Below are 57,671 nucleotides of genomic sequence, written 5' to 3'. Positions count from 1 at the left end.
TAACAACACCAAAGCCATCACCAATTTCAACACCTTTAACGGCATTAATGCCCATTAACGCATGCGCGATATCAGCATCAAGGCGATCAAATACGGGTTCGCCTAATCCCACAGGAACACCAGTGGCTGCAACAGTAATTTTGGCGCCTATTGAATCACCAGATTTACGTAAGCCACGCATGTACTCATCTAACGCTTCTAATTTACTGGCATCAGGGAAGAAAAATGCATTTTGCTCAATTTGAGTCAAATCAATAGTGTCAGCGCTAATAGGTCCTAGTTGAGCAAGATAGCCATGAATTTCAATGCCGTGCACTTGCTTGAGGTATTTTTTTGCTACCGCACCTGCGGCAACTCGCATTGCCGTTTCGCGTGCAGACGAGCGCCCGCCGCCACGGTAATCACGCATGCCATACTTTTGTTGGTAGGTATAATCTGCATGACCAGGACGAAACGTGTCTTTAATATCTGAATAGTCTTGGCTACGTTGATCGGTATTCTCAATCAACAAACCAATAGAGGTGCCAGTGGTTTTACCTTCAAACACTCCTGACAAAATTCTTACTTCATCAGCTTCACGGCGTGCCGTTGTATAACGTGACGTGCCAGGACGACGACGGTCTAAATCATGTTGCATATCTTCAACGGTTAACTCCAGTCCTGGAGGGCAGCCATCAATGATACAACCTAAAGCAACACCATGGCTTTCACCAAATGTTGTAACAACAAAGTTTTGACCAATACTATTTCCTGACATGCGCGTTAACTACCTCTATTAATTATTCACTTCATTGAGTGCGATTCTTGTCGCTATTATTCACTATCTTTATAGATGGCGAAAAGTGATTCATTTTCAACTAGCTGATCACGGGTTAATACAAACACGCCATCACCGCCAAATTCAAAATCAACCCAAGCAAATGGCATATCAGGATATTGCTCAATCAAATGCACCATTGAATTACCGACTTCAACGACTAGCAAACCCGTTTCTGTTAAATAATCTGCCGCATTAGCTAAGATACGCTTGGTTAAATCTAAGCCATCATTGCCAGACGCTAACCCAATAGCAGGTTCGTGATGATACTCTTCAGGCATATCACCAATATCTTGTGCATCTACATATGGAGGATTAGACACAATTAAGTCGTAATGCTGGCCTTTTGGAATCGCTGAGAATAAATCGGATTGCATCGGGAAAACACGATCCAACACGCCCAAAGATTCAATATTAATTTGGGCAACTTCAAGTGCGTCTTCGCTAATATCTAATGCGTCAACTTCAGCATCTTCAAACGCATAGGCACAAGCAATGGCAATACAAGCACTGCCAGTGCATAAATCCATAATGCGATTAACCGGTTTGTTATATAACCATGGGCTAAAATGATGATTGATCATTTCGGCAATCGGCGAACGCGGAACCAGTACGCGTTCATCAACATAAAATTCAAGACCCGCAAATTTGGCTTTATTGGTCAAATACGGTACCGGTAAACGTTCACGTACACGGCGAATAATTAATTCAACGATTTTGTGTTTTTCACTACTGGTCAGGTTACTTAAAATAACCTGCTGGCCGATATCTTCTGGTAAGTGTAGAGCATCAAAAACCAATGCAATGGCTTCGTCCCAAGCATTATCCGTTCCGTGACCATAATAAATATTGGCATCATTAAAACGGCTGACAGCCCAACGTAACATATCAGCGATAGTACGTAACTCAGTGACAGCTTCATCTACAAAGATCTTATCCAAAACACACTCCTTAAAAATTGTTCTGCGCTATTGTAACTGATGTCTATTAAGATGACCTAGAATTCAATACAATATGCCCATGAAAGACGATAATTATCCAGACTTATCGCTGTTTAGTGCATTAATCGAGGGTATCAAACCGCTAAGGCAAGATACTCACCACTTTAAACAGCCTGTCAAAGCCAAACAACAGTTCGAAATAAAAGAACAGCAGATTCATGCTGATAGCTATTTTTCGGATACATATCAGCCGCTTCTGCCGGTAGATGGCCCTATGCGTTGGATTAATACCAGCACAGATAAGCATGAATTAAAACGCTTAAGGCGTGGTGACTATTCTCCGGACCTGTTGCTTGATTTGCATGGCATGCGTCAAGCAGAAGCCAAACTTGAATTAGCCGCACTTATCCAAGCATGTGTTAAGCAAAACACGATTTGTTGCTGCGTAATGCACGGCTATGGAATGGGTATTTTAAAACAGCAAACACCAATGTGGTTAGCACAACACCCAAACGTAAAAGCGTTTCACCAAGCACCCAAAGAATGGGGTGGCGATGCCGCGTTATTGGTATTAATTGATATTGGTGAACAGCCTCACCGACGTTAATACGAAGAAATAAGCGCGAACATAAAAAAGGTAAGTAATCACTTACCTTTTTTTATTCAGATGTGATTCAAAACGTTATTGTCATTACACAACAACTTGATGTGGTGCTGTCATTGCGACAAAACTCGCGTTATGCGTATGTTTGTCTATGTGAGCCACCGCGGATGTAGCAAACAAAGGTGGCTCAACCCCCGCCACAAGCTCGCTGACCATAAATCCTAAAATTGGCATATGTGCTATAACCAATACATTATCGGCTTTATATTGCTCGGCATAAGCCAACACAACATCTATCGCCACTTTAGCATCGCCAGAGGGAGTCACATCATCAAGTACTAACCACTTACGGGGTTCAGCTAAGTGTTTACTGACTTCTTGCCACGTTTGCTGCGCACGTAAATAAGGGCTCACAATCACCAAATCAAAATGGCTGACCTGTTTTGCTAACCAATTAGCCATATAGCCAGTTTGAATACGGCCTGTTTCAGTTAATTTTCGTTCCCTATCGGACAGAGCATCAAAACTCGCTTCACCATGGCGCATCAAAAATAGCTGCATACTTCTCTCGTGATGTTTTTATTATCATTCTTAACCAATTGTAGCGTTAATCAGCGCAACAACAAACCTAGAATTGAGCATATTTAGATAAACTTTAGTCGATAATTGAATAAAACTGACCAAGGTAATTTGCTAAAAAGTAATAACAAGATCAATATATAACAAGTTATCTTTTCTGGAGTCTCCTCTTGCCTGAATTTCCAGCAGTTTATAAAAGCCAAAATGATCATCGACAATACCAATATCGAGTGTTGAACAACCAACTTCGAGTGTTATTGGTTGAAGACATGCAATCAAATCAAGCAGCCGCATCTATGGCGGTTAGTGTTGGTCATTTTGACGATCCTGTTGACCGACCAGGTATGGCGCATTTCCTTGAGCACATGTTATTTTTAGGCACCGAGAAATATCCAGATTCAGGAGAATACCACGCTTATATTAATCAACATGGTGGCAGTAATAATGCTTGGACAGGCACAGAACAAACTAACTTTTTCTATAGCATTAATGCCGAAGCCTTAGAAGGTTCATTAGACCGATTCAGTCAATTTTTTATTGCCCCAAAGTTTGACTTAGAGTTAGTGGATCGTGAAAGGCAGGCAATCGAATCTGAATTTAGCTTAAAATTAAAGGATGATATTCGCCGAGTTTACCAAGTTCAAAAAGAAACCGTTAATCCAAAACATCCATTTTCAAAATTCTCTGTCGGTAACCAAACAACTTTAGCGGGTAAACAAGCAGACATTCGGGATGAATTGCTCGCTTTTTATCAACAACATTACAGTGCTAATATTATGACATTGTGCATTGTCGCTCCACGCCCTATTGCAGAGCTAGACACCATCGTTAAAAAATACTTCTCAAACATTATCAATAGAAATGTAAGTAAACACTATCCATCTGAAGCAATGATAACGAAGGACCAACGTCAAAAACATATACAAATTGTACCGTTGAAAGATCAAAAACGAGTCAGTATTAGTTTTTCACTGCCAGAGATAGACCAATTTTATAAGCGAAAACCACTCACCTTTATCAGCCATTTACTCGGTAATGAAAGCCCAGGGAGTTTACTGTCCTATTTAAAAGTACAGGGGTTAGCCAATAACTTATCTGCTGGCGGTGGGGTTAATGGTTACAACTTCAAAGATTATTCAATCAGCATACAATTAACCGACAAGGGATTTGCAGAGATTGATGAAGTGGTAACTTGTGTATTTGAATACATTGAATTGATTAAGCTGCAAGGTGTACAAGCATGGCGTTACCAAGAGCGAGCCAATTTACTTAACACTGCGTTTCGATTCCAAGAACAGATCAAAACCTTGGATTTAGCAAGCCATCTCAGTATCAACATGCACCATTATGATATTGAAGACATTATTTATGGCGACTATCGCATGGATGAAATGCTAGAGGATGAAACAACACAACTGCTGTCTATGATGTCGGCAGCTAATATGCGCTTACTTACGGTTGCAAAAGAATCACAGGTCGATAATCAAGCAAAATGGTACGACACTCCGTACCAAGTGAGATCATTACAACCCCAACAAATAGCAAAATGGTCTTCCGTTACGGTAAGAGAGTCACTTAAACTTCCGGAAAGAAATCCGTTTATTGTCGCCAACCCGCAAGCTAGGGCAGACAAAAGCGATACTCCAGTACCCACTATTGTTGCAGAAGGCGAAGGTTACCGTATTTGGCATAAAAAAGATGATGAATTCAATGTTCCTAAAGGGCATTTATACTTATCGTTAGACTCAGATCAAGCGAGCTCAACCCCAAGACAAGCAGCATTAACAAGACTATACGTTGAAATGCTTATCGATTATCTGACTGAACCAACATACCAAGCAGAGGTTGCTGGCCTTAACTACAATATTTACCCTCACCAAGGCGGCATTACCCTGCATTTAACCGGTTTTACGGGTAACCAAGAAAAGCTCCTCACTCTAATCATCAACAAAGCCCGCGAGCGTAACTTTACCGAACAACGCTTTAGTATGATTAAAAATCAGATATTACGCAGCTGGAATAATGTTGCTCAAGCTAAGCCAATATCTCAATTATTTACCAGCTTAACCGTGTCGCTACAAAAAAGAAGTTTTGAACCCGCAAGAATGGCTGAAGAACTCACGCTACTGACACTTGATGATTTACACAATCATGTCAGCGCATTTTACAAAAAAGTTTATCTTGAAGGTTTGGTATACGGGGATTGGCTGGTTGAAGAAGCACAGCAACTCGGCAAGCGTTTGCAACATCTATTGTCTTTAGTCACGAAACCAAGCGCAGAGTCTTCACGCGAACTTATCAACCTAGATAAAAGAGGTTCATTACTTCGCGAAAAAACCATTTCCCATCAAGATAGTGCGATTATTGTTTACTATCAGTCTCGGATGGCGACACCAGAACGTGTGGCGTTATTCAGTCTACTAAACCATACAATGTCATCTACCTTTTTTCATGAGTTACGCACTAAACAACAATTAGGCTACATGGTTGGGACAGGTTACTTACCGTTAAACCGACATCCAGGGATGATTTTTTATGTGCAGTCCCCTACTACAGGTCCAAGACAACTTCTCGAAGCAATCGACGAATTCATCGCCGACTTTAATTATGCCGTTATGCAAATAACCAATGAACAATGGGAAAGCACAAAACAAGGTATGATAAGTCAAATAATGGAACACGATACCAACCTAAAGACACGCAGCCAACGCTATTGGGTGAGCTTAGGTAACCGCGATTATGGATTTAATCAACGTGAAATGGTCGTCGCGGAAGTCGAAAAGCTCACCAGAGCTCACTTGATCAAGTTTATGGTGGCTCACATGCGCAGTAGAGATTGTGACCGTTTAGTCTTGTTTAACAGTGGTGAACAACATCACAGCCAAACAAGCCTTCGTTCAGATAATATGATTGTCGACTTAAAAACATTCAAACATCAAGCAGATAAATTTCAGTTTTAACCAGCATCGACGTTTAAAGGTCTAAAAAATATAAAGCTAGATGAATCGAAATTAGGTTAACAAAATGTCTCAATCATTGTTAACAGTACAAGCGACCAAATAAAACCTTAGTATTACATAACTAATTGATTAAAAAATAACTATAAACAAATTTTACAGCGATAATTGCGTAATATTCTATCAATCACACCTTTTTTGTTAACATGCTTTTGACAAAGGGCCTGCTTTCTGAAAAAGTAGACAATTCATGAACTTCTTTGCGGCATCAAAAGAGAATAAGTATAAATCTATGCCTAAAATTTTACTCTTTATCTGTGTTTATTTTATTTTCAGCTTTGGCGCAGCAGCCATTGAAGCTGATGACACAGAATCAAATTTCGATCTACTACTAAACTACACTAATTATGGTGTTGCGGATGGTTTGTCTCAGGACACAGTAACGGCCATCTTAGAAGATCCAGAGGGTTACGTTTGGGTTGGTACTATCAATGGATTAAATCGTTTCGACGGCAATGAATTTAAGCAATTCTATGCAGAAGATAATGCAAATTCTCTACCCAGTTCTTTTATTCGTAATTTACTTATCGATGACAATGGTGTTCTGCAAATCGGAACAGATAAAGGTCTCGTTCAATTTGATAAAGATACTGAGTCATTCACCAGAAACAGTATCTCAACTCAAATTGGTAAACAAGCCATTTGGTCAATATCAAAACAAGATGGTGAAGTTTTTATTGGTTTGAATGGTAAGTTTTTATCTTATTTTAGTGAAAACTTAAAAGTTAATTATTCCTTTAATGATAACATGTTAAGTGAAATTAAAAATGTAATTAGCTTTAACAATGAAATATATTTAAGAAACTATGAAGGAATATTGTTTTTTATTAAAAATGGGATTCTAAAAAAAATAACATCAAATACAAATGATATTTCGTTAATAAATGGCAAATTAATTACGACAACAAACGATGGTGTTTTTAATGTTACAAATAATCTAATAAAAATATCTAATCTAAAGCTCACAAGTATTGACTCATACATAAAAAATGAATCAATATCTATAAGCGAAAACGAAATATACATACTGAATTATGACGATGAATTTACAGCAAAAAAGATTGGTGAACTAAAAATAGAAAAGCAAAATTTAAAGAAAACATTTATAAAACAGAGCAAAAAAAACATTTACATTTCAAATTACAACGATGGTTTTATAAAAATAACACGTGACAAAAATTTTATTAAAAAAATTAATATAGAAAAAAATAATGTATGGTCAATCACTTCTGACGATAAAAATATATACTTAATAGGTGATGATAGCTTTTTAAACATTTACGATAAAGATTTAAAACTCGTACAAAAGAAAAAAATCAATGTTCCTCACGGACCAAAATCAATATTAGTAGAGCAAGAGAATCTTTTTGTTGGAACCTCATCAGGATTATACCAAGTAAACTTAAACACTGGGATTGAAAAGAAATTAATTAATGAAACCGTATTTAATATAAAAAGATTTACGGATTTCTTATACGTTTCTACATTCACAGGAAAAATATATCAAATGAAGCTTAATGGTGAGCTTCATGACGTAATAAATACGCAATCTGGCTACCCAGTTTATGATACTTTAGTTGTAAATGATTCTCTATGGATAGCGTCCCAAACAGGTTTACTTAGATATAAAAACAATGAAATAAAATCATTTTTTGATGGTGATTTTGTTTTTAACCTTCTTAAAGATGATGATGGATTATATTTTGGTACAAGAAATTCAGTGTACTTCTTGAAGGATGACACTAACTTTAAAGTATCAAAAATCCTTGATAGAAACAAAATAATATACTCACTAACAAAAATAGATAATAAAATAATTGTTGCATCTAATAGAGAAGTTAATATTATCGATCTTGATGATAAAGTTAATTATACTCTCGGCACACACAATGGTTCATCTGAAGACTATAATACTCAAGCATCACTAGCTTTAGAAGGTAAGTTATTGCTAGGTAGCAATGAAGGGGTTAGTTTAATCAACCCCAATGAAATAATTAAAGAATTGAACTCTGAACAAAAAAAAGAAATTACCTTTCAAGAATTACTGCTTTTCAACTCTCCGGTTGAAATTGGAAATGGTATATTAAAAAAACCTTTAAATGAACAAGGGGGAATAACTTTAAAATACTCAGACTATCCCTTCACAATAAAATTTAATATATTAGGTGATCTAAATAATAATTATGATTTTTTTTATTACTTAGAGGATTTAGAGAAAAACTGGTTATCTACTAAAGGAAATAACACCGTAACATATACCAATTTATCAGCTGGAGAATACACATTCAAAGTTTATGCTATAGATATATTATCTGGCAGAAAATCAGATATTAGAAATTTATCAGTTTATATCACACCACCTTGGTGGTTATCTCAGCATGCTAAATTAATATATGCTTTATTTTCTTTAATTATAATTTACTTATCTGTCACAGCAATTAATCGTCGTCGACAAATTCAGAAACAAATAGCTCAGAGTGAAGAGCGTTTAAAATTATCATTGTGGGGCAGTGGTGATGAAATGTGGGACTGGGATATTGAGAGTGGCAAAATTTACCGTTCTAATATTTGGGGCTCTTTAGACTTCCCTCAAGACGGTCGTCGCTCGGGTAACCCTGATGAAGAAAGCAATATTCACCCTCTCGATAGAGAACGAGTGACGAGGGCGTTAAATGATCATTTTAATGCCCTAACCGATCACTTCGAAATTGCTTATCGCGTCAAAGCACGTAACCAAGAGTGGATTTGGATTTTAGACAGAGCCAAGATAGTTGAACGTGATCAGAAAGATATGCCCCTTCGAATGACTGGCACCATTAAAGACATCAATAATATTAAGCAAGCAGAAGAACAACTTCGTTTATTCGCTAGAGCAATTGAAAATATTTCTGAAGGGATGTTTATTCTTAACGAAAAATATCAATTTGTTGAAGTCAATAATGCCTGTTGTGAACTGGCAGCTTCGACAAAGGAAAAATTTACTCATGAAATACTCAACTTCACTCGTTATCCAGCCAGTTATTCAGAGCAAATAAGAAACTTACTTAAGCAACAAGGTCGTTGGAGCGGCGAAATTGAAGCAAGCAAAGGTAAAGACAATTATTTCTTAATGGAACTGACCATTGACACTATATACAATGAACAAGGCGAAACAAGTCATTATGTTGGCGTATTTTCCGATATAACCCGTCGTAAGCAACAAGAAGAAGAGCTCAGAAAGCTAACCAATAATGATTTGCTTACCGGTCTGCCCAATCGGTCTAGTTTGCAAGTGACACTCAGTAACTTAGTTAAAAAGGATGTTCATCACACCCTAATGGTGCTTGATTTAGATAATTTTAAACGTATTAATGACTCATTAGGTCATCAAATTGGTGATGACCTATTAATTGGGGTTGCTGAACGTATTAAGTTAGCCATCCCAAAACATGCCAGTTTATACCGTCTAGGCGGTGATGAATTTGCTTTATTAGTCGATCAACACCCTGATATCGGATCATGTGCCGCCATTGCAACGCAAGTGATAAATTGTCTAAAGCCAGCTTTCACTCTTAATAATGACTCGCTGGTACTAGGCATTAGTATCGGGATTGTACTTTATCCTGAAGATGAACAGAACGAGCAAGCATTGTTACGTAAAGCAGATATCGCCATGTATCACGCTAAGTCTGGTGGTGGCAACCGCTATCAATTCTATTCTGAGTCATTAAATCAAAATGCTTTACGTCAGCTTGAAATCGAAAGTTTAATCAGAGAAGCACTCAAAGATGATTTGTTTGAAGTATATTACCAACCAAAAATCGACGTTAAGAAAGATCGTCTTAACGGAATGGAAGCATTAGTGAGATTAAATCATCCTAAATTAGGCCTGATTGGACCGAATGAATTTATCCCCCTTGCCGAAGAAAATGGTTTAATCGTTGAAATTGGTGATGTCGTATTGCGAAAAGCGTGTTTTGCTGCGCAGAAATGGCTCGAACTAGGGTTGTTTAGTGGTCGTGTTGCTGTCAATTTATCGTCAAGACAATTTGCTCTGCCCGATTTACAGCAACGAATAGAGTCAATTTTACGACTCACAAAATTACCCGCTAAACACTTAGAGCTTGAAATCACTGAAGGAACTGTCATTAAAGATCCCGAACAAGCAATTAAAGTGATGCAGCAATTGGCTAAAATGGGTGTCAGCCTTGCTCTTGACGACTTTGGGACAGGTTATTCCTCTTTGTCTTATCTAAAGCGATTTCCTATTAATTGCTTGAAGATCGATAAAACCTTTGTTGATGACATAGATAAATCAGACCGAGATCTCAAGATGGTCGATTCAATTATTACTATTGCCCACAATATGGGACTGACCGTGGTAGGTGAAGGGGTTGAACAAACCGCACAACTCAATATATTAAAAGCACTTAATTGCGAAGAGATTCAAGGCTATATCTATAGTAAGCCTATTAAAGAAGCTGACTTTGAGCTTATGCTTACTGCAGACAAACTCAAATTTGAAGCATTAAACGGTACCTTAGTGAAAAAATAAATATTTACCTCTTATATTTGGCATGACAAATGCTAATACAAGTTCAGTTGTCAAAATAATATTGTTATTTAACCCTGAGCTTGAATTACTAAATATAAGAGAGATTAAAATGATTAAAGGAATGATTACAGTAGCAGTTTTATCAACATTTGCTTTTGCAAGTATAGCTAAGCCTAGTGAGTTTGATAATGCTGCAACTCAAGCTATACCTGTAAAAATAGCACATAAGCTTAATGCTGCCCAAACTGCTGGCATTCCATACATCAAAGTCCTTGATACTCAAACTGCTGGCATTCCATACATCAAAGTCCTTGATACTCAAACAGCTGGTATTCCTTACATCAAAGTCCTTGATACTCAAACAGCTGGTATTCCATACATCAAAGTCATTGAGACCCAAACAGCTGGTATTCCATACATCAAAGTCCTTGAGACCCAAACAGCTGGTATTCCATACATCAAAGTCCTTGAGACCCAAACAGCTGGTATTCCTTACATCAAAGTCATTGATACTCAAACAGCTGGAATTCCATACATTAAAGTCCTTGATACTCAAACAGCTGGAATTCCATACATTAAAGTCCTTGAGACCCAAATTACTGGTATTCCATACATCAAAGTCCTTGAGACCCAAATTGCTGGTATTCCGTACATCAAAGTCCTTGAGACCCAAATTGCTGGTATTCCATACATCAAAGTCTTAGATACCCAAACAGCTTAAGGAGAACCCTATGTTTACTTCTCTAAAAATAGCACTTGGTTTAGCAAAACCAGCTCGTAAAAAAGTAAAATTGCCTGAAGGTTTAAATCACCTTGAAGTCATCCAAGCTAGAGCTTGGTGGAAGTAATTAGTGAGATACTGATGATTAACCATCAGTCATAAAAAAAAGGAGCATAAGCTCCTTTTTTGTTGTTATGAATTTGAATTTTTTGATAGCAAACTAAAATGAATTTAACCTTCTATTCTATAGCGGCCATGTCGCCAAACCTTCATATCAGCCAAGCGTTTGTGGGTGCTAAACAATGGGTAAGTGAGTGGCCCTAATATACAACCTACACATCCCCATCGCTTTACGGCTAAACCATGCTGATAAGCTGCAAAACCAAATAAAAAACCACTACTAATACTCACTAAAATAAGCATGAATAACCAACTAAACTGCATTATCGCTGACTCCAAATAACTCAGTTAACTTAATCCCTACTTATACAACATTACGATTCATCTTTGACTCGCAAGCAATCATGTTAACGCCATTATATCGAGGCGATTACAGCTTAATGGCGAAATATCATTCGTATGATCGTTTACGCTATCATACTTAACTTATCATACTAAACTACGGGTATTATACCGTAAAGAAGTATCTGATTGATTAAAAATAAGGCAAAGGTATGCCTTTGTTACATAAAAAAGCGGCAATTCACTGCCGCTTTTTTTACAATTTGATAACTAAATATTATCAATAACAATCACTCGGTTTACTTTTTATAAAATTGGCTGCCATCACTAGCCATTTTTACTAACGTATCACACGGTGCGAAACGGTCACCGTACAGTGATTGATAACCTTGTAAAGTTGCCACTAAATTACTTGCACCTAAGGTGTCGATATAACGGAACGGGCCGCCCAAGAATGGCGGGAAGCCAATACCGAATATAGCACCGATGTCACCATCTCTTGCAGAGGCAATAATCCCTTCTTCAAGACAACGAACAGCTTCATTGAGCATTTGAATAGTACAACGCTCTGCCACATCTTTTGCTTCTTTATCCGAAGCGATTAAGATATCGAGCACTTTGTAAACGGATTCATCAACCAATTTGGCTTTTTTAGCTTTAGGTCCGTATTGATAGAAACCTTTACCATTTTTACGACCCTTACGGTCATCGGCTAATAACTTATCAAATGCTGCAGGCGCTTTAAAACGATCGCCGAGCTCTTTTTCTAAAATTGGCGAAATTTTAGCACCTACGTCAATGCCCACTTCATCAAGCAAAGTCATCGGTCCCACAGGGAAACCAAACTTCACTAACGCGCGATCTAGGTGTTCAACACGTTGACCTTCAAGTAATAACTGCGCAGCTTCGTTCATATACAGGGCAAGAATACGGTTAACATAAAAACCAGCACCGTCTTGAACCACAATAGGTGTCTTACCTTGCTTGCGTGCAAACGCCACTGTGGTAGCAATCGTTTCTGGTGATGTGGTTTTATGGGCAATCACTTCAACTAACGGCATTTTTTCTACCGGAGAGAAGTAATGTAGGCCAATCACATTTTCAGGACGACTTGCCGCTGCAGCAATCTGACCAATAGGTAATGAAGACGTATTAGAAGCAAAAATGGTGTTTTCACCACATTCACGCTCAACGTCTTGAACCATTTTATGTTTAAGTGCTAAATCTTCAAATACCGCTTCAACAACGATATCGGCATCTTTAATACCTGTATATTCAGTCGTCGTTGTCATTAATGCCATGATATTGTCACGCGCTATAGGTGTCATATGACGACGCTTAACGCCTTTATCTAGCAGTTTGTAAGCATATGATAGTGCGTTACTTAATCCCTGCTCTGAAATGTCTTTGACACGCGCTGGAATTTTAGCTTTAGTGGTTGTTACAGACGCAATACCACCGCCCATTAAGCCACCGCCTAATACCATTACTTTTTTAACTTTACGTGGCACAGCACCTTCAGCACCGGTTTCTTTTTTCATTTCCGTGGTGGCAAAGAACAAGCTACGTAATGCTGCCGACTCTTTCGACATCACTAAATTAGCAAAATGAGTTGCTTCAACCTCAAGCCCTTTCACCATACCTTTATTCATACCTTGACGAACACAATCGATGATTTTAGCTGGCGCAGGATAATTCCCCTGAGTTTTCTTCATTACCTGTTTGCGAGCTTGATCAAACATAATATCGCGAGTGAATGAAGATGATTCTAAAAACTGATTAATTTTAGATTGCACCACAGGTTTTGCAGCTTGTTTACCTTTTTTTGCTAGCTCTATCGCGGTTTCAAGCAAAATAGAGTTAGGCACAACATCATTCACTAACCCCATTTTTAATGCTTGTTTAGGACGAATTTGCTTGCCAGTAAGCATCATATCTAACGCAGTTGCAATTCCGACTAGTCGAGGTAAACGCTGAGTACCGCCGCCGCCGGGCAACAAACCCAGTTGCACTTCAGGCACCCCTAGCATGGTTTTTTTATCGTCACTGCATACGCGTAAATGACACGCTAGCGCTAATTCTAAGCCACCACCTAAACAAGCACCATTGATAGCAGCAACAACAGGAATTGATAATCCTTCAAGCTCAGAAAAAACCACATGACCTTGTTGTGACAATGCCTTAGCATCAGCTTCACTCTTGCAAGCTGCTAACATGGTAATATCGGCACCGGCAACAAACGAATCAGCCTTACCAGATATAACAACCAAGCCTTTAATGCTGTTATCAGCTTTGATTTCAGTTAATATTTCACTAATTTCAGGACCAAATTGTTCTTTTAAGGTGTTCATGGTTTCGCCAGGAACGTCCATTGTTAAAATGGCAATACCATCGTCACGACGAGCTAAATTAAATGTTTTTTCCATGCTCATTACTCCACCTCCAAAATCATTGCCACACCTAAACCGCCAGCAGCACAAGCAGTTGCTAAACCAGTACCACCACCACGACGCTTAAGTTCATTACACACTTGGGTAATCAAACGCGTACCGGTTGCCGCAAAAGGATGACCATAGGCTAATGAACCGCCTAATACGTTAAACTTACTCATGTCTATTTCGCCTATCGCGCGATTGCGACCCAGCTTCTCTGCTGCAAACTTTTTAGAACCGAACATCTGCATATTGGCCAATGTTTGTGCCGCAAATGCTTCGTGCATTTCGATCAGCGTTAGATCTTCTAATTCCATTCCAGCACGTTTTAACGCTAATGGCGTCGCGTACGAAGGACCCATTAACATGTCTTGCCATACATCGATGGCCGTAAACGCATAACTCTTAATATAACCAATAGGTTGATAACCTAAGGCTTTAGCACGACCTTCACTCATTAAAATAATGGCCGATGCACCATCGGTTAATGGCGTGCTGTTGGCGGCAGTAACGGTACCGTGCTTACGATCAAATGCGGGACGCAATTTGGCGTAAGACTCTAATACAGAGTTTTCACGAATATTATTATCACGATCAATAAACTGTTTGTAAGGTGGAATATGAGCTGTCATCACTTCTTGTTGAAGCACGCCAGAATTCCACGTTTCAGTAGCCAATGTATGTGAACGATGCGCTAATGCATCTTGATCTGCACGGCTGATGTTGTAAGTCTTAGCCATTTGTTCTGCGGTTTGCCCCATAGACAAACCCGTTGAATACTCAGCAACCGCTGGCGGTACCGGCATCAGGTCTTTCAAGCCTAAACGACGTGCAATCGCAAATTTCTGCTTAAAAGTACGCGCTTTATTTAAATCGACTAAAGCATGAGCAAGCTTTTTTGAAACACCAATCGGTAATACTGAAGACGAGTCAGACCCACCAGCTAAGCCGATTTCAATATTGCCGGTCATAATTGATTCAGCTACGTTAACCGCCGACTGAAAACTGGTTGCACAAGCTCGGGTGACAGAGTAAGCATCTGTTGACACATTCATGCCAGTACCTAGTACAATTTCACGAGCAATATTGGGTGCTGCAGGCATTTGCACAACTTGACCATAGACAAGCTGCTCAATTAACTGAGGGTCGATTTCAGAGCGAGACAGCAACTCATTAACCACCATTTTGCCCATATCTAGCGCTGATACGCCATGAAAGGCGGTTGCTTGCTTTGCAAATGGTGTTCTTAAACCGGCAACAATCGCAATGCGCTCACCCCGGGAATTTGTTACTTGTTGTCTATCACTCATGTGTCACCCTCTATTATTGTTAGCTTATCTCGGCTCTGCCGGTAAATTTTTATTTTGCCAGATAATCTGGTCAGACCATCAAAGTGTGACCTGATTCTAACTTTTTATTGAATAGTTTTAAACAGGCGTTTACAACTATCTACTTCATAAAGAGTTAAATTGTGTTAATCCTACTAGCCAAAAACCAATAGAATTCATAACATAGGGTGTAATAATCCCAATGCCAACTAAATAAATTGAGTACAGCTATGCCGTTAAGTCGTTTCCACTCACTACGCACCTATTTAGATAATGTTGTCTTAGGTCAACCCGTATTAACTGAGAACTTGCTGATAGCACTTATCGCAAACGGACATTTATTAGTTGAAGGTCCTCCTGGCTTAGCCAAAACTCGTGCAGTAAAAGCATTATGTGATGGAGTAGAAGGCGAGTTTCATCGTATTCAGTTCACTCCCGATTTATTGCCTGCCGATTTAACTGGCACTGATATTTATCGTCAGCAAACAGGGACATTCGAATTTGAAGCGGGGCCAATTTTCCATAATCTAATCCTAGCAGATGAAATTAATCGTGCCCCAGCTAAAGTTCAGTCAGCGCTATTAGAAGCCATGGCTGAAGGCCAGGTTACCGTTGGTAAAAATAGTTATCCTTTACCACCACTATTTTTAGTGATGGCTACACAGAATCCGCTAGAAAACGAAGGTACTTATCCGCTGCCAGAAGCGCAATTAGATCGTTTTTTAATGCACTTAAATCTCGATTATCCTAGCGCAGAAACCGAAGTCGAAATCTTACGCCAATCGCGTAAAGAGGCCAAAACACATCAGTTGCCTACGATAGACCCCGTCGCACAAGCCGATGTGTTTGCTGCAAGAGATCAGGCATTAGATATTTACTTAGCTGAACCGTTAGAGAAATACATCGTTGAAATTGTGATGGCGACTCGACAACCTGCGCGCTACAGTGCTGATTTAGCTAAATGGCTTGAATATGGTGTCAGTCCTCGCGCCACAATTTCACTGGAACGTTGCGCCAGAGCGCGTGCTTGGTTACATGAACGAGACTTTGTTTCACCAGAAGACATTCAAGCTGTTGCGCCTAATGTGTTACGTCACCGTTTGTTACTCAGTTATCAAGCGCAAGCGGAAGGCGTTACGGCAGATCAGGTGATTGATCACATTCTTAGTCAAGTTGCCGTACCGTAAATGTTGCAGCACGAGCACCTATTATTAAGCATGATTAGATTATGATGAACCCAACTAATTCATTACCACTTTACAGTGATGGTGTGAGCTTAAATGAGCAAGAGCTTATTGCTTGTCAAAGCTTATCCCGCGCCATACCCGATCGCCAATCGCGGGCGAAAGCGGCATTGTCTGGTCACCGAAGCAGCCAAATAAAAGGCCGCGGTATGGAGTTTGCTGAAGTACGTCATTACCAAAATGGAGATGACGTTCGTACTATAGACTGGCGAGTCACTGCACGAACAGGTGTTGCGCATACTAAGTTGTTTGTTGAAGAACGCGAACGCCCTATCCTGCTATTGATAGACTTGAGCCACAGCTTATACTTTGGCTCCCAGCTACTATTACAATCGGTACAAGTGGCTCATTTAGCCACAACGTTAGGTTGGAATGCCATTAACCATGGCGATAGACTCGGGGCATTAATTGCCAGTGAAAGTAATCACTTAGAGCTAAAGCCACGTAGTCGCCGTCAAGGTATTTTACAGTTAACCTCAGGGTTAATTGATGTCCATCAACAGCAATTAAACCAAATAAATCAATTATCACCCGATCCCGGCCATATGTTTAAAGCCTGCCAACGGCTACAGCGCATTGCTAAGCCTGGGTCACTTATTTGGATTATTACTGACGGCCAACATATCAACCAGCAATGTTTAGCGCCTTTAACAGAGTTGTCGCGTCACTGTGATATTGGTGCCTTTGTGGTAACCGATCCATTAAGACAGGGAACCTTAGCGTTACCCAAACAATTTTCTTTACCCGTACGAGATGGCCAACAACAACTGACCCTAACACGTCAAAGTTATGAAGCCTGGTTAAGAACTCAGCAACAGCAGTTACAGCAATTCGTCTCATTAATGAATATGATAAAAGTACAACCTAAATTCATCGATGCCGCTAAACCGCTCAGTGCACAATTGGATATTTTACGTTAAATGACCACTGCTAACTTACCAACACAGCCATTGCCGATTGACGCCAAAGCCTCCGCTTTAGCGCAAATGCAAGATATTGTATTACCAGAGCCAATTAGTGCAGTGCCTATCGCACCTGGATATTGGATAATTGCAGCAATATTAATAACCTTAGCAATCTGGTTAGTTAAGCGTTTATATAAACAACATCAATATCATGCACCACGAAAAATAGCGCTGACGTTACTAGATAGCTATGATATTGAAGATGATACCTTTGCAGCACAGGTTAACAGCTTACTCAAACGCACCGCACTTACCTATTTACCGCGTGAACACCTCGCTAAACTCAACGGTCAGCCTTGGTTTGATTGGTTAGATACTCGCCTCGCCTCTGGCCAGCAACATAAAATTGGTCAACTATTAGTTAAGCGACATCAAGCAAGTGGTTTAGATCAAACCGAAAAAGCCCAATTAAAATCTTTAGCAAAAACCTGGCTAAGCAATAAACGTCCTTTTAGTGATACAACGTTATCATCCAACAATTCACATCTGGAGGCCAAATGCTAGCATTTTACTGGCCATGGTTATTAATCTTACTGCCGCTTCCGTTGTTGATAAAACGCATCAACATACATAATGTCGGCGGACATTTACAGCTACCCGGCATCGCTACAACGGTTACAGTGTCCAGCTCAGTAAACCGAAAAAGCAGCAGAAAACGTTACTGGCTAATGTGGATATTGTTGTTGTTAGCAATAGCTCGACCACAGTGGCTTGGCGATCCCATAGAATTACCGGCAAAAGGCCGTGATTTAATGATTGCGGTGGATTTATCCGGCAGTATGCAAATTGAAGACATGGTAATAAATGGACAAACTGTTAACAGGTTTACCCTAATACAACATGTACTTAGTGACTTTATCGAACGACGTAAAGGTGACAGACTCGGACTTATTTTATTTGCTGATCATGCTTATTTACAAGCTCCACTCACCTTAGACCGCCGCTCTGTTGCTACATTTTTAGATGATGCGCAGATAGGTTTAGTCGGCAAGCAAACCGCTATCGGTGAAGCCATTGCCCTTGCGGTTAAGCGCTTTGATAAAGTTGACGAAAGTAATCGAGTGCTCATTCTGTTAACGGATGGTTCTAATAATGCAGGTAATATTGAACCAGAAGTCGCCGCACAAATTGCGGCTAAACGTAACATCACTATTTATACTATCGGGGTTGGCGCAGAAATATTAGAACGCCGAACTATTTTTGGTAAAGAGCGCATTAATCCATCAATGGACTTAGACGAAGGCCAACTCAAAAAATTAGCTGCCATGACTAAGGGGCGTTATTTTAGAGCCCGAAACAGTGAAGAGTTAGCCAGCATTTATCAAGAAATAGACAAGTTAGAACCGGTGAGTCGTGATCAATTGAGTTATCGTCCCAAAAGTGAGTTATTTTATTGGCCGTTATTAATGTCATTACTGATTAGTTTTTTAATCAGTTTGCAGCAACAATGGCCAGCTCAGTTATTGGCTAAAACCAACCAGACTAAAACTAACCAAACCAAAGAGGCGAATCAATAATGATCCATTTCATTCGCCCTGAATGGCTATTAGGGTTCATCCCGATATTAATATTAAGTGCATTATTTTGGCGTAAACATAGCCAGCAATCAGCATGGAAACAATATATCGCCCCACATTTAAGTCAGTTGCTTATCAGCCAAACGGTTGAGAAAAGTCATCAGCCCAAATGGCTATTAATTGCCAGTTGGATCATCGCCGTTATTGCGCTTTCAGGGCCGGCATTAAACAAACAAAATCTGCCAGTATTTGCAACCGAACAAGGTCGAGTGCTCATTATGGATATGTCTCAGTCCATGTATGCCACCGACTTAAGTCCAAATCGCTTGTCCTACGCTAAATTTAGAGCGACCGACTTATTAAATGAATTAAAAGAAGGCGAAACAGGGTTGATTGCCTATGCTGGTGATGCTTATACCATTAGCCCGTTAACCCGCGACCGTGACACTATTTTAAACTTACTGCCAACATTATCACCCGATATTATGCCCACTAAAGGATCTAACTTAACAGCGGCGTTATCTCTAGCAGAAAAACTATTGGCTCAAGGTGGTCATGTCAGTGGCGATATTATTGTCATGACCGATGGCATTTCTGCACAACAATTTAATCAAACAAGCAGCGCACTTAACAGCCGTTATCGTTTATCGATCATGGCTTTTGGCAGTAAACAAGGTGCACCCATTCGTTTAGCTGATGGTCAATTATTGCGTGATAATAGTAATGAAATCGTCGTAGCTAAAACCGATTACGGTCTATTACAGAAACTTGTCCAACAACACCAAGGGATCCTTGTGCCAGCTCAAACAGATGGTAGCGATATCTCCACCCTCACCCACTGGCTGGCAACTGATGGCAAGGTAACCGAAACGGATCTTGCTGGCGAAACTTGGCAAGATCTGGGTCCATATTTAGCTATGTTATTAATCATCCCGATGTTAATGAGTTTTAGGCAAGGATTATTAACCCTCATGCTTAGCCCTAGCTTGCTATTCGCTACGGCAATGACATTTAGTCTAGCCAACAGTCAACCAGCACAAGCCTCTGTGTGGCAGGACTTATGGAAAACTAAAGACCAACAAGCACAGTCTGCATTTGAACAAGGTGAATTTACCCAAGCAGCGGAAACATTCGAAAACCAACAATGGCAAGCCTCTGCGCAATACAAAGCCGGTAATTACCAACAAGCGCTAGAAGGCTATGAACAAGACAGCAGCGCCCAAGGTTTATATAACCAAGGTAATGCCCTAATGCAGCTTAAAGATTATCAAGAGGCCATTAAGCGTTATCAACAAGCTATTGCGGCTCAATCACCGTTTACTGAAGCAAAACAGAATTTGACCTTAGCCCAGCAATTGCTTGAACAACAAAAAGAGTCATCCGATCAGCAATCTGATAAATCAGAGCAAGATCCATCTAACTCAAATGATGACAACTCTACATCAGAGCAATCTTCTGATAACAATGAATCTCAACAAGCAGATTCCGACGAATCACAGTCTGGTGAACAGAAAAACCAACAAGGTCAACAAGACCAATCTGGCCAACAAAACCAACAACATAACGCTGAAAACCAATCTGACAATAAAAATGATCGTTCATCTGATAATAATAAACCGCAATCACAAAGTGATCAGCCATCAGATCGCGATGAACAACAAGATGATAAACAATCCGAATCGTCACAAAACGAAGCACAACAGCAAAATGGTCAGCAACAAAATGGTTCGGATCAACAATCATCAACCTCTGAAGATAACAACACTTCACAGCAAGATGATTCAACGCAAGATTCTCCCGCTAGTAACGAATCTAGCATGCAGGCCAGTACGACTAAAAATGGAGACCAACAAGATGATGGCAACCAAAAAATGGGGACTGCACAGTCTTCAACAGAACCAAGTGCAGAAGACATAAAAGATGGCAAACCATCAGAAATGATCTCGGCTTCACAAATTAATCAAGATGATTTGCCTGCAGATATGCAACGTGCCCTTCGCGCCATAAACGAAGATCCACAAGTGTTAATCCGCAATAAAATGCAGCTTGAATATCTAAAACGTCGTCAAAATAGTCAACCGCCTAAGGAAAATGAACAGTGGTAATCAGAACTTTTTTTAGCCTATTGCTATTCATCATTGCTGCACCGGTATTTGCACTTAGCCAAGTACAAGCAACCATAGACCGAAATCCAATTGTTACCGGTGAGTATTTCGTACTCGATATTATTGCCGATGATGATCTAAATGCGGGGGTATTAGATACCTCAGTATTGCTCGATGACTTTATTGTTGGAAGAACTAGCGTTGGCCGCAGCACTAAAATGGTTAACTTTGACACCACCAAAGAAACTCGCTGGCAGGTATTATTGTCACCTAAGTCAGTGGGCAATGTCACCATACCGGCGTTTAACATCAAAGGAATTAGCTCAAACCCAATTACCTTAAAAGTTATTCCACAAGGTTCAACTGCCGACGAAGTACAAAACGTATTTATTAACATCAACACTAGTGCCTCAGAAGCTTATGTCGGCCAATTAATCACTTATAAAGTAAAACTATACCTTGCAGTAGAATTACAACGAGGAGTATTAAGTGCTCCCGTTATTGAAGGCGCGCAAATCAAGCAAATAGGTGAAGACAAAGATGGCAGTGAGATCATTGATGGCCGTCGCTTTAGAGTAATTGAACGCACTTACGGTATTATTGCCGATCTGCCAGGGGAGTTAGTTATCAACGGCGCCAGTTTCTCAGGCGATGTACTTGTTGAAGCCCCTAGACGCGGAGGTATGTTTGGCTTTAATGAAAGTCGGCCAATGCAAACAGAAGCGGAAAGAGAAGTCATTCAAATTAATCCAACACCGCCAAGCTACCAAGGAAAATGGTTAGTCAGCGATATTGCGGTATTAAAAGAGACGTGGCCAGACGATATCAGCGAATTTGAAGTTGGCAGCCCAATTACCCGCACAATTAGTTTAATTGCATCTAATACCGATGACACTAGTTTACCCGACATCGATATTCCACTGGCCGACGGCTTAAAATCCTATCCAGAAAAACCGTTAAGACAAAATTTTGTCCGCGATAATCAAGTGGTATCACAGTACAGTATCACGACTGCTATTGTGCCAACAAAACCAGGCAATTACACTCTACCAGAGATAAATGTACCTTGGTGGAACCCACATCTTAAAAAGCAACAATTTGCCACATTGCCAGCCCGTACGATTAACGTGATAGGCAGCACAACGGCTACGACAGATATTCCACCAGCGGATAGTTTTAGCGCAGTTCAAGCCAGCGGATATTGGCCGTTACTGAGTGCTGTTCTGGCGGTATTATGGCTCATCACTTTAGTATTATGGCGTAAAGCAGCATCGGTAAACCGCACGTTGCCACAATTTAATCAAGACAATAAAAACCTCAAAATACCTAGAAAAACAGCAACGACTGGACTCAATGCAATTATTCATGCATGCGACCGTAACGACAGCAGTGCGGCGATTATTGCGGTACAAGCCTACTTTAGCGAACGTTTAGGTAAATTGATGACTTTGACTCAAATCAGCGGTTTATCAGAACAATTAGCATTAGCAATGAATAAGCTACAAGCAGACAAATACAGCAATAAACCACAAGCGATTGATAAAAAATCGTTAATGGATGCCATTTTGGCTTATCAACAACCCCCTCTCGCCAATAAAAAATCAATAATAGCAGAGCTAAATCCATAACATTAAAAAGCTAAATAGTAGCTAGATGCTGCTATTTAGCTTGCTATTAATCCTCCTCCTTTTTAAGCTGTTACATATTATTAACTCAAAAAAGTTAAAAAATGTTTGATTCATTGCGAAAGAAAAAGTCCGAACCTGCGGTCTTATCTGAGATGCTAACAAAACAACGACGATACGATAGCCTTGTCAGGGCTCTTCACACCGACATATTTCGCTACGCCTTTTGGTTGTGTGGTGATAAACATGTTGCTGAAGATATTACTCAAGAAACGTTCTTAAGGGCGTGGCGTTCTTTGGACTCATTAAATGACGAAAAAGCGGCTAAAGCCTGGCTAATTACCATTTTAAGACGGGAAAATGCCAGACGTTTTGAGCGTAAACAATTTGACTACAGCGACGTAGAACAAGATTTACTTGAAGATGTACTATCGACAAGTCATGAAGAAGATACCGAGCAGTATTGGTTACGTCGTCAAATAGGTAAACTCGATATCGAATATCGAGAGCCGTTGTTATTGCAGCTGATTGGCGGGTTTAGTGGTGAAGAGATTGCCACCATGCTAGAACTCAATCGAAATACGGTAATGACCCGTTTATTTAGAGCCAGAAACCAGTTAAAAGACGCTCTCGAAGCACCAGAGGTAAGAGGTCAATCAAATGGATGATCTACAGTTTCGTCGCCATGCATACGGTGACCCCAATAATCAAGCCGACGATTTTTTAGCTCATTTAGCTGAAAATGAAGACGATGCTAAATTTGTCAAAGATCTACAAGCATTTGATCATAGACTCACTCAAGCACTCAATATTAGTGTGCCTGATGGGCTTGCTGATAAGTTAATTTTACGACAGCAATTGAGTCAGCATCAAAAAAACAAAAAACAGACCCGTTACTTAATGGCAATGGCTGCTTCAGTTGCCTTTATTGTGGGAGTTAGCTTTAGTTTATTACGCTTCACGCCAGTAAACTTAGGGGAAAACTCGTTGGCTCATGTTCATCATGAAACCAAAGCATTAGTGATGGAACAGGATATTGGTTTTAATGACGTAAACTTTAAACTAGCCAGTTTAGAAGGATTAAGTGATTCGAAATTTATCCAACAACCAGGCCGTGTTTTTTACACCTCTTATTGCGACTTCCAAGGTGTTAAATCATTGCATTTAGTGATGGCTGACGAGAACGGAAACAAAGTCACTTTGTTTATTGTGCCCGTCGAAAGCCGTATTGTCTTAGAAGAAGCATTTGCAGATAATCAATACAAAGGCCAAAGCTTTCAAACAGCCGACGCCTACATGGTGTTAGTGGGCGAGCCCGCTTCTGACCTTGAGTTTGTCAAAAAAGAAGTTGCAAACACCTTTATTTAATTTATAAATTAATGATTTAAAATCCGCTACTTCATTGGAATAGCGGATTTTTTTTCATCTTAAAAAATCAAAGTGTGAACTAGATCAAACTTCTGCTAGCATGTCGACCATAAAAATAATCACCTGGAAGCAATATGGAAATTCAAACACCAATCATCATTACCTTTATCGGATATCTTGCCTTAATGATGGGTATCGGTTACTGGGCTTATCGTAAAACAGACACTGTTGATGATTACATTCTCGGTGGTCGCAAAATGGGGCCCGCAGTAACAGCGTTAAGTGTTGGCGCATCAGATATGTCTGGTTGGTTGTTATTAGGCTTACCTGGCGCGGTGTATTTAAGTGGTTTAGGTGAAGCCTGGATTGGATTTGGGTTAGTGTTTGGTGCGTGGCTTAATTGGTTATTTGTTGCAAAACGACTGCGAATTTATACCCAAGTTGCCAATAATTCTTTGACGTTACCCGATTTTTTTGAAAACCGTTTTAATGACTCTCATGGACTATTGAAATTGGTTTCGGCATTAACGATCCTGATCTTTTTCACTTTCTATGCTTCTTCAGGCATGGTGGGCGGTGCGATATTATTTGAAAAAGTATTCGGCCTCGATTATAACCTCGCCTTACTGATCGGTTCATTCATCATTGTGTCTTATACTTTCGTAGGTGGATTTTTTGCCGTCAGCTGGACTGACCTCTTTCAAGGCTGCTTAATGTTAATTGCATTATTAATTGTACCCATTGCAATTTTCAGCCAACCCGATACTCAAGCAAGTTTTGAACAAATCGATCCTGCTATGTTGTCGTTTATTAACGAAAACACCACCGTCATTGGACTCGTGTCGCTATTAGCGTGGGGATTAGGTTATTTCGGCCAACCGCATATTTTGTCTCGTTTTATGGCTATCGGCAGTCCAAAAGATTTAGTGTTATCTCGTCGTATCGCCATGAGCTGGATGTTAGTGTCGTTAGTTGGTGCCTTAGCAACGGGTATTGCCGGTAGTCTTTATTTTGCTGCAGAGCCACTTGAGAACTCAGAAACAGTATTTATTCATTTAGCCCATGCCGCTTTTAATCCATGGATTGGCGGCTTGCTGATTGCCGCTATTTTGTCTGCCATTATGAGTACTATTGACTCACAATTACTGGTTTGCTCTAGTGTCATCACAGAAGACTTTTACCTTAAATGGTTACGTCCACAAGCCAGCAGTAAAGAGTTAATGTTAGTAGGCCGTATTGGCGTTATTGCCATTGCATTAGTAGCCGGCGTTGTTGCACTTAATCCTGAAAGCAGCGTATTAGGACTCGTCAGTTACGCATGGGCTGGGTTTGGAGCTGCATTTGGTCCCGTGGTGTTATTATCACTCTTTTGGCAAGGTTATAGCCGTAATGGTGCGATATCAACCATTCTAGTGGGTGCTCTTACCGTTGTCGTGTGGAAACAACTGACTGGCGGTATTTTTGAGTTGTATGAAATCGTCCCTGGATTTATTTTCGCAATGTTAGTGGGGGTAATCGTCAGTAAAATGTCACCACCAACACCGAAAACTATCGCCGACTTTGCCGATTTTCGAGAATCTTTAAAAACACAATAAACTCCAATAAAAGGCTGTATTAGTCATTTTAATAGCTCAACCGCTGTAATTGCAGAGGTTGAGCTACTAATCTTATAATCGAGTGTCAATACCAACGAATGACCTAACAAGCTTCGATAAATCTCATCTGATTAGTCTCTAAAATCCACTATGAATAAACTTTAACTTAAACTAACTGCACAGTAATGGTTATCTAAAACTGCTGATAAATTTACATATACTGCCATGCTATCAAACACCTACTTCACCATTAAAAACCAGAATTAACTTAATATTAACAACAACTAACATCTGGTCGGAGTTGTTACATTAGTCACACTTACCTAATATGCCTAAAATTTTGGCCGTCAAATGCTTGAAGTGAATGAACTTTGTGCAAAACGGTAATAATAAATGGGACATAATAATGAATAAATTCCACAAGACCCTCATTGCTACCGCGGTAGGCTTACTCAGTGCACAAGCATCCGCTGCCGGTTTTCAGTTAAACAGCCAATCTGCTACTGGTATTGGTCGTGCAATGGCGGGTGATGCCGTTATTGCTGACAATGCATCGGTTCTATCTCGTAATCCTGCAGCCATGGCTCTTTTTGATGAAACAGCGCTATCTTTAGGTGTTGTTTATGCAGACATTGATGTATCAGTATCTGATGCACAAGGCAGTTTTGCCGGACAAGACGTTGCTTTTGGTAGTGAGCATAATGCTGCAGAAGCAAAAGTTATCCCCAATTTTTATTACATCAATCCAATTAATGACAAAATGGCGTTTGGCGTTGCGGTATTCAGTAACTACGGCACTGGCACCGATTTAGGTGACTTGGCAAACAGAACCCCTACCATTAGCGGCAATGCAGTACCACTGCCACCTCCAGTAGACTTACTCGGTAATACAGAAGTGGTTACTATTAACTTCAACACCAGTATGTCTTATCGCATTAATGATGAGTTCAGTTTTGGTTTTGGTGTTGATGCCGTTTACGGCAGCGGAACCTTAACTCGTACTAGCGAAAACCCACAGATTGGCAGTCTAGTCGATGTCGATGCAGATGGTTGGGCATTAGGTGGGATTGTTGGTGTTGTGTATGAAGTTAATCCAGATAATCGCTTTGGTTTAAGTTATCGTATTAGCCCAAAACTTACCGCCAAAGGTGATGTAAATTATCTTTACACTGAATACAATGAAATTGATATTCCTATCGCTGATATTGCTCAGTTTGCCGGTTTCCACCAGCTAACGGATAAATTTGCCGTGCATTACACTGCACAGTGGACTAATTGGAGTGCATTCGACAAAATCGTGGTTAAAGATGGTGCCAATGGTGTCGACCAAGCAGATTTAAAAGAATACCACTGGAAAGATTCGTGGTTCTTAAGCCTAGGCGCGACTTATAACCTCACTCAAGACTGGACTTTACGCGCAGGTGTCGCAACCGATCAGGGCGTAGTTAATCAGCATTCATCATTATCAATACCTGATTCTGATCGTACTTGGTACACCGCGGGTGTGAGTTACGATTTAAATGCAAAATCAAGCGTTGATTTAGGTATCGCTTTTGTACGCGGAGAAGATGTTACTGTACTAGAAAATAGTAACCTTCTTGCTCAAGTGCCTGGCTACAACAGTGAGATTTCAGCACAAACGCGTTCAAATGCGGTTTACTACTCAGTACAATATAACTACAGTTTTTAATTAGCAGTATTTACCCTTTTTTAGTCCGCTCACCACGGGCTAAAAGTTTCCAACCAAGCCGCCTTTTATTGTTAATTGGCGGTTTTTTTATGCCATTTATATCATAGGGTTCTAATCTATACGATTTTACAATATATCGGTTGCTTAACGGTGCAAAGTCCATTAGAATTTTCTTATAGACTTCACATTAGGCTATCACTATGTCTCGCTTATCTAATAATTTATTCCTCGGCACAATTCTCGCAACAACGGTACTAGCCACAATAGTATCCTATACAGTGCAAGCCTCTGATGTTGCTACATTAAAGCTAGAGTATTCAGAACAATATCAACCCCGTATTTATGATGCAAAAATTGAAGCAATTAAAGCGGCAACGATTTCTGCACAAACCTCTGGGCGGATTATTAATATTCATTTTGATGTGAATGATCTCGTCCCACAAGGCGCTGCATTATTAGAAATCACCAATAAAGAGCAAGGCGCAGGATACGCGGGGGCAGAAGCGGATCTCGCTAAAGCAGAAGCGCTAAACAGTGAGGCCCAAGCACAATATCTTCGTTATAAAACATTGTTTCCCAAGGGCGCCATATCAAAAGGTGCCATGGATGAAGCCACTGCAAAAGCAAAATCCAGCAAACAAGCAGTCAGTGCTGCTCAAGCACAGTTAATAAAGGCCAAAGAGAGTTTAAATTACACTGTCGTGAGTGCGCCTTTTAGTGGCCGAATGACCCATCGATTTATCGAACAAGGTGAAACCATATCTTACGGCCAAGCGTTGTTCTCTGGCTACGATACTCAACACCTTAGAGCTGTATTTCAAATTCCCCAGCAAGACGTTGCTCAGGTGCAACAACAGGAGCAAGTGAGTGTTCAATTGTTCAACGGCGATGAAATCATTTCAAATGATGTTAACGTCTATCAATTTGCCGATCCGTTAACTCATCAGCATCAAGTCAGAGTCAATATTGATGCCAGTAACATGCAAGACGTCATTGTAGGCCAGTGGATTAAGGTAGTCGTTAACTTCCCTAGTCGAACGAGTTTAATGATCCCATTATCGGCCATACATCAAGTCAGTGACTTAACGTCGGTGTATCGTAAACATTCAGACAAGATTGTGCTTAACCAAGTGCGTATCGGCCGAATAGACCATCAGAATAATACTGCTGAAGTATTATCAGGGTTAATGGAAGGCGATGAAATTGTTATCGATGCTGGACGATATTTAATTATGTCCTCAGCAGCGAAAGGTCAGGAGTAAACCTGATGACAACACCTAATGAATCGATAAAACTTGGCCTTTCAGGCTCAATAGCAAAAGCATTTCAACACAGTGCCATTACCCCATTACTGGCTATTCTAGGTTTATTACTCGGCCTTTTTGCTGTGATTATTACCCCCAAAGAAGAAGAACCTCAAATTGATGTGACTTTTGCTGATGTGTTTATCCCCTACCCTGGAGCCACACCGACGGAGGTTGAAAATCAGGTCACCTTACCTGCAGAACGGATAATTTCTCAAATAAAAGGCATTGATACCCTGTACTCATTTTCCCAGCCCGATGGCGCGCTCATTATCGCTATTTTTGACGTCGGCGTTCCACGAGATGAAGCTGTGGTTAATTTGTACAATCAACTGTATTCAAACAGCGATAAGTTTAACCATGCGGCAGGCATTGGTGAGCCGTTAATCAAACCTAGAGGTATTGACGACGTACCTATAGTAGGGTTGACGCTCTGGTCTCAAGATCCAAACATCACTGCAGAGCAGCTTACCTTGGTCGCATCGGGCCTAGAAACAGAACTAAAACGGATACCGGGTACTCGAGAGATTTATAGCCAAGGTGGCCACGAGATGGTGTTAAATGTGCGTATAGATCCTGTCAAGATGAACAGTTTCGGCGTAACGTTCAACGATATTAGTGCTACATTACAAGACAATAACCAACTGTCTACAGTCGGCTCTATGACACAGTTTAATCAAGAAATAAAACTGCAAGCGGGGCAGTTTTTACGCACGCCAGATGATGTTAATAATCTGCTGATTAAAGTTAATCAACCCGAGTCTATAACGGAGAAAAGTCCATTTCCTCGTGCAGTTTATTTATCTGATGTCGCCGATGTGAGCCTTAAAAGTGATATTCCTAAACAACATGTTTGGCACGTAACAGATAAGGGGACTTACCCGGCTATAACCATCGCGATTGGTAAACAGGCGGGGCAAAATGCCGTCGACATTGCAGATGCCGTATTAGCTAAAATCGATGCTGTCGATAACGTATTAATTCCCAATAATGTCAATGTCGCTATCTCTCGCAACTACGGTAAAACCGCTGGAGATAAATCTAATACGCTTATTTTCAAATTGATTTTTGCCACATCTGCGGTAGTACTACTGGTATTTTTCACCATGGGACTTCGTGAGTCTGCCGTCGTTGGTGTAGCCATTATCATTACTCTCGCCATAACCTTATTTGCATCTTGGGCATGGGGATTCACTCTAAACCGAATTTCATTGTTCGCACTTATATTCTCCATTGGTATCTTGGTCGATGATGCCATCGTGGTGGTAGAGAATATTCATCGGCATATGGCAATGAGTGATAAACCCATAAGCGAGCTCATCCCTCATGCCGTTGATGAAGTCGGTGGGCCAACGATATTAGCTACCTTCACCGTTATCGCCGCCCTATTGCCAATGGCGTTCGTATCTGGACTAATGGGTCCATACATGAGCCCAATTCCGATTAATGCCAGTATGGGAATGATTATTTCGCTATTAATCGCGTTTATTATGACCCCATGGTTAAGCCGCATATTGTTAAAACCTCACAAAAAGATACATAGTTCAGACAATAAAGCGCCTGACACAGGTATCCCAGTAGAAGAAGACAATCGATTAACCCGTCTATTTACGCGAATAATGAGTCCTTTTTTACTCGGCGAACATGCGCCAAAAGCGCGAAAAGGCTTGGCTTTAGGGATCGTATTATTGATTGCCTTCGCTATCGCCTTACCTGTAATGCAAGCTGTAGTACTAAAAATGCTGCCTTTTGATAATAAGTCTGAGTTTCAGGTAATGGTTGATATGCCTGAAGGCACCCCTGTGGAACAAACTCAAAGAGTATTACAAGATCTCAGTCAATATCTCAGCAGTGTGGAAGAAGTTGAGCATTTACAGTTGTACGCGGGCACCCATGCACCTATGAATTTTAATGGCTTAGTACGACATTATTTTTTACGCAGCAGCCAAGAACTCGGTGAAATTCAGGTCAATCTAGTGGATAAAAAACATCGAGACCGCGACAGTCATACCATTGCATCATCTGTACGCGAGCCGTTGCAAAAAATTGGTCTACGTTATCAAGCCAATATCAAAATTGTTGAGGTACCACCAGGGCCACCGGTTTGGTCGCCTATAGTTGCTGAGGTTTATGCGCCTAACACCGAATTACGTGAACAAGCAGCCAATGACTTATTGCAACGTTTCAGAGATACCGAATACGTTGTTGATATGGATATATATTTGCCAGCGCAACAACAAAAGTGGCAAGTGATCATTGATCGAAATAAAGCCAGCTTAATGGGTGTTTCTTACGCCAGTATTGTGGATACGATCAGCACTGCTGTTGATGGTAAGGACGTCAGTTACTTGCATCAAGCACAGTTAGCTCATCCCACGCCGATTAGATTACAGCTTGATGAAGCCGCTAAAGTAGATCTAAAGCAAGTCTTGTTATTACGCCTACCGACTCAATCAGGTGAAACAGTACCGCTAACTGAATTAGTTAAGGTGCAACAACAAGTGATTAATGCACCCATTATCCATAAAAATATGGTGCCTATGATAATGGTTATTGCCGATATGGCAGGGCCAACGGGTAGCCCACTTTATGGCATGTTCGATATGGTCAGCCAGATTAATCAGCAAAATGAACAAGGTGACACTAGTTATCCAATTCAACAAAATTTGGTTAATCAACCTGATGGATTAACCGACGTGTCGATTCTATGGGATGGTGAATGGAAAATAACATATGAAACCTTCCGCGATATGGGCATTGCTTATGCCGTTGGTATGATTGCTATTTACTTACTTGTTGTGGGTCAATTTAAATCTTATATCGTGCCGTTAATCATCATGGCGCCCATTCCATTAACCATCATAGGTGTTATGCCTGGGCACGCTTTATTAGGCGCTCAATTCACGGCTCCTTCTATGATAGGCATGATAGCGCTAGCAGGCATTATTGTCCGAAACTCAATTTTGCTGGTTGATTTCATTAATCAACAAACTGCCGCAGGCGTTCCGTTAGAACAAGCGGTTATCCACTCTGGCGCGGTAAGGGCAAAGCCCATTATGTTGACAGCATTAGCAGCAATAATTGGGGCATTATTTATTATTGATGACCCTATTTTTAACGGTTTAGCCATTAGTTTAATATTTGGGATTTTTATCTCAACTATTTTAACCTTGGTGGTGATTCCAGTGTTGTATTTTTCAGTAATGAAACATAAGCATGTGTAACAAAATTATATTATTCACTGGGCATCGCCCAATAAGGAGCTAAACATGTCATTAGAACGAAATATTATGGCCTTTGCCGGCTTTATGGTTTTATTATCTCTTGTGTTAACCGCAACGGTTAGCCCACATTTTGTCTGGCTTACAGTATTTGTCGGCGCTAATCTATTTCAGAGTGCTTTTACAGGCTTTTGTCCTGCTGCGATGATAATGAAAAAGTTCGGCGTCAAAACTGCAGCTGAAATAGCCTTAAATAAATAACAAGGAAATTATCGTGCTTAAAAAATCTATGCTGCTGTCTATTCAATCTATCTTAGCGATGTTGGTCTTATTAGCGGCATCGCTTATGCCTACTTGGGCTGCAGAGCAAGAGCCTAGCGTTGCTTGGGAAAAAATAGACCGCGGTGTAACGTTAATTGATGTGCGCACTGCTGAAGAGTTTGCTGCTGGACATATTGACGGTGCGATTAATATTCCATTTGAGATTATCGTCCCAGAGTTGGCAAAGCTCAATATCGATACAGACGCCGAAGTGGTTCTTTACTGCCGCAGCGGCAACCGTAGTGGTATTGCACAGGAATCATTAGTTAAACAGGGTTACACCAATACCTATAATGCGGGTGGTTTTGATAGCTTAATATCAGCACGATAACCTCACTAACAATCTAAAGTCACAAATTTACAACTGTGGTTTTATTAAGCAAATACAATAGTTTATCGTATTGATACTCTCTTCATCTCAATACGATAAACCTTACTGCTTTCACTCCTTATATTTTTCATGTAAAAAAATCTTTACACTTAATATTAGATAATTATTTATTAGCATAAAACGGATCCGTTTATGCACTTTCTAGTTAAGCGCTTTCATAAAGTTAACTCCATTAACGCTCGAAAGATAACATTCTATCAACTCGAGCTCTAAGTGAATGTTAAGTCGTTTTTGATGAATAAAAACTCAAATAAATCCGTTCTATAACACCAGTTACTTGACAACAAACATTAACAACTTGTTTACACCAGGCAAAAATGTGGTTACCTTTTAGACAGATAGGCAAAATAGCTTATCTGTAAAACATAATTATAAAAGACATTACGTCCCACCCTGATTAACATGGAAGATAATATGAAAAAGCATAAAAACCCAACGGTCGTGCTTAGCATGACAGCACTCGCTTTGGCTATTTCAACTCAAGTAAACGCAGCACCAACCCCGTCACAACTCTCTGCAACTAATCAACAGATTGAACAACAATCACCTTTACCTAAACGATATATCGTCAAGTTCAGAAATGATAATGCTGCTCAGACTCTTAATGGCAATGCCGCTGTGCAAAATGTGAATGTTGAAGCCGACAACAGCATGGATTACGAGCCTCGTTCTAACGAAGTATTTACCCAGTTTAGAGCTTTGAACAGCGTAAAGGCACGAGAAATGAAGCGTGTAGGTCGTAGTAATAGCTACTCAGTTAAACTCGATTCTCCCTCTCTTAAAGCATTACGTTTGCGTCAAGATGTTGAATACGTGGAAGAGGATTTACCCCGTAGACTGCTTGCGGAGACAACACCTTGGGGACAAACCTTTGTTGGTGCGACCGTGTTAAGCGACAGCCAAGCAGGTAATCGTACTATCTGTATTATTGATTCTGGTTATGACCGTAGCCACAATGATTTAAGTGGTAACAATGCAACCGGGACCAATAACTCAGGTACAGGTAACTGGTATCAACCAGGTAATAATAATGCCCATGGTACTCACGTAGCTGGTACCATTGCCGCAATAGCGAACAATGAAGGTGTGGTCGGGGTTATGCCTAACCAGAATGCCAATATTCATGTTGTAAAAGTGTTTAACGAAGCCGGATGGGGCTACTCATCGTCTTTAGTCGCTGCTATTGATACCTGTGTTACTTCAGGTGGTGCAAACGTAGTCACAATGAGTTTAGGTGGCAGTGGTTCAACCACAACTGAGCGTAATGCATTAAATGCTCATTATAACAATGGGGTGTTATTAATTGCAGCGGCAGGTAATGCTGGCGACAGTAGTTATAGCTACCCAGCATCTTATGATAGCGTAATGTCTGTTGCAGCGGTTGACAGCAATCTTGATCATGCCGCTTTTTCACAATATACAGACCAAGTTGAAATTTCAGGTCCTGGCGAAGCAATTCTATCAACGGTTACCGTTGGCGAAGGTCGTTTAGCCGATATAACTATTGGCGGTCAGTCATACTTTAACAATGGTGTAGTGCCGCACAACCGTTTAACCCCGTCAGGTACTAGCTACACTTCGGCACCAATTAACGCAAGTGCAACAGGAACCTTAGCGGAATGTACTGTAAATGGAACCAGTTTTAATTGCGGTAGCATGACCAATAAAATCTGTCTTGTTGAGCGTGTAGGCAACCAGGGCTCAAGTTACCCTGAAATAAACTCGGTTAAAGCCTGTAAAACAGCCGGTGCCAAAGGTGTCATTGTTTACAGTAACACTGCACTACCAGGGTTACAAAATCCTTTCCTAGTGGACGCTAATAGTGAAGTTCTGATTCCGTCGATGTCTGTTGATCGGGCTACGGGGCTTGCACTTAAAGCCAAGTTGGGTCAGTCAGCCACTGTGAGTAATCAAGGCAATCGAGATTATGAATATTACAATGGCACCTCAATGGCAACACCGCATGTGTCAGGCGTAGCAACATTAGTGTGGAGTTACCACCCAGAGTGTAGCGCCAGCCAAGTGCGTGCGGCATTAAATGCCACAGCAGATGACTTGAGCGTTGCCGGTCGTGATAACCAAACTGGTTACGGGATGGTTAATGCAACAGCAGCAAAGGCTTACCTAGACGAATCATGTAATGGTCCAACCGAACCAGGTACAGGCTCTGGTGACAGCGTACTTGAAAAAGGCGTGGTAAAAACAGGCTTAGCTGGCGCTAAAAACGATGAATTATATTTCTCGTTAGACGTTCCTGCAGGCGCGACAGACTTAAGCTTCACTATGAGTGGTGGCACTGGCGATGCTGACTTATATGTGCAGTATGGTGCATCACCTACCAGCAGCAGTTACGACTGTCGTCCATGGAAAGGTGGTAATGCAGAGTCTTGCCCAATTACGACGCCTCAATCTGGTACTTATTATGTAATGCTACAAGGTTATAGTGCATTTAGTGGTGTAAGTTTAGTGGCTAACTACACCGCAGGTAGCACTGGTGGCAGCAACACAGGCGGTCCAGCAAGCTACAACAATACCGGAAATTATACGATTCCAGACAACAACACTAGTGGTATCACTAGCCCTATTACTGTTAGCCGCACTGGCGATTCAGGAACGGTATCAGTGTCTATTGGAATTATTCATACTTATATTGGTGATTTAAAAATCCAGTTAGTTAGCCCAACAGGCCAAACGGTTGTACTGCATAACAACACTGGTGGTGGTACCGATAATCTAACCCAGACTTACACCGCTAATATGGCAGGTGTCGAATCAAGTGGTGTATGGACATTAAAAGCAGTTGATAATGCGAGACAAGATACTGGATATATTGATACTTGGAGCTTAAGCTTCCAGTAATATTATTTCGTTGATTACAAAAATAGCCACATTATGTGGCTATTTTTATTTCTGATGGATTAACTTTTTAACAGTTAGCAGACTAATAATTAAAAGTCTAATAGTGAGGTTGTGTTGTTTGCAACACGGCAGGCTGCTGAATATTGGCAATCACTTCAAATATAGATGCAAATGAGTTTGGTGTACTCACATCGACAGCAAGCTTTAATCGACGAGCAATATCATTAGCAGATAGCACACCACGAATAGCATGATTAGATCGGTCAACCACTAAACAATGTTGCTGTCCTGCTGACTGTAATGTCTCAATAACATCACCAATACGAGCATAACTTAAATCTTCAAAATCAATCGCTTTCAGATCTTCTTTAGGGATCATAAAATCTGCAACACTTAAATGCTCACGCTGATGACCAGCTGCAACACGTTTTAATATTTCTTGATTATGTAAAGACTCAAAGCTGATTAGGCCAATAAACTTATCTTTATCATCTATGACTAATTTAAGACGTACATGCGACTTCTGCATTAAGTGCTCGACCTTAACCGCCGACGTGCTCGATTCTATCACCATAGGCGTCACTTTCTTAAAATCAGTAAACACATTTAACGCTGAAGATAGTACTGAGATATCTTCATGGGCTTCTGGTGAAGTTAATTCATCAATTTTTTCTACTGGGTATAGGGCTAATTTCTTCACAATAACATCCTTAATCAACAACCATCGCGAAACGTGAAACATCATATTTATTAATGATTTATAATTTATTGTGATGTTCACTGCATGATTTGATTATCTGCCTGTGATTTTATTAGTACAAGACCCATTTGATTAAATTTAATTAATTTTTGATAAATTAAGGTTAAATTCACTTTACTGTGATCGTAAGTATGATAGCAAAATGTGATAGCAACCCAAATAACGTAAATACCACTACTTTAACGTTTCAGGCTCTATTAACACGCTATTATTTGCATCCGACAACCACACTTGCCCTTCGCTAAGACTAACTTGTAACGCCATATTTCGATTAACAAATACATCCATTTGTTTCACCGCATCTTCTGGAAAATTAATCACAGTTAAATTATCGTAGCGAGCAAACGCTTGCTGGTTCTGCTGCCACCAAATAGGCACACTTCGGCCACCATAAGTATAAAGAATAACGTGTTTTGACCGACCACAGGCTTTTCTAAGCCATTTCTCATCAGCTTGACCAAACTCAACCCAAAGATCGATTTCACCACTCAGATTTTTATCCCAAAGTTCAGCTTCATCATCAACACATAACCCTTTACTAAACACTAAAGTTTCGGATGCATTAATGGCAAATGCCAGTAAACGCACCATCATGCGCGTATCGGTTTCGGACGGATGTTGGGCTAAGGTAAACTGATGATCGGCATAATAATGACGGTCCATATCTGCAATCTGCAGCGAGACTTTAAAAACGGTAGCTTTAGCAGCCATAAAAGGTTCCAACAAGTATAAAAAAACCGAGTCTACTACAAAGTAGACTCGGCATAATAGGACATCGTACTTATCCGGTTAAATAGCGCCAGGGCGTAGATGTTTAGCCATTGGAAAATGCGCACTTAACTGGGCGACTTTTGCAACAGAAGACACTATCAACATACGAGATCCATGTTCATATTGATGAGTGATATCACTTAACAATGGCACCGCTTCTCTGCTTGCGTCTCGCCTTAATAATTCATTAATCTCACTATCAAGCGCACTATCACTGTAAACCACGTCTAATGTCTGTAATAGCGGCATTGCTGCAATAGGGAGTAAATGTGCCGGCGTATCCTCGGTTAACAAAAGAATCTCACCTTTAACACTAAAGTCTTCAAAAGACTCAAGGTAACGTTGTTCTGTTAATGCATCGAATTTATCTTGGTTAGTGGTAAAAAAACGTTCCCAAAATAAACGTCTATCTTTGCCTGCTAATAATTTATGTTGTACTTCCTCGCGCTTGCTGGCAACAAAATCAAATAAAGGCGCTAATGATGACGGTAGCATAGTTTCGAGGCGTGAACGGATGGTTCGAGCGAAAACAGGTGCGGCACCAGCTGTACTTATCGCAACCACTAACCGGCCTCTATCCACTATCGAAGGCGTAATAAATCGACAAAATTTAGGATTATCGACCACATTCACCCAAATCCTCCGCTCTGTGGCCAACTGCGCAAAATCCATATTCAATTGCTCATCGGCAGTAGCAAGGTAAATGATATCCACATTGGCAATATCATCAGCACATACTTCACGACGAGACAGCTGGATCCGCCCCTGCGTATAATAGTTTTCAATATCATTGGCAACCGTCGGCGCTATGACATGAATATGAGCATCCGTACGAGACAACAAATCGAGTTTACGTGTGGCAACTTCACCAGCACCAACCAATAAGACTTTCAAACCTTGAGTATCGACAAACAAAGGGAAATATTGCATTAATCTACTCAGTCTTCAACGATAGGGAATTGATGTTGTATCCAAGCACGGTAGCCACCAACCATTGAGGCGACTTGCGTATAACCCATAAGTTGTAAATTATAGGCAGATAATGCTGCACGCTGGCCTGCGCCACAATAAAGTAATATTGGAGTATTTTTATCCGGAAAACGATGCTCTATATCACGTTCAATAATGCCACGACTGAGGTGTTTTGCATTAGGTAAATGCCCTTGTAACCATTCGTTATCTTCTCGCACATCAATTAATTGCCATTGATCTTGTTGTTGATATTGCTCAATGGTTAACAAGCTAACATGTGGCATAACAGAATCGACCAAACTGGCGAATGCTGGAGAGGGTTGCATAGCGTTTCCTTAAGTTAGTTAAATCACTCATTTGTGACAAATTAGCACTACATACGTCATAAACCTAAAAGTAGTTTAATCATTAGAGTCTATTGGATTTTTGAAAGCAATTTTGCTGCAGTTAGTGGCAATTTACTATAACGAGGAGTTTATGATGGTGTCATTTACATAAATAAGCGCTAATTGCGCCAAAATAAGCCACATATGCAATCCTAGTGGCTCAACTAAACGGGCGCATATTTATAAACTAGGCTCTTTATTACTAAACGTAAATTGACTTAGACACTTTTCGTCTAATATTTACGTCGCGATTAAACCCCGTTTATGTTGAATAATATGTGGTCATGAAAGATGGCTTTCAGCGTTAAAAAACCATCATACGGGTTTATTCGTTATGCATTTCACTTCTTTGCGAACTACATTGCCAACACAATTCAAAACTGCCTTCGTTTATTTCATGGCATTGGACACATTGCCATTGAGGCTGTTCAATATCGAGTGAATCGAGTAAGGTTTGCGCAGTGACAAGTTGATTATCTGCTACCCATAATTCTACCGTTTGCATTTCAATCGGTAGACCGCCTACACCACCAATGAGTGCTTCACCTTTAAGATCAACTTCAATTCCACTGGTTTCCAGTAGCCCTTTCCATGTGTGAGCCTGCAGTAAATTACCACCGGCTAATAATACTTTTCGTTGTTCCATGCGTTATCCTACTGCATTGCTCTTGCTGGCAAATTTGTTTCATCCTACTGCCTCTACCAAAATCTGTCGAGTGTTGTTTATAAATTGGACATTTGTCATAGACAATGATTATGTTAACTTTATATGAACTCTTCGCATTTAATAACATCATAAGCAGGGCTCTACATGACAAAAATAGTCTTAAAAGGTGTATTTCAAATCACCGCTTGGAATGAATCGGCATATGCTGAACACGGCAATAACAGCAAACAAACCATTGCCGAAATTACCCAAACGTATTCTGGTGATATCAATGGTTCAGCTCAAATTCGCTATGTAATGTCATATCAAAATGGGGAGGCTGCGGTATTTGTTGGAATGGAGCACTTAACCATAAACACGCCAGAAATATCCGGCACCATAGTGTTACAACATAATGGGGTATTCTCGCAAGGTGTTGCACAAAGCCAATTCAATGTAATAGCTGACTCGGGTACCGATAACTTGCATCAATTTATCGGCCACGGTGAGTTTACCTCAACCGAAAACGGCCAAGCAGATTACCTCATCACTTTGCATCATGACTAAAATAACCATTTCTCGTTTAGAGACTAATATCGGTACATTTAGAGTATCTGGGAAGATGATGGTAACTTCACTGATGTTTATCAGTGTTGATATACTCGGCAGTGATGGGTGGGAAGCGCTGATGATCGACCCACAAACCCAATGGCACAAAACTTTGATGGCTGCCTGTGAAGTGCATTTAGCAGAACAACAGAACATAACTAAGGCATAAAAAGAAACCCCAGCAAGCTGGGGTTTCTTTTTAGCGATTAAGATTAATAATACTTATTAAGGCATCATTGAAGGCTGATCAGCACCTTCTTTCTCAATCTCTACCGGTAACATGTGCTCACGGTTGATACCCAATTTAATGGCTAAATAACTTGCCACGTAAATCGATGAGTATGTACCAACAAAAATACCGAGTAGCAATGCAGTCGCAAAACCATGGATCATTGTGCCGCCTTTTAAAAACAGCGCAATAACGGTAATTAATGTAGTACCTGTAGTAATAACAGTACGACTCATGGTCTGAGTGATTGAGGTATTCACAATCTCTACAGGGGTGCCTTTACGCATTTTAAGGAAGTTTTCACGGATACGGTCATACACTACGATGGTATCGTTAAGTGAGTAACCTACAACTGTTAATAAACCTGCCAATACGGTCAAGTCAAACTCAAGCTGTAATACCGAAAATACCCCTAAGGTCACAATAACGTCATGGGCTAGCGCCGCTACAGAACCTGCAGCTAAACGCCATTCAAAACGAAATGATACATAGATAAGAATACAGATTAAAGCAACAATAACGGCTAAGCCCCCCTGCTCCGCTAATTCCTTACCTACTTGTGGCCCAACAAACTCAACACGCTTTTGAATCACGCCTGAATCAATTGACTGCGCAGCAGTTAATACTGCTGCAACCTGGACATCACTTTTTAACTCATTTCTTACCGGTAAACGCACCAATATATCGCGGCTTGAACCAAAGTTCTGTACTACCGCACCTTCAGCTTCAGCTGTGGTCATGGTCGCACGTAAAGCATTCAAGTCAACAGGTGCTGAAAACTCCATTTCAACAACCGTACCGCCGGTAAAGTCTAAGCCCCAGTTAATGCCTTGTACGCCTAGCGATACAAAAGAAGCAATAACTAAGATCAACGACATTACACTAATAGGAAGTGCATGACGAAGGAAGTCGACTGTTTTCTTTACTGAAAATATTTGCAACATATTCAACTTCTCCCTTAGATAGACAATGACTTAACGCGCTTACCACCCCAAACCGCATTCACGATTGAGCGTGTGCCAACGATGGCTGTAAACATCGAAGTCGCGATACCTATCATTAAGGTAACAGCAAAGCCTTTAACCGCACCGGTACCGACAGCAAACAAGATTAACGCTGTCATAAAGGTGGTGATGTTAGCATCTGCAATGGTTGAAAAAGCATTACCATAACCTTCATGGATAGCTTGTTGTACGCTGCGACCGCCAAGAAGTTCTTCACGGATACGTTCAAAAATAAGTACGTTACCGTCAACCGCCATGCCCACTGTTAATACCATGCCCGCAATACCTGGCAAGGTTAATACCGCACCCGGGATCATAGACATCACACCAACAACCATAATTAAGTTTGCCATCAATGCAAGGTTGGCAATAAAACCAAATGCACGGTAGTAAACCATCATAAATACAAGAACAACAACCATGCCCCAAATCATCGCTTGAACACCGTTTTGGATGTTTTCAGCACCTAAGCTTGGGCCAATAGTTCTTTCTTCCACAATGGTCACTGGCGCGATCAACGCTCCTGCACGTAATAATAACGCTAGGCTTTGTGCTTCAGTATGCTCAAGACCGGTAATGACAAAATTACGACCTAAACGAGCCTGAATCGTCGCAACTGAAATAACCTCTTCAATACGAGTCATTTTCACTGTGCCATCAGGATTACGTGTACCACTGTCTTTATATTCAATAAACAATGTTGCCATTGGTTTACCGATATTATCTTTGGTGACGTTAGAGAAAATCGAGCCGCCTTTCGCGTCAAGATTAATCGCTACCTGTGGACGGCTGTATTCATCAAAAGTAGGTTGTGCACCAGTGATATGATCACCCGTTAGCATCACTTCTTTTTTCAATACGGCAATCCCGCCTTCACGGCGTTGGTACACTTCTGCACCTGCTGGAACACGACCATTTGCAGCTGCACTTACGTCGGCTTTATCGTCAACCATACGAAATTCAATCGATGCCGTAGCACCTAAAATTTCTTTTGCACGAGCTGTGTCTTGTACACCAGGCAGTTCAACAATAATGCGCTCAGCGCCTTGACGTTGTACTACAGGCTCAGCAACACCCAACTCGTTAACACGGTTACGAATAGTGGTAATGTTTTGCTGTAATGCTTCTTCCTTAATTTGCTTAAGGTAAGCATCACTCATGGTAGCAAGAAGCATAAACTCATTACCGCTACTCGCGTCGGTATAGGTCATGTCATTGCTGCGAGTTTTTAAATAAGTCTCAGCTTGGTCAACAGTTTCAGCATCTCGAAACTTAATCGCAATTCCTTTAGGGGTTTTACGAATACCAGCATAACGAATTTTTTCTTCACGAAGCTGGCTACGGAAATCAGCTATCTTAGCTTCTTCCATTTTACGAATAGCTTCGCCCATATCCACTTCCATTAAGAAGTGAACACCACCACGTAAATCTAAACCTAATTTCATCGGCGACCCACCAACAGCTTCAAGCCATTCAGGGGTTGCCGGAGCTAAGTTTAACGCAACGGTATATTTCTGACCAAGCAGCTCAGCGATAGCTTCTTTAGCCACCAACTGCTGCTCAGGATTTTGCACTCGGACCAATAACTGACCATTTTCAAGCTCGGCACGCTTTACGGCAATACCCTGACTATCTAATAAATCAACCACAGCCGTTTGTGTCGATGCAGTCACTTCTGCGCCGCGAGTTGCGACAATCTGCACTGCATGATCTTCACCAAACAAATTTGGTATTGCATAAAAACTACCAATGGCGATGACAAGCATCACCATGATGTTTTTCCACATTGGGTATTTATTTAACACACCATAGCCCTCTTGGCTTTATAACGACTGGATAGAACCTTTAGGCAATACCGCTGCGATGTAATCCTTTTTAATCGTGATTTGGTTGTTATCATTAATCGCTAATAACACATAATCACTTTCTTCACCGATTTTGGTCACTTTACCGAGAATGCCACCACTGGTTAACACTTCATCACCTTTTGAAATCGACGCCATTAGGTTTTTGTGCTCTTTTACACGCTTTGACTGTGGACGGAAAATCATGAAGTAAAAGATTAATCCAAACATGACTAGCATGAAAATTAACTGCATGGTTTCGCCACCGGCTACACCACTGATTGGGCTTGCATATGCATTTGAAATAAACATAGTTCTCTCTTCTTATTAGCTAAAATTAAACGATTAACTCAGGTACTTCACGACCAAAACTGGTATAGAACTCCTTAACAAAGGCGTCTAATGTACCTGTCTCAATTGCGCCGCGCAAACCTTCCATCAACATTTGGTAATAACGTAAATTATGGATGGTGTTTAAACGCGCACCTAGAATTTCATTACAACGATCTAAATGGTATAAATAAGCACGTGAATAGTTTTTACAAGTGTAACAATCACACTTAGGATCTAATGTTGCGGTGTCATCACGGTGACGTGCATTACGAATTTTAATCACACCTTCACTGGTAAATAAATGGCCATTACGGGCATTACGTGTTGGCATTACACAGTCAAACATATCCACACCACGACGAACACCTTCGACTAAATCTTCAGGTTTGCCTACGCCCATTAAATAGCGCGGCTTGTCTGCAGGAATTTGCGGACAAACATGCTCTAAAATACGGTGCATGTCTGCTTTAGGCTCGCCAACAGCTAAACCACCTACGGCATAACCATCAAAACCTATGTCTAAAAGACCCTTTACACTCTCGTCACGTAAATCTTCAAATACGCCACCTTGAATAATGCCAAACAAAGAGTTGGGGTTTTCTAAACGGTCAAACTCATCACGTGAGCGCTTAGCCCAACGCAGTGACATTTGCATCGACTTACGTGCTTCGTCATGTGTCGCAGGATACGGTGTACATTCATCAAAAATCATCACCACGTCAGATCCTAAAGAATCCTGAATTTGCATTGATTTTTCTGGGTCTAAGAAAATCTTTTCACCATTGATCGGTGAACGGAAATGCACACCCTCTTCAGTAATTTTACGAATGTCACCTAAACTAAACACTTGGAATCCACCCGAGTCCGTTAGAATAGGACGTTGCCAATTCATAAAATCGTGCAAATCACCGTGTTTACGCATGATTTCTTCGCCAGGACGTAACCATAAATGGAAGGTGTTGCCCAATAAAATGTCGGCACCAGTAGCGCGCACTTCTTCAGGCGTCATACCTTTTACCGTACCGTAAGTTCCAACAGGCATAAATGCTGGTGTTTCTACAGTGCCACGATCAAAAATAAGACGTCCGCGACGTGCACGACCATCAGTTGTATCTAATTCAAATTTCATAAATCACCTTGCCAGATAAACAGTCTGACTCGTTTAGTTTCTATAGTAATGAGGGCAAATTTTAATGCTTCAAGGTTACTGACACATTAAATCAAAAAAACGCCCACTATTGTGGGCGAGTATTTTAAATCAAATTCATTGCCTACGGGGCTTTTTTCGTCACAAACATCGCATCGCCATAGCTAAAAAAGCGATATTTTTGCGTAATCGCATGTTGATAAGCCTTCATGACCGCTTCATAACCTGCAAAAGCACTCAACAGCATAATTAATGTTGATTCTGGTAAATGAAAATTAGTGACCATGGCATCAACAACTCTAAATTGAAAACCTGGGTAAATAAAGATATCGGTATCACCACTAAAGGCTTCAAGCGGACGTTCTCCACTCGCGCGCGCTGCGCTTTCTAATGAACGCACTGAGGTTGTGCCGACGGCAACAACACGATTTCCAGCCGCTTTAGTAAGCGCAATTAGGTCAACAACCTCTTGTGGCACATTAGCCCATTCTGAATGCATCTTGTGCTCAAGCACATTATCTACTCGCACTGGTTGGAATGTACCCGCACCCACATGCAAAGTCACAAAGGCAATATTGACCCCTTTGGCTTTTAAATCGGCTAGCATGGCATCATCAAAGTGTAAGCCTGCTGTAGGTGCAGCTACTGCGCCTGGCGTTTGGTTATACACTGTTTGATAACGTTCTTTATCAGCATCTTCATCTGGACGATCAATGTAAGGAGGCAGTGGCATATGGCCAACGTCTTCAAGGACTTCTAATATAGTTTTATCAGACAGTAACTCAAGCTCAAACAAAGCATCGTGACGAACCAACATTTTCATTTGGTAGCCGCCGTCTAAGTCGATAATCGTATCCACTTTAGGCGATTTTGAACTGCGAACATGGGCTAGAATACGTTTATCGTCGAGCATACGTTCAACGAGAATCTCAAGCTTACCGCCAGTCGACTTTTGACCAAATAAACGCGCAGGTATGACTCGGGTGTTATTAAACACCATCAAGTCTCCAGGATTGATCAGATTGAATAAATCAGTAAACTTTTTGTCGGCAAGCTCACCGTTTTCGCCACTTAATGTGAGTAAACGCGAAGCATTGCGTTGTGCTGTCGGATAGCGAGCAATCAGCTCATCAGGTAGGTCGAATGAAAAATCTGCAACACGCATAGTATGATCTCAACAGTAAAAACGGCCGCTAGTCTATGGCGACTGCGGGTTAAGATCAAGTTTGGTGATTATTTTGTCGGCTTTTGTTCTATCGACTCGGTGTCGATATCGTCCAATTCAATAGTATCTGACTTGGCAGAGTCAAAGGTTTGGTCCGCTTTATATGAATGTTCTTCATAACGCATGTCGATGTGTACTTTATTTCTTTTTGGTGCAGCTGGCTTACCCAATAACTTTTTAATCCAGTCTTTCATCATCCTTGATCCCTAAATTAACCCTATAACCTTTAAAAAGCAGTTACATATACGCATCACAATGATACGAAGCTCAATACTCCATGACATTTATCTATAAAACGTTATGATTAACACCACTCACTTGCCACTTTGTAACGCTTTGTTACAAACGGCTTGTATCATACTGTAAAATAATAAAATTAGAAGTACAATTTATGAACTTTTTAGCTCACTTACATTTAGCCGACATCAGCGATACTCACCTAGTAGCTAATTTGTCGGGTGATTTCGCGAAAGGTAACATAGAGCAACATCCAAAACATCTGCAACAAGGGATATGGCTTCATCGACAAATAGACCAAATTACTGATAGTCATGAAATTATTATCGACCTGCTCAAGCTGTTTCCTAAAACCTCACGTCGTGTTGCACCGATATTAGTAGACTTAGTATTTGATCATTACTTAGCATTTTATTGGGAAGAGTATCATCATCAGCCATTAGATGAATTTTGCCAAAAAGCATACCACCAGCTTAGTACTACACTTGAACTACCTCCGACGTTACAGGCCATTGCGCCACAAATTATCCAGCAAGATTGGCTTAGTAGTTACCAAACAAGGCAAGGATTAGATCAAGCGATTAAAGGCGTCAGTCGTCGTTTATCAAAACCAGAACTTTTTGACCATGCCATTAAAGATATCGATAAGATTTATATTGATATCGAGATTGCATTTAGAACCTTTTATCCACAGTTAATGGCCTATAGCAGGCTTTATAGTCGTAAGACTCCTGCAGCATATTTACCTTAGTACAGGGTATTTATAGGAATTAATGTCGTATGCCGTCATGGTTACTTAATCTAAAATACACACTCAAAACCAAACGGTTTTGGCTAACGAGTCTACGCGATATAATCGTTATTGCGGTGGTGTTGTTCGCTATCGCGAGTTATCTACAGCGAGATATGCGAACAGGCATAGCGATGCCAATTAACGCATATACTATCGCCAATAAACCAATATCATTATTTACTTCAGCATCAATTGACGCCCAGCAGCATATCAGAGAGAACAGTACCCAAAATAAACCCACCTTGGTCTATTTTTGGGGCACTTGGTGTCCGGTGTGTAAAGTGACCTCTCCTATGGTGAACTCGGTTAATCTTAATCCAGATTATCAGGTTGTTTCCATTGCAGTAGCTTCAGGTTCTGACGACGACATCAGCACCTTTATGCAACATCATCATTATCATTTTGATGTCATCAATCAGCATCAAACAATGTTATTAAGCCAACAATGGGGCGCCATGGCATTGCCTGCTATTTATATCGTTGATACTGAAAACAATATTCGCTTTGTTACCTCTGGCGTAACAAGCAGTTGGGGAATGTCATTACGGTTATGGTTAGCGACCTGGTAAAGCCGCCATAACCAAACAGCATTATTCAGTCGAATAATTGGTTTTTGGTTATCAGTAAAACTTTGTTAGTATCCGCAACATGAGTACTCGCGAGATTAACGTTTCGCCACATCAATACCTGAATCAGACACAATTAGAGAGACACTTTATAATGCACATCTTTACTTATCAACCACCCTCAATTCCGTGGTTGGACATACGCTATAAAGACCGTGACATTATCGTCATCAATAAGCCTTCAGGCCTATTATCAAATCCAGGGCGTTCACCTGACACACACGATACGGCCATAACCCGTTTGCAACGATGCTATCCTGAAGCGATTTTGATCCATCGTTTAGATTGTGATACTTCTGGGATCATGATTTTTGCTCGTACTAAAAAAGCGGAATCACATTTAAAAATTCAGTTTCAAAATCGCCAGGCCAAAAAAGTGTACATTGCTGAAGTGATTGGCCACGTGGGTGAACAACAAGGTAAAGTGAACTTTGCCCTAGGACCTAATCCTGATTCACCACCATTCCAAATGCTTACAGATTCAGGCAAAGCTGCGTTAACCTACTTCCAGGTACTTGAACATAGGACGCAGTCAACGCTGATGGAACTTAAACCTCATACTGGCCGCACTCATCAGCTTAGGGTTCATATGTTGGCACTTGGCCATGCCATTTTAGGCGATGAATTCTATGGTGATGAATTAACAATTAATGCCAGTAAACGGTTAAACCTGCATGCTCAATCACTTACTATTACCCATCCTTATAGTCAAATCGAGATGACGTTTTTTAGTCAGCATCCATTTTAATATCTTAACCAAAGCTTGGGATAAGAGATGAGAATGTAGTCAGAAGGATTAAAAGCTTAGCGATTAATCACTATCAATATTATTATTTGTCTTAGTAACAAGACGAATCGACGCGTCAATATCTAGCCTATTGCAAGTCTTCTTGTGTAAAGAATAACGCAGGTATCAAGACAAGGAACTGTTTGAGAGGCGTTAATTATCTTCACATCAGGTTACCTTGGCCATTCAAACAAAAAAATGCCGACGCTATCGCGTCGGCATTTATCAATAAGGACTTTTTCACGATATTAACGCGCTTGAGCTGTCTCTTTCGCTTCAGCAGCTTCACATGCTGCAGCAGTAAAGATCACATCTGTAGAGCTATTTAATGCAGTTTCAGCTGAGTCTTGAATCACACCAATAATAAAACCAACAGCCACAACTTGCATAGCAACATCATTAGAAATGCCAAACAAACTACACGCTAATGGGATTAATAATAGTGAACCACCGGCAACACCTGAAGCACCACAAGCAGAAACGGACGCTATCACGCTCAATAACAGAGCTGTCATAAAGTCCACTTGAATACCCAAAGTATGAGCTGCTGCTAATGTTAATACCGTAATGGTAATCGCAGCACCGCCCATATTAATGGTGGCACCTAATGGAATAGACACAGAATAGGTGTCTTTATGCAATTTTAGCTCTTCACACAATGCCATGTTGACCGGAATATTGGCCGCACTTGAACGGGTGAAAAAGGCTGTTACACCACTTTCACGTAAACATTTAAATACTAATGGATATGGGTTACGTTTAATTTTGACATAAACGATAATAGGGTTAATCACCAAAGCAATGAATAACATGGATCCCACAAGTACCATCAATAATTGGCCGTAACCCGCAAGAGCGTCGAAACCTGTTTCAGCAAATGTAGCCGCAACTAAACCAAAAATACCAATTGGTGCTAAACGAATTACAAAGCGGACTATATTTGACACCGCATCACTGACATCAGAGAGCATTTGCTTAGTACTGTCACTGGCATGATGCATGGTTATCCCAAGACCTGCCCCCCACACCAAAATACCGATGTAATTGCCCGTTAATAATGCGTTCACCGGATTATCAACAATTTTGAACAATAAGGTATTGATTACTTCGCTAATCCCCTGAGGAGGATTTGAGCCCTCTATCCCGGCAGTAAGTAGTAAAGTCGTTGGAAAAGCAAAACTGAATAATACTGCTGTTAATGCCGCTGCAAACGTTCCGAAAAGATATAGCCCAATGATAGGACGCATATTGGTTTGACTATTTTTCTTTTGATTGGCAATCGATGATGCAACCAAAACAAAAACCAGTATTGGCGCAATGGCTTTTAAAGCACCCACAAAAAGTGAGCCCAAAAAAGCCACATTATTGGCACCTGTGGTTGAAATACTTGCCAGAATCACGCCCAAAATGATTCCGCTGATGATTTGTAGCACGAGGCTACCGTTAGCGATACGAGCTAACAGTGATGTTTTTTGATTCATTGCTTAACCTATGATTATTATATTTATGACTTTTTATGATCAAGGTTTTGCTTATCTTTAGAAAAGGAAACATCATAATACTCGTCGTATCCACGTATTCATCACCTTGCAACTTACAGCGATATAATACTTAGGTTACGATACTCATGACATCTCGATAATATCAATGCTATTACTGAAAACACCCTACTCTCTTACTCATTGAGGGAGATTAACTCACCACACTCAATTAGCACACTTCAATCAATCCGTTTTCAGGGATAGCACTCCCTCATTAAAGTTAAGCATTACCTTGTGCCCAGCGAATATACTGAACACTATAAAAGCCTTGTAGCTATATATCAGGATGCCATGTAATAAGTCTAGTGTTGATACCAAATGAGTAAAAAAATTCAATCATCGGTCATAAAGAAAGCACTAATTTGACGGTTACAGGTTACTTGCTGTTAAATTGTTAACCATGTTACAGGCTGAAAATACCAAAAATAAAACAATGACAATCATCCAGCAGGCTGCAATGCTTGAGCACCTCTAAGCATCGCTTCAATCAACTCTTTAGCATCAAACTTAGTTAACGCCTCATTGGCTCCGACTTGTTTGGCTTGGCTGACACTGATTTCGCTGGATAATGACGTATGTAAAATAATGTACGCATGTTCAATTGCTGGATTATTTTTAACCTCAAAGGCTAATTCGTATCCATCAAGTCCTGGCATTTCAATATCACTCACCAGTAAATCAATAGGCTTTCGTTCTTCCGCGGCTTGTTGCATCATCTGCAGAGCGTCGCGACCATCTGCCGTCACCTGATAAGCAATGTTAATAGAGTCTAATGCATCAGATAATTGTTTACGGGCAACTTTTGAGTCATCCACCAGTAAAATACGTAACGGTGTTAATTTCTCACGTTGTACATCGGTTAATATCGCTCGATTATTAATCGGATCATCCGGAAATATTTTCGACAGTAATAACTCGACATCTAATAACTGAACGAGCTGATCATTAAAACGGGTTACACCTGTTAAAAAGGCATTTTTGCCTAAGTTACCTGAAGGTGCTTCGATATTACGCCAATTACATTCAATGATTTTATCGATTGAGCGCACAAGAAAACCTATCACCATTCGCTGACAATCAGTAATGATGATATAGCTATCTTTAAGCTCTGCTTCGGTAACGGGTCTATAGCCAATACCTGCAGCCATATCGATAATCGGAATAGTCATACCCCGAATGGTTGCTGCACCAAGAATAGCCGAGTGAGAGTGTGGGATTTTAGTTAAAGGAGTAAACGGCACGAGTTCACGAATTTTTAAAGTACCTAAAGCAAACACTTGTGTTTGATTTAATTTAAAAAGCAATAAACCCTGCGATTGATTCGCTTTGCTCATTTTCGGACTCATCATTACCCCTTCATCTGAAGACTGAAATCTACTTCACTATAGCATTTATCGTCAGTCTTTAGACTAGCTTAAGTGGCCTATTTTATCTGCAAAGATCATTACAAATCACAAAATTAGCTATTCATCCGATAATAGCCAACTCGATAAATCATTACGATACAATTACGGTTCTATAAATAATGAGTATTTGAGGCGGAGACTTTGGTTGATAACCAGAAATAGCAAACTACATTAGTACTATTTCCGCAACAAGTTGTCGATATGTCGTGCAAAAAAGTTCAACGATTGAATTGTTGTGAACCTTCTTATGTAATTTATCAAAGCCGGGAAAAAACTTAATCGGCTATATACACATATAAGCTAGAACAAAGTGCAAGTTAGCACCGAATATTGCCTAATAAAAACAACAAAGGGAAACAACGATAATTAAATCAGCCACTGATTTAATTATCGTTGTTTCCCTCATTATTATGATGCTTTAAATTGACATTAATCAGTTCGAAGCAGATTGCAGCTCGTAAAGCACATCATAAACAAATTGATCCCACCCCTCAGCATCGAACGCTAAGCCACTGGCATTACGAACTTGACTAACCGCATGCAAAGGCGCTGCACCGTTCTCCATCATATAATAAGCCATCACCATTTCTGTACGATTGATCCCAGAGCGACAATGGAGTAACACTGGTAACTGATCAGTTTCACATTCACGAATAAATGTTAATACCTGGGGGAGTATTTCAGCACAAATAGCTAAATCATGCGGCTTAGGTGGAATATTATCAGGTAAATTAAATACTTTATGACGAAGACCTAATTCAGCCATAGCGTCGATATCGCAACCTTCACCATTATTTAAGGATGCAATTGCACCGAAACCGGCTTGCTTTAACTCAGCTAAGTCCCACGCATCTTTGTTTGGACCGCTACGGCCTGCAACTTGTCCATCAACTAACCAAAAAATATGTTTCATATTACCTACTACTAATCTGGTTTTTTAGCCCAAATATCAACATTAACTGAGGACAACTTTTTACGTTTTTTCTTACCGCTACCTTCTGGCTTCGCCATTGGCTTAGGTTGTTCCAGTACGCTTTCAGGCACTACATCATCAGCCTCAAATCCGTTAACTTGTTCACGTTCAAGGCGAATTTGATTCTTTTTCTCGATAACAGAGAAGTGATGATACTCATCATGCGACATCAAGGTCAACGCTAAACCGACCTCTCCCGCACGTCCGCTGCGACCAATTCGATGCATATAATCTGCTGGACTGCGCGGTAAGTCAAAATTTATTACCACTGGTAATTTTTCAATATCAAGGCCACGAGCAGCAATGTCAGTCGCTATGAGCACTTGAATATCTCCAGCCTTAAAACCTTCCAATACACGACTTCTCGCGCCTTGGGCTTTATCACCGTGAAACACCTCTGCAGTGATACCACGTTTAGCCAGTTTTTGAGCTAAATGATTGCAACTATTTTTGGCATTAACAAAAATCAATACTTGGCGCCATTGATGTTGTTGTAGCAAGTGCGCAAGTAATGCGGTCTTTTTTTCACGATTAACCGTCATTACCCGTTGTACTAATGTACTCGCTTCAGCGCTTTGTAATTGTATCTCAAGCGGATTAACGAGCAGCGCTTGCGTTAGTTGGCGTACTTCATCTGGAAAAGTAGCTGAAAACAATAACGTTTGTTTTTGCTTAGGAAGTAAATTGAGTACTTGAGTCAATTCTTCAGTAAAACCAAGGCTTAACATTCGGTCAGCTTCATCAAGTACTAACGTTGTCACTTGGGACAACTTTAGTGCATTTGACGATACTAAATCGAGTAAACGACCTGGCGTCGCGACCACCACATCGGCACCACCACGCAATGCTAACATCTGAGTATTAACAGATACACCGCCAAATGCAGCAACCACTTTAATGTCGCCATTTAAATGAACCGCATAGGATTTAAAGCTGTCGGCAACTTGCTTAGCGAGTTCTCGCGTTGGAACCAAGACTAACGCACTGACAAAATTACCTTTGGCAGATGTTGTTGCCCGACGACTCACCAATTGATGTAAAATCGGCAATGCAAAAGCCGCTGTTTTACCTGAGCCGGTATTGGCACCTGCCAGTAAGTCTTTACCGGTTAGTGTGCTAGGAATGGTTTCTGCTTGGATTGGTGTAGGCTGCAGGTATTTAAGCTCAGCTAATCTGGCCAACAATGGAGTATGCAGGCCAAATTCAGCGAAAGTCGTAGCTAAAGAAGCTTGGGTCATGTATCAAATGCGCTCAAAATAATGGATATCAATCGCACATTTTAACGTACTTTGGCACAGCAGTCAGATAAATTAGTTAATTTCTTCAATCCCTTCTAAGTCTAGTAGCCACTGCTTCATATCGAGCCCATAAGCATAACCGGTTAACTTACCGCCTTTGCCTATCACCCGATGACAAGGAACGATAATGGCTATTGGGTTTGCACCATTTGCAGCCCCGACCGCTCTGACAGCTTTAGGTCGCCCAATAGTATTAGCGATATCACTGTAACTGCAGCGGTGGCCGAATGTTAATTGACTCAGAGCATGCCAAACCTCATGTTGAAACACGGTACCTTTAGGCGCTAGTGGAACACTGAAATGCTGCCTTTGATTAGCGAAGTACTCTGTTAATTGAATGACGGTTGTATCAATGTGTTGTTGGGCTTGTATCAATAAATCTTGAGTAGTCTCAGTATTGCTTTGTTGGAGTATAAACTGAGTTTGAATCTCTACGAGCAAGCTCGTTTGGGCAAGATCTTCAACCTGTAGATGGGTTAATCCATACTCAGATGCTTTAAGCGAGAGTAAACCAACAGGACTTGTGACTAAAGCATGACACTTCGGCGAAGTAAAATGGGTCATAATATTATCCGTTTTTTGCAGCGACAGGATCATTATCCCAAAGCTGGAAGGTTAAGTAACTGCCCCAAGGTGATGCTTGTTTTGCAATGTCGGCAGCAATGCTTAAGTACGATTTAGGGTTTTCAATGGGCTTACCCGATTGCTCATATAACGCATGAAGACGATTTTTGATGACTAAATCAGAACTCAAAAACACATCAGGATCACTCAAACCTCGCATATTTGCATAAGCAACAGTCCATGGGCCGATACCTTTTACGGACAACCAATCGTCAGGTGTTGAGTCAGCATGCTGATGTACAAATTGCCCCAAGGCATTTAATGCTAATTTTCGAGCACCTGGCATGTTAAGTTCATCTAATGAAGCGCTAGCAATAGCTTGTGCCGTCGGAAATAACCGCCAAGCCTTACCATCGATGAACAGTGTTTCACCATAAGATTCAACCAATAAATTTAATAGTTTAGTGGCTTGCACCACACTCACTTGTTGCCCTAATACGGCACGGCAAGCGGCCTCAAATACACTACCTGCCGCGGGAATACGCAAACCACTATCAATTTTGGCGCCTAATTCTATAATAGGAGATAATGCCTGCTGGATTACCGCCATGTCAGCATCTAAATCAAACATACGCCGTAATTGCAGAGTAATATAATGCAAGGATTTAATATCATTGGCATCGGCTAAGTAAATACTCACATCAAGTTGAGGTTTATCGGCATTCAGTAAAATGTAAAAAAAGCCTTCTACACCATTAAATGAGAAGGTTCGGCCATAACGTCCCGAAATATCATCAATGACCTCCATATTATCAACTTGACGAAAGGCATAAAAAGCCAACATCTTCGCCCAATTTAGGGGTGGCCGATAAGATAGTGCTAATGTTATTGGTTTAATGTTAATACTCACTTGGTTTTTTTTATAAGGATGAGTTTCATCAGTTGAACGTCGGCTCTTTCGGCGTAAATCACTCGGTGTTAATAGTAGTTCTTGTTTAAAAATTTCATTAAAGCGCCTGATGCTATTAAAACCAGCGGCCATGGCGATGTCTGTCATTGATAATTGAGTTTGGTGTAATAGCTGCTTAGCAAACATCAACTGCTGATATAACGCAAAACGTTTAGGTGAAGTCCCCAAACCTTGGTTAAAGAGTTTATTTAAATATCGACTGGTAATACCTAATTTATTAGCCAACTTGACGATCGTTCCTGCATCTTCACCATTTAAAAAGCCTTGTTCGATTAACGTGATAGCACGCATTAACGTTGTTTGAGTACCTAACCACGCAAATGAACTTGGCGCACTATCTGGCCGGCATCGCAGACAAGGCCTAAGTCCGACATTAGCCGCTTTTATCGCAGAATCAAAATAACGGACATTTTTTTCATAGGGCGCAGGAGCGGGACAAATTGTTCGGCAAAAAATACCAGTAGTGAGAACTCCGGTAAAAAATTGGCCATCAAAGCGAGCATCACGACTAAGCCTTGCTTGCTGGCAGATCTGTGCTGCAATACTACAATCACTGTTAATCTGGACCATTAGTCTATTTAGCCTCTATCATCTTCAAGATGTTCAATCGTAAAACTGAACTATTTATTCTGCACTGCGTATTTAAGGGATTACTTTACCGAAATACAACAACCACGACTAGCGGAAAACGGAACCCAATCGTTTCGTATATGGTAACAATTTAACCCATTACATTTGGCCTTTTTGCGTTATCCTAGTCAGCAGAATTTTCACCATTAAGTTAGAGCATTAGATGTTTAAATTTTTTGAATCATTGACCCAAGCTTTACCACAAGAAGAACCGACTCAGCCACCCAATACTTTGTACGCATTTTGTCGTCATTATACTCGCGGGTTTGGTTTGCCTTTAATTATCATGTCAGTACTGACAGCCATAATGGCAATGTTGGAAGTGTCATTGTTTGGTTTTATGGGGCAACTGGTAGATTGGTTAGTCACCAAAAATCCGCAAACATTGTGGCAAGATGAAAGCACAACGTTAATTACCATGTCAGTAATTGTCTTAGTCGTCATCCCACTGGTTGTCTGGTTGCATGCTTCTATCGTGCACCAAACGCTTTTGGGTAACTACCCCATGGCTATTCGTTGGCAAGCACATCGCTATTTACTCAAGCAGAGTATTTCATTTTATCAAGATGATTTTGCAGGACGAATCGCCACAAAGGTAATGCAAACTTCGCTTGCTGTACGTGAAACGGTCATGAAACTACTGGATGTACTGATGTACATTTTGGTGTATTTCACCTCGATGTTGGTCATGATTGCCACTGCTGACGTTCGTTTAATGTTACCCATGCTCGTTTGGTTAGCGGCTTACGTGTTGATTCAATGGAAACTCGTTCCAAAGCTGAAAGCAATATCGACAGAACAAGCCGATGCTCGTTCAACAATGACCGGCCGTATTGTCGATAGTTATACCAACATATCAACCGTAAAGCTGTTCTCGCATACGACTCAAGAAGCTGACTACGCCCAAGATAGTATGACGCGTTTCTTAAAAACCGTTTATGGCCAAATGCGTCTCGTAACGATCATTAATGTTTTAGTACAAATCATTAATTATATATTAGCGTTCACCATTGCGGCTGTATCTATTTGGTTATGGGCAGACAATGCGATTACGGTTGGTGCCATTGCGATTGCGGTGAGTTTAGCGTTACGCTTGAATGGAATGTCACAATGGATTATGTGGGAAATCAGTTCGCTATTTGAAAATATTGGTACCGTTACCGATGGTATGAATACCTTATCAAAACCCATTGCTATCCAAGATAAAATCGATGCAAAAGACATTGTTGTTGACCACGGTAAAATCGACTTCAATCAGGTTTGCTTTCATTATGGTGAAAAAACCGGCGTCATTGAGCAACTAAATCTGAATATTAAAGCGGGCGAGAAAGTCGGTCTTGTAGGACGTTCTGGTGCAGGAAAATCGACCTTAGTCAACTTATTGATGCGTTTTCATGATGTTGAAAAAGGCCAAATATTGATTGATGATCAACCTATAACGGATATAACCCAAGACTCATTACGGGCAAATATTGGTATGGTGACTCAGGATACGTCGTTATTACATCGTTCGATCCGTGAAAACATTCTGTACGGTGATCCACATGCCAGTGATGAAAAATTAATAGCGGCGATAACTCAAGCACAAGCTGCAGAGTTTATTGACAATTTAACGGATCCCTTTGGTAACAAAGGGCTTGATGCCCAAGTGGGTGAGCGCGGCGTTAAGCTGTCTGGTGGACAACGTCAACGGATCGCCATTGCAAGAGTATTACTTAAGAATGCGCCAATTCTATTGCTTGATGAAGCCACTTCAGCATTAGATTCTGAAGTCGAAGCAGCGATTCAAGAGTCGTTGTATGAATTGATGGAAGGTAAAACAGTGATTGCGATAGCACATCGACTTTCAACGATTGCAGCTATGGATAGACTCATTGTATTAGATAAAGGCTGTGTTGTTGAACAAGGTACTCATCAAGAACTGATTAATGCCAAAGGGATATACGCACAACTGTGGGCCCATCAAACTGGCGGATTTTTAGGGTTAGATTAATCGAAAGTTGAGTAATAAGCATTAGCCACTCAAATTTGAGTGGCTTTTTTATGCATAGGAATAAAAACAGGCACAAAAAACTGAGAGTAGCACATTAAATGGTTTGGAATGTTTGGATTGCTTGGATTGCTTGGATTGCTTGGATTGCTTGGATTGCTTGGATTGCTTGGTAAAACTTTGAGGCATATCAAGGGATAATACAGAAATAAAATATGGTGGTCGCTACTGGGCTCGAACCAGTGACCCCCTCCTTGTAAGGGAGGTGCTCTCCCAGCTGAGCTAAGCGA

Annotated in this window: 48 protein-coding genes (1 of these 48 running past the window's edge); 25 read left to right on the top strand and 23 right to left on the bottom strand. The window is 40.6% G+C overall.

Annotated elements, in window-relative coordinates; genetic code table 11:
* Both aroC and prmB read right to left on the bottom strand, forming a co-directional pair.
* Nucleotides 1–757 carry the 5' portion of a chorismate synthase gene (gene aroC, locus AAEY97_RS18730; protein WP_351000725.1) on the bottom strand. Its footprint begins 338 nt before the window's first position, so 757 of the gene's 1,095 nt are visible here — the first part of the coding sequence; its start codon is at nucleotides 755–757; its stop codon lies beyond the left edge, outside the window.
* Nucleotides 758–813: 56 nt separating this feature from the next.
* Nucleotides 814–1,758, bottom strand: coding sequence for a 50S ribosomal protein L3 N(5)-glutamine methyltransferase (gene prmB / locus AAEY97_RS18725; protein ID WP_101086598.1), 945 nt, complete (start codon nucleotides 1,756–1,758; stop codon nucleotides 814–816).
* A 79-nt stretch (nucleotides 1,759–1,837) separates the two neighbouring features.
* On the opposite strand from prmB, the gene smrB reads away from it, so the two are divergent.
* Nucleotides 1,838–2,365, top strand: coding sequence for an endonuclease SmrB (smrB, locus tag AAEY97_RS18720; RefSeq protein ID WP_162023529.1), 528 nt, complete (start codon nucleotides 1,838–1,840; stop codon nucleotides 2,363–2,365).
* 84 nt (nucleotides 2,366–2,449) lie between these two features.
* Here smrB and sixA read toward each other — a convergent pair whose 3' ends face one another.
* On the bottom strand, nucleotides 2,450–2,923 hold the full coding sequence (gene sixA, locus AAEY97_RS18715; RefSeq protein WP_192116335.1) for a phosphohistidine phosphatase SixA: 474 nt from the start codon (nucleotides 2,921–2,923) through the stop codon (nucleotides 2,450–2,452).
* A gap of 188 nt (nucleotides 2,924–3,111) precedes the next feature.
* On the opposite strand from sixA, the gene AAEY97_RS18710 reads away from it, so the two are divergent.
* From AAEY97_RS18710 to AAEY97_RS18700, 3 genes are all read left to right on the top strand, one after another.
* Nucleotides 3,112–5,901, top strand: a complete 2,790-nt coding sequence (locus AAEY97_RS18710; protein ID WP_192116334.1) for an insulinase family protein — start codon at nucleotides 3,112–3,114, stop codon at nucleotides 5,899–5,901.
* Nucleotides 5,902–6,148: 247 nt separating this feature from the next.
* On the top strand, nucleotides 6,149–10,492 hold the full coding sequence (locus tag AAEY97_RS18705) for an EAL domain-containing protein (RefSeq protein WP_351000720.1): 4,344 nt from the start codon (nucleotides 6,149–6,151) through the stop codon (nucleotides 10,490–10,492).
* A 121-nt stretch (nucleotides 10,493–10,613) separates the two neighbouring features.
* Nucleotides 10,614–11,213, top strand: coding sequence for a hypothetical protein (locus AAEY97_RS18700; RefSeq protein WP_351000717.1), 600 nt, complete (start codon nucleotides 10,614–10,616; stop codon nucleotides 11,211–11,213).
* Between the two features lie 231 nt (nucleotides 11,214–11,444).
* Here AAEY97_RS18700 and AAEY97_RS18695 read toward each other — a convergent pair whose 3' ends face one another.
* The 3 genes from AAEY97_RS18695 to fadI form a co-directional block, all read right to left on the bottom strand.
* The gene (locus AAEY97_RS18695; protein WP_101086592.1) at nucleotides 11,445–11,657 is read right to left on the bottom strand and encodes a hypothetical protein; all 213 of its coding nucleotides are present in this window, start codon (nucleotides 11,655–11,657) and stop codon (nucleotides 11,445–11,447) included.
* 317 nt (nucleotides 11,658–11,974) lie between these two features.
* The gene (gene fadJ / locus AAEY97_RS18690) at nucleotides 11,975–14,101 is read right to left on the bottom strand and encodes a fatty acid oxidation complex subunit alpha FadJ (protein ID WP_192116331.1); all 2,127 of its coding nucleotides are present in this window, start codon (nucleotides 14,099–14,101) and stop codon (nucleotides 11,975–11,977) included.
* A 5-nt stretch (nucleotides 14,102–14,106) separates the two neighbouring features.
* Nucleotides 14,107–15,417, bottom strand: coding sequence for an acetyl-CoA C-acyltransferase FadI (gene fadI / locus AAEY97_RS18685; RefSeq protein WP_192116330.1), 1,311 nt, complete (start codon nucleotides 15,415–15,417; stop codon nucleotides 14,107–14,109).
* 248 nt (nucleotides 15,418–15,665) lie between these two features.
* Between fadI and AAEY97_RS18680 the strand changes: the two genes are divergently transcribed.
* From AAEY97_RS18680 to AAEY97_RS18610, 15 genes are all read left to right on the top strand, one after another.
* A complete protein-coding gene (locus AAEY97_RS18680; RefSeq protein ID WP_059744447.1) occupies nucleotides 15,666–16,622 on the top strand; it encodes an AAA family ATPase in 957 nt (318 codons plus the stop codon).
* Nucleotides 16,623–16,663: 41 nt separating this feature from the next.
* A complete protein-coding gene (locus AAEY97_RS18675; RefSeq protein ID WP_192116329.1) occupies nucleotides 16,664–17,599 on the top strand; it encodes a DUF58 domain-containing protein in 936 nt (311 codons plus the stop codon).
* On the top strand, nucleotides 17,600–18,148 hold the full coding sequence (locus AAEY97_RS18670; RefSeq protein WP_192116328.1) for a DUF4381 domain-containing protein: 549 nt from the start codon (nucleotides 17,600–17,602) through the stop codon (nucleotides 18,146–18,148).
* On the top strand, nucleotides 18,142–19,161 hold the full coding sequence (locus AAEY97_RS18665) for a vWA domain-containing protein (RefSeq protein ID WP_101086589.1): 1,020 nt from the start codon (nucleotides 18,142–18,144) through the stop codon (nucleotides 19,159–19,161). Before AAEY97_RS18670 ends, AAEY97_RS18665 begins: the two co-directional genes overlap by 7 nt.
* Complete coding sequence (locus AAEY97_RS18660) at nucleotides 19,161–21,266, top strand: VWA domain-containing protein (RefSeq protein ID WP_351000711.1); 2,106 nt, start codon at nucleotides 19,161–19,163, stop codon at nucleotides 21,264–21,266. Before AAEY97_RS18665 ends, AAEY97_RS18660 begins: the two co-directional genes overlap by 1 nt.
* Nucleotides 21,260–22,894 carry a BatD family protein gene (locus tag AAEY97_RS18655; protein ID WP_351000708.1) on the top strand — a complete coding sequence of 545 codons (1,635 nt, stop codon included), beginning with the start codon at nucleotides 21,260–21,262 and terminating at the stop codon, nucleotides 22,892–22,894. The genes AAEY97_RS18660 and AAEY97_RS18655 overlap by 7 nt, the downstream gene beginning before the upstream one ends.
* Before the next feature lie 101 nt (nucleotides 22,895–22,995).
* Nucleotides 22,996–23,559 carry a sigma-70 family RNA polymerase sigma factor gene (locus AAEY97_RS18650; protein ID WP_011638133.1) on the top strand — a complete coding sequence of 188 codons (564 nt, stop codon included), beginning with the start codon at nucleotides 22,996–22,998 and terminating at the stop codon, nucleotides 23,557–23,559.
* Nucleotides 23,552–24,259, top strand: coding sequence for a DUF3379 domain-containing protein (locus AAEY97_RS18645; RefSeq protein WP_192116326.1), 708 nt, complete (start codon nucleotides 23,552–23,554; stop codon nucleotides 24,257–24,259). The genes AAEY97_RS18650 and AAEY97_RS18645 overlap by 8 nt, the downstream gene beginning before the upstream one ends.
* A gap of 134 nt (nucleotides 24,260–24,393) precedes the next feature.
* On the top strand, nucleotides 24,394–25,854 hold the full coding sequence (gene putP / locus AAEY97_RS18640) for a sodium/proline symporter PutP (protein ID WP_192116325.1): 1,461 nt from the start codon (nucleotides 24,394–24,396) through the stop codon (nucleotides 25,852–25,854).
* A 406-nt stretch (nucleotides 25,855–26,260) separates the two neighbouring features.
* Entirely contained in the window at nucleotides 26,261–27,544 is a 1,284-nt protein-coding gene (locus AAEY97_RS18635; protein WP_101086584.1) for an OmpP1/FadL family transporter, read from the top strand.
* A gap of 200 nt (nucleotides 27,545–27,744) precedes the next feature.
* Nucleotides 27,745–28,806, top strand: a complete 1,062-nt coding sequence (locus AAEY97_RS18630) for an efflux RND transporter periplasmic adaptor subunit (protein WP_351000703.1) — start codon at nucleotides 27,745–27,747, stop codon at nucleotides 28,804–28,806.
* Nucleotides 28,807–28,811: 5 nt separating this feature from the next.
* Entirely contained in the window at nucleotides 28,812–32,072 is a 3,261-nt protein-coding gene (locus AAEY97_RS18625; RefSeq protein WP_351000700.1) for an efflux RND transporter permease subunit, read from the top strand.
* Between the two features lie 45 nt (nucleotides 32,073–32,117).
* Complete coding sequence (locus tag AAEY97_RS18620) at nucleotides 32,118–32,330, top strand: YgaP family membrane protein (RefSeq protein WP_101086581.1); 213 nt, start codon at nucleotides 32,118–32,120, stop codon at nucleotides 32,328–32,330.
* Between the two features lie 13 nt (nucleotides 32,331–32,343).
* Nucleotides 32,344–32,721, top strand: coding sequence for a rhodanese-like domain-containing protein (locus tag AAEY97_RS18615; RefSeq protein WP_443024174.1), 378 nt, complete (start codon nucleotides 32,344–32,346; stop codon nucleotides 32,719–32,721).
* A 474-nt stretch (nucleotides 32,722–33,195) separates the two neighbouring features.
* Nucleotides 33,196–35,640 (top strand): S8 family serine peptidase, encoded by a 2,445-nt coding sequence (locus tag AAEY97_RS18610; protein WP_351000697.1) that lies wholly within the window; start codon nucleotides 33,196–33,198, stop codon nucleotides 35,638–35,640.
* A gap of 97 nt (nucleotides 35,641–35,737) precedes the next feature.
* Here AAEY97_RS18610 and AAEY97_RS18605 read toward each other — a convergent pair whose 3' ends face one another.
* The 5 genes from AAEY97_RS18605 to AAEY97_RS18585 form a co-directional block, all read right to left on the bottom strand.
* Nucleotides 35,738–36,340 (bottom strand): CBS domain-containing protein, encoded by a 603-nt coding sequence (locus tag AAEY97_RS18605; RefSeq protein ID WP_242445127.1) that lies wholly within the window; start codon nucleotides 36,338–36,340, stop codon nucleotides 35,738–35,740.
* Between the two features lie 234 nt (nucleotides 36,341–36,574).
* On the bottom strand, nucleotides 36,575–37,111 hold the full coding sequence (locus AAEY97_RS18600; RefSeq protein WP_101086577.1) for a YaeQ family protein: 537 nt from the start codon (nucleotides 37,109–37,111) through the stop codon (nucleotides 36,575–36,577).
* A gap of 78 nt (nucleotides 37,112–37,189) precedes the next feature.
* Nucleotides 37,190–38,101 carry a precorrin-2 dehydrogenase/sirohydrochlorin ferrochelatase family protein gene (locus AAEY97_RS18595; RefSeq protein WP_351000692.1) on the bottom strand — a complete coding sequence of 304 codons (912 nt, stop codon included), beginning with the start codon at nucleotides 38,099–38,101 and terminating at the stop codon, nucleotides 37,190–37,192.
* Nucleotides 38,102–38,109: 8 nt separating this feature from the next.
* Nucleotides 38,110–38,469 carry a rhodanese-like domain-containing protein gene (locus AAEY97_RS18590; protein WP_162023543.1) on the bottom strand — a complete coding sequence of 120 codons (360 nt, stop codon included), beginning with the start codon at nucleotides 38,467–38,469 and terminating at the stop codon, nucleotides 38,110–38,112.
* Nucleotides 38,470–38,854: 385 nt separating this feature from the next.
* Complete coding sequence (locus AAEY97_RS18585) at nucleotides 38,855–39,175, bottom strand: putative signal transducing protein (RefSeq protein WP_101086574.1); 321 nt, start codon at nucleotides 39,173–39,175, stop codon at nucleotides 38,855–38,857.
* 165 nt (nucleotides 39,176–39,340) lie between these two features.
* Between AAEY97_RS18585 and AAEY97_RS18580 the strand changes: the two genes are divergently transcribed.
* Together AAEY97_RS18580 and AAEY97_RS18575 are read left to right on the top strand one after the other, a co-directional pair.
* Complete coding sequence (locus AAEY97_RS18580; RefSeq protein WP_335692865.1) at nucleotides 39,341–39,742, top strand: DUF3224 domain-containing protein; 402 nt, start codon at nucleotides 39,341–39,343, stop codon at nucleotides 39,740–39,742.
* Between the two features lie 55 nt (nucleotides 39,743–39,797).
* Entirely contained in the window at nucleotides 39,798–39,953 is a 156-nt protein-coding gene (locus tag AAEY97_RS18575; protein WP_351000689.1) for a hypothetical protein, read from the top strand.
* A 56-nt stretch (nucleotides 39,954–40,009) separates the two neighbouring features.
* Here AAEY97_RS18575 and secF read toward each other — a convergent pair whose 3' ends face one another.
* The 6 genes from secF to AAEY97_RS18545 all read right to left on the bottom strand — a co-directional run bounded on the left by secF (nucleotide 40,010) and on the right by AAEY97_RS18545 (nucleotide 45,763).
* A complete protein-coding gene (gene secF / locus AAEY97_RS18570) occupies nucleotides 40,010–40,957 on the bottom strand; it encodes a protein translocase subunit SecF (protein ID WP_101086571.1) in 948 nt (315 codons plus the stop codon).
* A gap of 14 nt (nucleotides 40,958–40,971) precedes the next feature.
* Nucleotides 40,972–42,822, bottom strand: a complete 1,851-nt coding sequence (gene secD / locus AAEY97_RS18565; protein WP_101086570.1) for a protein translocase subunit SecD — start codon at nucleotides 42,820–42,822, stop codon at nucleotides 40,972–40,974.
* A gap of 18 nt (nucleotides 42,823–42,840) precedes the next feature.
* Nucleotides 42,841–43,173 carry a preprotein translocase subunit YajC gene (gene yajC, locus AAEY97_RS18560; RefSeq protein ID WP_011638150.1) on the bottom strand — a complete coding sequence of 111 codons (333 nt, stop codon included), beginning with the start codon at nucleotides 43,171–43,173 and terminating at the stop codon, nucleotides 42,841–42,843.
* A gap of 25 nt (nucleotides 43,174–43,198) precedes the next feature.
* Nucleotides 43,199–44,323, bottom strand: a complete 1,125-nt coding sequence (gene tgt, locus AAEY97_RS18555; protein WP_011638151.1) for a tRNA guanosine(34) transglycosylase Tgt — start codon at nucleotides 44,321–44,323, stop codon at nucleotides 43,199–43,201.
* A gap of 142 nt (nucleotides 44,324–44,465) precedes the next feature.
* Complete coding sequence (gene queA / locus AAEY97_RS18550) at nucleotides 44,466–45,506, bottom strand: tRNA preQ1(34) S-adenosylmethionine ribosyltransferase-isomerase QueA (protein WP_351000685.1); 1,041 nt, start codon at nucleotides 45,504–45,506, stop codon at nucleotides 44,466–44,468.
* A 68-nt stretch (nucleotides 45,507–45,574) separates the two neighbouring features.
* Nucleotides 45,575–45,763, bottom strand: a complete 189-nt coding sequence (locus AAEY97_RS18545; protein ID WP_351000682.1) for a hypothetical protein — start codon at nucleotides 45,761–45,763, stop codon at nucleotides 45,575–45,577.
* Between the two features lie 194 nt (nucleotides 45,764–45,957).
* Here AAEY97_RS18545 and AAEY97_RS18540 point away from each other — a divergent pair, with 194 nt between their 5' ends.
* From AAEY97_RS18540 to AAEY97_RS18530, 3 genes are all read left to right on the top strand, one after another.
* Entirely contained in the window at nucleotides 45,958–46,554 is a 597-nt protein-coding gene (locus tag AAEY97_RS18540) for an acyl carrier protein phosphodiesterase (RefSeq protein WP_011638153.1), read from the top strand.
* Nucleotides 46,555–46,583: 29 nt separating this feature from the next.
* A complete protein-coding gene (locus AAEY97_RS18535; RefSeq protein ID WP_162023548.1) occupies nucleotides 46,584–47,165 on the top strand; it encodes a protein disulfide oxidoreductase in 582 nt (193 codons plus the stop codon).
* Nucleotides 47,166–47,316: 151 nt separating this feature from the next.
* Nucleotides 47,317–47,970: a pseudouridine synthase gene (locus tag AAEY97_RS18530; RefSeq protein ID WP_351000678.1), complete on the top strand. Its 654-nt coding sequence runs from the start codon at nucleotides 47,317–47,319 to the stop codon at nucleotides 47,968–47,970.
* A gap of 287 nt (nucleotides 47,971–48,257) precedes the next feature.
* Here AAEY97_RS18530 and sstT read toward each other — a convergent pair whose 3' ends face one another.
* From sstT to AAEY97_RS18500, 6 genes are all read right to left on the bottom strand, one after another.
* Nucleotides 48,258–49,490, bottom strand: a complete 1,233-nt coding sequence (sstT, locus tag AAEY97_RS18525; protein WP_192116315.1) for a serine/threonine transporter SstT — start codon at nucleotides 49,488–49,490, stop codon at nucleotides 48,258–48,260.
* Nucleotides 49,491–49,990: 500 nt separating this feature from the next.
* Nucleotides 49,991–50,896, bottom strand: a complete 906-nt coding sequence (locus AAEY97_RS18520; protein WP_174839683.1) for a chemotaxis protein CheV — start codon at nucleotides 50,894–50,896, stop codon at nucleotides 49,991–49,993.
* A gap of 493 nt (nucleotides 50,897–51,389) precedes the next feature.
* Complete coding sequence (locus AAEY97_RS18515; RefSeq protein ID WP_101086564.1) at nucleotides 51,390–51,869, bottom strand: dual specificity protein phosphatase family protein; 480 nt, start codon at nucleotides 51,867–51,869, stop codon at nucleotides 51,390–51,392.
* 11 nt (nucleotides 51,870–51,880) lie between these two features.
* Nucleotides 51,881–53,167, bottom strand: coding sequence for a DEAD/DEAH box helicase (locus AAEY97_RS18510; protein WP_192116314.1), 1,287 nt, complete (start codon nucleotides 53,165–53,167; stop codon nucleotides 51,881–51,883).
* Nucleotides 53,168–53,239: 72 nt separating this feature from the next.
* Nucleotides 53,240–53,791 (bottom strand): methylated-DNA--[protein]-cysteine S-methyltransferase, encoded by a 552-nt coding sequence (locus AAEY97_RS18505; protein ID WP_162023551.1) that lies wholly within the window; start codon nucleotides 53,789–53,791, stop codon nucleotides 53,240–53,242.
* Nucleotides 53,792–53,795: 4 nt separating this feature from the next.
* Complete coding sequence (locus AAEY97_RS18500) at nucleotides 53,796–55,331, bottom strand: DNA-3-methyladenine glycosylase 2 family protein (RefSeq protein WP_351000673.1); 1,536 nt, start codon at nucleotides 55,329–55,331, stop codon at nucleotides 53,796–53,798.
* Nucleotides 55,332–55,554: 223 nt separating this feature from the next.
* Here AAEY97_RS18500 and AAEY97_RS18495 point away from each other — a divergent pair, with 223 nt between their 5' ends.
* Nucleotides 55,555–57,384 carry an ABC transporter ATP-binding protein gene (locus AAEY97_RS18495; protein WP_192116312.1) on the top strand — a complete coding sequence of 610 codons (1,830 nt, stop codon included), beginning with the start codon at nucleotides 55,555–55,557 and terminating at the stop codon, nucleotides 57,382–57,384.
* Nucleotides 57,385–57,671: the final 287 nt, after the last annotated feature.

This window comes from Shewanella sp. TB7-MNA-CIBAN-0143, assembly GCF_040310065.1.
In the GTDB taxonomy this organism is placed as follows: Bacteria; Pseudomonadota; Gammaproteobacteria; order Enterobacterales; family Shewanellaceae; genus Shewanella.
This window is presented reverse-complemented; position numbering and strand designations above follow the sequence as displayed.

What these genes read in the sequence shown, in the direction of transcription:
- AAEY97_RS18545 (WP_351000682.1), bottom strand. Translation starts at nt 45,763, where the DNA reads ATGATGAAAGACTGGATTAAAAAGTTATTGGGTAAGCCAGCTGCACCA.
- AAEY97_RS18700 (WP_351000717.1), top strand. Translation starts at nt 10,614, where the DNA reads ATGATTACAGTAGCAGTTTTATCAACATTTGCTTTTGCAAGTATAGCT.
- sstT (WP_192116315.1), bottom strand. Translation starts at nt 49,490, where the DNA reads ATGAATCAAAAAACATCACTGTTAGCTCGTATCGCTAACGGTAGCCTC.
- AAEY97_RS18540 (WP_011638153.1), top strand. Translation starts at nt 45,958, where the DNA reads ATGAACTTTTTAGCTCACTTACATTTAGCCGACATCAGCGATACTCAC.
- AAEY97_RS18610 (WP_351000697.1), top strand. Translation starts at nt 33,196, where the DNA reads ATGAAAAAGCATAAAAACCCAACGGTCGTGCTTAGCATGACAGCACTC.
- AAEY97_RS18595 (WP_351000692.1), bottom strand. Translation starts at nt 38,101, where the DNA reads ATGCAATATTTCCCTTTGTTTGTCGATACTCAAGGTTTGAAAGTCTTA.
- AAEY97_RS18670 (WP_192116328.1), top strand. Translation starts at nt 17,600, where the DNA reads ATGACCACTGCTAACTTACCAACACAGCCATTGCCGATTGACGCCAAA.
- AAEY97_RS18630 (WP_351000703.1), top strand. Translation starts at nt 27,745, where the DNA reads ATGTCTCGCTTATCTAATAATTTATTCCTCGGCACAATTCTCGCAACA.
- AAEY97_RS18650 (WP_011638133.1), top strand. Translation starts at nt 22,996, where the DNA reads ATGTTTGATTCATTGCGAAAGAAAAAGTCCGAACCTGCGGTCTTATCT.
- AAEY97_RS18515 (WP_101086564.1), bottom strand. Translation starts at nt 51,869, where the DNA reads ATGAAACATATTTTTTGGTTAGTTGATGGACAAGTTGCAGGCCGTAGC.
- AAEY97_RS18585 (WP_101086574.1), bottom strand. Translation starts at nt 39,175, where the DNA reads ATGGAACAACGAAAAGTATTATTAGCCGGTGGTAATTTACTGCAGGCT.
- yajC (WP_011638150.1), bottom strand. Translation starts at nt 43,173, where the DNA reads ATGTTTATTTCAAATGCATATGCAAGCCCAATCAGTGGTGTAGCCGGT.
- AAEY97_RS18645 (WP_192116326.1), top strand. Translation starts at nt 23,552, where the DNA reads ATGGATGATCTACAGTTTCGTCGCCATGCATACGGTGACCCCAATAAT.
- AAEY97_RS18635 (WP_101086584.1), top strand. Translation starts at nt 26,261, where the DNA reads ATGAATAAATTCCACAAGACCCTCATTGCTACCGCGGTAGGCTTACTC.
- fadJ (WP_192116331.1), bottom strand. Translation starts at nt 14,101, where the DNA reads ATGGAAAAAACATTTAATTTAGCTCGTCGTGACGATGGTATTGCCATT.
- AAEY97_RS18675 (WP_192116329.1), top strand. Translation starts at nt 16,664, where the DNA reads ATGATGAACCCAACTAATTCATTACCACTTTACAGTGATGGTGTGAGC.
- secF (WP_101086571.1), bottom strand. Translation starts at nt 40,957, where the DNA reads ATGTTGCAAATATTTTCAGTAAAGAAAACAGTCGACTTCCTTCGTCAT.
- AAEY97_RS18680 (WP_059744447.1), top strand. Translation starts at nt 15,666, where the DNA reads ATGCCGTTAAGTCGTTTCCACTCACTACGCACCTATTTAGATAATGTT.
- AAEY97_RS18495 (WP_192116312.1), top strand. Translation starts at nt 55,555, where the DNA reads ATGTTTAAATTTTTTGAATCATTGACCCAAGCTTTACCACAAGAAGAA.
- AAEY97_RS18600 (WP_101086577.1), bottom strand. Translation starts at nt 37,111, where the DNA reads ATGGCTGCTAAAGCTACCGTTTTTAAAGTCTCGCTGCAGATTGCAGAT.
- AAEY97_RS18520 (WP_174839683.1), bottom strand. Translation starts at nt 50,896, where the DNA reads ATGAGTCCGAAAATGAGCAAAGCGAATCAATCGCAGGGTTTATTGCTT.
- AAEY97_RS18535 (WP_162023548.1), top strand. Translation starts at nt 46,584, where the DNA reads ATGCCGTCATGGTTACTTAATCTAAAATACACACTCAAAACCAAACGG.
- queA (WP_351000685.1), bottom strand. Translation starts at nt 45,506, where the DNA reads ATGCGTGTTGCAGATTTTTCATTCGACCTACCTGATGAGCTGATTGCT.
- AAEY97_RS18695 (WP_101086592.1), bottom strand. Translation starts at nt 11,657, where the DNA reads ATGCAGTTTAGTTGGTTATTCATGCTTATTTTAGTGAGTATTAGTAGT.
- AAEY97_RS18580 (WP_335692865.1), top strand. Translation starts at nt 39,341, where the DNA reads ATGACAAAAATAGTCTTAAAAGGTGTATTTCAAATCACCGCTTGGAAT.
- AAEY97_RS18575 (WP_351000689.1), top strand. Translation starts at nt 39,798, where the DNA reads ATGATGGTAACTTCACTGATGTTTATCAGTGTTGATATACTCGGCAGT.
- AAEY97_RS18510 (WP_192116314.1), bottom strand. Translation starts at nt 53,167, where the DNA reads ATGACCCAAGCTTCTTTAGCTACGACTTTCGCTGAATTTGGCCTGCAT.
- fadI (WP_192116330.1), bottom strand. Translation starts at nt 15,417, where the DNA reads ATGAGTGATAGACAACAAGTAACAAATTCCCGGGGTGAGCGCATTGCG.
- AAEY97_RS18530 (WP_351000678.1), top strand. Translation starts at nt 47,317, where the DNA reads ATGCACATCTTTACTTATCAACCACCCTCAATTCCGTGGTTGGACATA.
- tgt (WP_011638151.1), bottom strand. Translation starts at nt 44,323, where the DNA reads ATGAAATTTGAATTAGATACAACTGATGGTCGTGCACGTCGCGGACGT.
- AAEY97_RS18665 (WP_101086589.1), top strand. Translation starts at nt 18,142, where the DNA reads ATGCTAGCATTTTACTGGCCATGGTTATTAATCTTACTGCCGCTTCCG.
- sixA (WP_192116335.1), bottom strand. Translation starts at nt 2,923, where the DNA reads ATGCAGCTATTTTTGATGCGCCATGGTGAAGCGAGTTTTGATGCTCTG.
- smrB (WP_162023529.1), top strand. Translation starts at nt 1,838, where the DNA reads ATGAAAGACGATAATTATCCAGACTTATCGCTGTTTAGTGCATTAATC.
- AAEY97_RS18505 (WP_162023551.1), bottom strand. Translation starts at nt 53,791, where the DNA reads ATGACCCATTTTACTTCGCCGAAGTGTCATGCTTTAGTCACAAGTCCT.
- AAEY97_RS18660 (WP_351000711.1), top strand. Translation starts at nt 19,161, where the DNA reads ATGATCCATTTCATTCGCCCTGAATGGCTATTAGGGTTCATCCCGATA.
- AAEY97_RS18620 (WP_101086581.1), top strand. Translation starts at nt 32,118, where the DNA reads ATGTCATTAGAACGAAATATTATGGCCTTTGCCGGCTTTATGGTTTTA.
- AAEY97_RS18705 (WP_351000720.1), top strand. Translation starts at nt 6,149, where the DNA reads ATGAACTTCTTTGCGGCATCAAAAGAGAATAAGTATAAATCTATGCCT.
- AAEY97_RS18500 (WP_351000673.1), bottom strand. Translation starts at nt 55,331, where the DNA reads ATGGTCCAGATTAACAGTGATTGTAGTATTGCAGCACAGATCTGCCAG.
- putP (WP_192116325.1), top strand. Translation starts at nt 24,394, where the DNA reads ATGGAAATTCAAACACCAATCATCATTACCTTTATCGGATATCTTGCC.
- AAEY97_RS18625 (WP_351000700.1), top strand. Translation starts at nt 28,812, where the DNA reads ATGACAACACCTAATGAATCGATAAAACTTGGCCTTTCAGGCTCAATA.
- AAEY97_RS18590 (WP_162023543.1), bottom strand. Translation starts at nt 38,469, where the DNA reads ATGCAACCCTCTCCAGCATTCGCCAGTTTGGTCGATTCTGTTATGCCA.